We start from the raw sequence: 57,671 nt of genomic DNA, 5'->3' as shown, positions 1-57,671 counted from the left end.
GCCGTCGATGTCGGTACAGGAAGCGGGGCGATTGCGGTGACCCTTGCGCTTGAGAGCCCGCGTTTTTCCGTTACGGCGACGGATATTTCGGAACAAGCTTTAAGTACGGCAAGACACAACGCTGACCGGCTTGGGGCGAAAGTGGATTTCATCGGCGGCGATTTGCTTGAGCCGCTTATCACGCGACAGAAGAAAGCTGATGTCATCGTATCGAATCCACCTTATATATCTGAGGAAGACATGAAGACGCTGTCAGATGTCGTCCGTCTTCATGAACCCGCCGGGGCTTTGACGGACGGTGCTGATGGATTGCAGTTTTATAAGCGTTTCATGAAGGAAATTCCATTTGTCATCGCAGATCAGGCACTGGTGGTGTTTGAAATCGGCTGGAATCAGGGGAATGCCGTCAAAGACATGTTTCACCGGTTCTTTCCTGATGCTGACGTACGGGTGAAGAAGGATCTTAATGGAAAAGACCGCATCGTCTGCGCGGTAATTGAACAACATCGTTAAAAAAACCGCCGGAAATGAAGTGACCCCAAAAAGTTAGACAATAAAATCTCATGAAGCCATTTGACTGGCATGATTCTGGTATTGTACCGGGCTCATGCCTTTTCATTTGATCTTGATCCGTTTGTGATTGAAGTATGCCTTTCACCCCCCGCAAAATACCTTTTAACCGCTTGTATTTTTTCCTCACCTGTAAATTTAGCCATAAGAAAACTGCACCTCCAATTGTTAAGTGTGTCTAATAAAAGGGGGGCAGTTCAAATTAGTTCCCGGCGGTCTTTTTTTGTTTGAAAATAGGAACCGCAGCCTTGACCGTTCAGGCGGCCTGCTTTACTATTTTTTAACAAAATTTTTATCTGAATAAAATAAAAAATAGTTCAAGATTAATAAATATCCTAAACAGATTGTCTTATTTTTAATGTAGGGGACAGTGTCACGACATCCCTCTGTAAGCCGCTTTCCCCATTCAGAAGGTTTACCATTGCACATACGGCTTTTTGAGCCAGTTCTTCGACAGGTATATCGATTGTCGTGATTTCCGGATCGGTCACCTCACAGATCGATTGATTGTCATATCCAAGCACTGCAAGCTGCTTTGGCACTTCATATTGATAGTATCGGGCCCTTTTAATAATTCCTGCGGCCACTTGGTCGTTTCCCGTAAAAATGGCGGTCGGCTTTTCGGACATGTTGTGGATCTGGTCCATAATGCGGAAGCCGTCATGAATGGTAAATGCGTGGCTGAACATCCACTTCTCCTGGAAACATAAACCTGCATCAGACAATGCTTTCAGAAACCCTTCTTTTCTCATAATCTGGGCCTTGCTGTGTATCGTATCACAGCAAAAGGCCATTAAATGATGCCCTTTTTGAATAAAAAGCTCCGTTCCTTTATATCCGGCTTCGAATTCGTCATAGCAGATCACCGGCACGTCCGCTTCGGCGTGGAATTCATTTGCCAAGACTACGGGACCGTATTTGACGTATTTTTTGATGTCTTCCCATTCATTTTCAAGGCTGCATAACATAAGGCCGTCGACTTCTTTCCTCTTGAGCAGCTCCAGTACTTTCAGTTCATTCTGCTTTTGATAAAACGTCTGAAACACAATGACTTTGTATTGGTGTTTCAGCGCTTCAGCGGACATATGCTTCATGAGCTGCGCGAAGAATGGGTGGTCCGCGTGAGGGACAGACACTGCGAGAAACATCGTTTTGTTGGATCTGAGCTTTCGTGCAGACGTGTTCGGGATGTAGTCCAATTTTTCGATGACTTCCAAAACCCGCTTCCTTTTTTCTTCAGATACATAGGGATGATCGTTCAGTACTCTGGAAACAGTTGTTTTTGACACATTACTTAATTTTGCAATTTCGTCAATCGTAGGCATAAAGTCACTTCCTGAAAAAAAGAGTTGTTATGGTATCGATTCCACCATTTAAGATATGTCATGAAATATGACAATTTCCCAAAATAATAAAAATGGGGTGAAATTGATGAAAACCGCAAGTGAAAACATGACTTGCACAAGCAAACAGCTATTTGTCCTTCTGAATGATTTGAAGGAAGGGAAGCTCGCTGGTGAATGCCGTATAGACGACACACTGGCCAATCAAAAATTAAAAGAGACATTGCAGCAGGACCAATTCGACATGACCGCCAATTTGCTGAACAGAATGGATTCCCCGCCCTCCAGAGTTGACTTTATGCCGCTTCATCGACTAATTACAGAAGAAGAAGTAGAAGACGTGATTGATGCGGTGAAAAGCGTGCTGCCGACCGGGCAATTTACAAGCGGTTCTTATGTTGGCGTATTTGAAGCTGAAATAGCCGCTCTTTTGAGAAAAAAGCATGTCATGGCTTCCTCCAGCGGAACCGATGCCATGATTGTCGCACTGAAGGCTGCGGGTGTTGGACAAGGTGATGAAGTCATTATGCCTGCAAACAGCTTTGCTGCAACGGAAAATGCCGTGCTTGCAGCTGGAGGCACTCCGGTTTTCTGCGATATTGACCCTGTTACATTTTGCATGGATCCTTCTGAAATTGAAGCATGCGTCACTTTGAAAACGAAATGCATTTTGCCTGTACACCTTTATGGAAAGCTGCCTGACATGGAAGCCATTGCAAAAATCGCTGATAAATACGGCATCCCGATGATTGAAGACGCCTGCCAGTCGATCGGCGTTTCCGATCTGGGAAAAAACAGCCTTTGCTTCATATTAAGCTTCAATCCGTATAAAAATCTCGGCACTTGCGGAAAAGCCGGTGCAATTGTAACGGATGATCCATCATTTGCATCCGCATGCATGGAATATATGTATCACGGCTTTGAACTGAATCAAAAAAATAAAAAGGCGGCTGATTACGGCTTTAACGCTAAGATTGATAATCTGCAAGCCGCTATTGGACTGGCAAGGATGAAATATCTTTCATTAAATAATCTGAAGCGCTTATATTTAGCAGATCGTTATATTACACATTTGCAGCAGTATGAAGACAGAGGTCTGATCAAATTGCCTCAAATGACCGATGATCACGCATGGCATTTGTTTACAATTAAAATATTAAACGGAAATCGAGACCAAGTCAAAGATATGATGCTTAAATTTCACAATGTCCAAACAGATATTTACTACCCGATATTATCCCATCATCAAAACACACCACTTGTAAAAGCCAATTATCAGCACACATCGCTGCCGGTCACTGAATCAGTTCATAAACAAATGCTTCAGCTTCCTCTCTATCCGGGACTCACCGTAGAAGAACAAGACAAAGTAATGGAGGCCTTAATTGATGTCGTATCATGAAACAATTTCTTTTCACACCTTGCAGCAAGTAAACAAGCCGAAGTACGCCGTATTTTGCGATTTTGATGAGACATATTTCGCCCACAGCGTCACCGACGAATCGAGAAAAGCGCTCATGGACCTTGAAACATTTATTCATTCGCACCATCTTGATCACAAGATTTTGCTCGGCTGGGTGACCGGGAGCAGCCTGTCATCCGTTCTTGCAAAAATGAAGCGGGGAGGCTTTCGATACCTTCCGCATTTTGTCGCCAGTGATCTTGGCACTGACATCACTTATTTCTCTGAAGAAGGCCAAGTCTCTGATAAAGATTGGGAAGCCCGATTGCAAGAATCAAATTTCTCCCATGATCTGGTCGAAGAAATCAAGCAGACTCTCTCTAAAAAATATGAGATTGCGCTTGTGCCTCAGACTCAGCATGGTTTTTCCCGCTATAAAATCAACTATTACTATAGATCGTCGGATGAGAGCACAGATAAGAGGGCGCTTGAAGCCATCAGGCAGCTTGCAAGAGAGCATGAAATAGGAGTAAATATCAATCGCTGCAACCCTTTGGCAGGCGATCCGGAAAACAGCTATGATGTGGACTTTATCCCCTTGCGGACAGGCAAACCGTACATTGTGGATTTTATATTGGATAAATTCGCGATAGAGAGGGAGCATTCATTTGCTTTCGGCGACAGCGGAAACGATGTGGATATGCTTAAAAAAACCGGACATGGTTATCTGGTGGGGAATGCGACAGCAGAAGCCAAGTCGCTCCATTCCCGTATGACAGAAGGCAGCTATACGGCTGGAATTTTAGAAGTGCTAAAAGCCCATATCAAACGATAAGGAGTGTCCTTAGATGAAAATCGGAATTATTGGAGCCGGAGGAATTGCAAAAGCTCATGCGAAAGCTCTTTCAACAGTCAAAGGTGCCGAGCTTTCCGGGTTTTTTGATATCAATTCGCTTGCCTCGCGTAAATGTGTGTTTGAATACGGAGGAACTGTATTTAACAGTATGCAGGAGCTGCTGAATCAGTCGACGGCAGTCATCGTTTCATCGCCGAACTTTTGCCATAAAGAACATGCGCTTGAAGCGATGGCCGCAGGTAAGTATGTATTGTGTGAAAAACCGATGGCTGTCTCAATGGAAGAAGCGGAGGAGATGAAAAACAGGGCGTCTCAATCTGCTTATATTCCGATCATGGGCTTCAATTACCGCCATCTCACATTTGTTCAGCGCTTAAAAGATATGATCTCCGGCAATGAACTTGGGGATATTTTGTCCATCAATGTCCATTTTAAGAAAAACAGCGCCTTGAGAAGAAAAAAATATACTTGGCGCGATCATTCGAAAAGCAACAAAACGAGCGGGGCATTAGGAGATTTGGGTGTGCATTTAATCGATCTCATTCTCTATTTGTTCGACAGCCCGTTTAAACTGGACAGTTTAAAAGTCAAAATGATGACGGCCGTCAAAGAAAAAGAACAAAAACAGGTATATGTTGATGATCATTCTGAAGTATACGGCCAGCTTGAAAATCATGTGTTTGTCAATATGATTACGTCAAAATGCACAAAAGCGGATGAGTGCGGCTTTAGCATCGAGGTCAATGGCCAAAACGGCGTATTTTACTATCATTCACGGCAGAAAAATCAGTTTTTGCTGAGGACCGGATTGACGGAGCAGATGATAACAATGCCGGACACGTGGCTGACAGACCCTGAAAATGAATTTTACGGATGGGCCGATTCCTTCAGAGTTCAGCTGATCCAATGGATGAACGGAATTCGGGATCGCAATTTCGCATCTCTTGCCACTTTTGAAGATGGATACAAGACGCAGTTCTATTTAAATGAATTTTTCAATAAAGGTCAGCAGCTGTCCCTTTCAAAACAAGCAAACTAGCATTGCGAAAAACCCTTGCCGGCCGTGCCAAAAGCCGCAAGGGTTTTATGGTCTGCAACGAAGGAGTGAGTCTAATGAAAAAAACATTTCTATTCGGCTGTTCGTTTTATTTTCTTGTAGGGGTTATCCATATCCTGCTGGGGAGCCTGTCACCGTATATCATTCAAGAATATCAACGGGATCTTCATGATCTATCCTTCCTGATCTTTTTCCAGTTCACCGGTTTTCTAATCGGCGTCCTGCTTGCGCCGATATTTGTCAGACGCACCTCTCATATGGCTGTATTGACGTTTGGCCTTTTTCTTATTCTCGTTACGCTTTTAGGCGTTTTTCTTTTTGATGTGTTCATCTTTTTTGTCATCATGGGGTTTTTGCTCGGCTTTGGCGCGGGTACTTTAGAAACGACGATGGGAGCGTATGTGATTGCACAAGATAAAAATGCGAAAGGGATGAATATTTTAGAGGTTTTTTTCGGATTAGGCGCTTTGCTGTTTCCTTTTCTTATTTATATCCTTACGGAACGATATGCCTGGCATTTCCCCTTGTATGTTTTATTTATCTTCGTTTTTGTGCTTGCGTGTATGTGGGTGGTTTATTTGCGCAGAAAAACCCCCGACACTGCTTCCGGTCAAATGGCTTATCAGGAAAAACCGACTGTGTCAGCGATATATGAAATCGGAAGGAAAGAAAAAAACATTTTCCTCTTTCTCATATTCGCTTTTGTATATGCGGGTATCGAGACCAATTTCGCAAACTTTTTGCCGGCGCTGATGCTGGAAAAAGGAGCGGAAGAAATCAGCGTGATCAGCGTCACGTTTTTTTGGACGGGAATGGTGTGCGGACGTTTATTGACAAGTATTTTTGGCGGACGCTTAACTTCCGTTGCCTTTCTGATCTTCAGTGCCGGAGCCTTGACTGTTTTGCTTTTGATTCTGGCGTGGTTTCCGGTTCATCAAACACAGCTGCTCCTCGTATTTTTCATCGGGCTGTCGGCAGCCGGCATTTTTCCGTGCGCCGTCACTCTGGCCTCGTTGGCTGGAAAGCCTTTTACAGAGGAAATCACAAGTCTCTTCATTTCATCCGCAAGTCTGGGAGGAGCGCTTCTTTCATTCTTGATCGGCTGGGCGATTGATGCAAGCACAGCCGCTGTCTTCCCGTTTCTGCTGTTCGGCGGATTGGGGGGCTTGCTGCTGGTGATCAGCGCGGTGATTTTTTTATCCGGCCTCCAAAAAAACAAGCAAAGCCATTTGGATATGTAGACCTTTTAGGGAGAGATTACAAGCTTAGTAGAATTTTTTCAGCATCCGTTTAAACCGTTCCATCTTTGACCATAATGTTGCTAGAAAAGGTTGAAGAACGGAGAGGAACGGTGGGGGAAATGAAGAAATCAAACATTGCCTGTATGTATATTTTTCTTTTATTAATAGGAGCGCTTGCAAATCTCACGACGGAAGAGACGGCCCAATCATCAGGCGGGAAGCCTGCCGTGATTCCTGATGAAGCGATTCGGCTGCGGATTTTGGCAAACAGTGACAGCGGGAGCGACCAAAGCGTCAAACGCAAAATCAGGGATGAGGTCAATAAACAAATGACGAAATGGGTGGAAAACCTGACCTCGGTTGAGGAAGCGAGACAAATCATCAGGTCGAAGCTGCCCGAAATCAAAGAGGTTGCCAAGGATGTCATGAAACGCGAAAATGTTCGGCAATCCGTGTCTGTCCGTTTTGATCGAGTTTCATTTCCGACAAAGCTATACGGCAATATGGTGTATCCGGCCGGAGAATATGAGGCTGTTTTAATTACATTAGGCAAGGGGGAGGGAGCCAACTGGTGGTGTGTCCTGTTTCCGCCGCTTTGCTTTCTTGATTTTTCCAATGGGGAAGCCGTAAAGTCGCCTGAAGACGAACAAACCGCTGCCGGGGAAAACCGCCGGGAAGAAAAAACAGACACGGCGGATGAAGCGGTATCTGGCAAAGATAAAGAAGACAAAGAAGTGAAATTTTTTCTTGTCGAATGGTTTACCGGGCTTTTTTCTTAAAGGGACCGCCTTGCTTTCACTGCAGGGCGGTTTTTTCCTGTTTGTTTTTTCATGATGGTTATTCACGCTTTTGAATATGATATAATTTTCCAAAACGGTTCGGGGGAAATACTGCTTTTCGAATATACACCTTTTGCCCGTTTCTGATGCGCCAATCACATTGCGCGACAGAAGAGAAACTGTCTTATCACCAGTACAGCGTTCATTTGCATACTCATTCAAAGCGTTAGTTCCTGCTAATCAAAATTGAAAAATGAATAGCCGGCTTTCTTCCAAATCAAAAGGTATATTTTACTGTCGCCCTCATAGATTGGATAGAGAAGTTAAAAAACGGGGTGAAAAGATGTTCTACCAATTGAGGTTAGCGGAAACGAAAGACATGAATGCGATCGAAGCATTTTTAAAAAAGGCGGGGACAAGCCATAAAGGTCTTGAGGAAGCGAAGAGCCAGTTTATCATGATGGAAGACCCTCCCGATGAAATCGTCGCCTGCCTCGGAATGGAGGAATTTGAAAACAAAAAAGGGCTGCTGCGCTCGCTTGTCGTGTCTGATAAACTCAGCCAGGGCCACATCGTTTCCCTGTTTCAAAGCATGCAGGTATTGTGCGAAAAGCGGGGAATCCAAACCCTTTATTTAATTGCCAATAAGCGAACATCGCTGGATTTCCTTGAAGTGCTCGGTTTTAAACAAGCCGCGGCAATTCCTGAAGAGCTTGATGGATCTGAACATGTTTCAGACTCACTGAACGTAAACGGAGCCGTTTTGATGGAGAAAACATCAACTTAGCCATTAACTTATACACAGAGATATCCACGGATTCAAAAGCGTTATCCACAAAATGTGGACAACGCTTGTTTTCTTTTCTTTCATCTTTTATACTTTCAACATGATTTGCATGAATTATTAACGTTTTTAGTGTTTTGTTAAGGGAGTTTTGATGTTAATGAAAACAAAAGTATGGATTGTGGATGTAAAACCCGATTTGTCCACAAACTGTCCACAAATTGCACAAGCGGCAAGACTGCTTCAGCAAAATGAAACGGTTGCTTTTCCGACAGAGACTGTGTACGGACTTGGTGCAAACGCCAAACACAGCGAAGCAGTAGCTAAAATATACGAAGCGAAAGGGCGTCCGAGCGACAATCCGCTCATTGTCCACATCGCTGAAATTGAACAGCTTGCAGAATTTGCAGAAGTTGATTCGCCTCAGGCCGAAATGCTGATGAAGCGTTTTTGGCCCGGGCCGCTGACCCTTGTGCTGCCGAGCAAGCCCGGGGTGTTATCCACAAGGGTGACAGCGGGGCTCGACACGGTTGCGGTCAGAATGCCTGATCATCCTGTGGCGCTTGAGCTGATTAGACATGCTGGCGTTCCGGTGGCGGCCCCGAGCGCCAATCTCTCCGGGAAACCGAGTCCGACGAAAGCCGAGCATGTCGTCCACGATTTGAACGGACGGATTGCAGGTGTCGTTGACGGCGGTCCTACGGGAGTAGGGGTCGAATCAACAGTTGTTTCATGCACCGGTGAAATTCCGGTCATTTTGAGGCCGGGCGGCGTCACAAAAGAGCAGCTCGAAGAAACGGCCGGCCCCGTCTTGATTGACAAGGGCCTCACCGACGAAAAAAAGGCGCCTATGTCTCCCGGGATGAAATATACGCATTATGCACCGGAAGCCCCGCTTGCCATTGTGAACGGGGGCGTTGAAGATATTCAACGGCTGATCGACCAATATCAGAAAGACGGCATGAAAGTCGGTGTCCTCACAACAGAGGAACGGGCCGGCGCCTATCAGGCGGATGCCGTCCGCATTTGCGGCAGAAGAGACCGTCTTGAAACGGTTGCCGCCGGTTTGTATGACATTCTCCGCAGCTTCGACGAAGAACGGCTCGATTTTATTTTTGCGGAGTCTTTCCCTGAGGAAGGGGTGGGCCGGGCGATTATGAACCGGCTGTTGAAAGCGGCCGGCCACCGCGTAATCGAAGCATAGCCTAAGCAGGGTTGTTCTATCCGCCTTTGGACGTGCATAAGCTAGAAAAGCTGGCGTGTCCAAGGGGGAATTGCATGAATGTTGACGTGTTAATAGGCGAAATCCTGACGCTCTCGATCATGGCTTTTGCACTTGGCATGGATGCCTTTTCAGTCGGTCTTGGAATGGGAATGGCCAAGCTGAAAAGGAACCAAATCTTTCAAATCGGCGTCATTATTGGATTGTTCCATGTCATTATGCCGCTTGGCGGAATGATTGCGGGACAGTTTCTTTCGGGTGCGCTTGGTGCGCTTGCGGGGTATCTTGGGGGAGCGCTTTTATTGGTGCTGGGCATTCAGATGATTGCCGCATCTTTTAATAAAAGCGGGGAGCGGATCATCTCTCCGCACGGCTTCGGCTTATTCATTTTTGCCGTCGGCGTCAGCCTCGACAGCTTTTCAGTCGGACTCAGCCTCGGCCTTTACGGGACGAAACCGTTATTAACGATCTTTTTGTTCGGTTTATTCAGCATGGTGTTAACTTGGGCAGGCCTTCTGCTTGGAAAAAAGGTTCAAACATGGCTTGGCGCCTATAGTGAAGCGCTCGGAGGAGCCATCTTGCTGAGCTTCGGCCTGAAGCTTTTGCTGCCCATTTAATTGAAAGATGAGAAAATCTTTTTTCTATTTTGCATAACATAATGGAACTTAGAAAAAGAGGGGGAGATCCCCTCTTTTTTGATTTCTGGAGCGGATTTTATTATTTTCCGGCTGAATCCTTTATAATATGAACAAAGGAGTGAACAAGATTGAACATATTATTTGTCTGTACTGGAAATACGTGCCGCAGCCCGATGGCCGAAGCGCTTTTTAAATCTGCGGCTGCCGAAAAAAATCTCGACGTTTCCGTCAAATCTGCGGGGTTGTTTGCTCCTGAAAACGGAAAAGCTTCTTTGTATGCAGTCGAAGCGCTTTTTGAAAAAAACATCGCCCTGAATCATACATCTTCACAGCTTTCCGAGGAGAAGGTTGAATGGGCGGATCTTGTTCTGACGATGACAGAGCAGCACAAGCAGCTGGCAGCACATGGATTTTCAGAGAGCCGAGATAAAATTTATACGCTGAAAGAGTATGTCAAAGGAGAAAGCGGGGACATCATGGACCCGTTCGGCGGTTCTCTCAGCGACTATCAAAAAACGAGGGATGAGCTGGAGCAGCTGCTGAGCAAATTGGCAGAGATGCTGGCGAAGAAATCTCAGGAATAGAAGCGGGCTAAGGAGCGTTTGCAAATCAAGCGGCAGCGGGTACAATAGACATGATCAATCAGAAATATATATCGGCTGAATACTGCTTAACGGTCTCCGCGAGACTTTTGGCGGCACATCAAACGAGGAGGAGTCATTCCAATGAAAGTAATCATTGCATCAGATCACGGCGGAATCAATATCAGAAAAGAAATTATGGCATTGATGGATGAATTGAACATCGAATACGAAGATTACGGCTGCGAATGCGGTTCAGGATCTGTGGACTACCCGGATTATGCGTTTCCGGTCGCGCAAAAAGTGGCGGACGGGGAAGCCGACAGAGGCATTTTAATATGCGGAACAGGAATCGGCATGAGCATTTCCGCCAATAAAGTAAAAGGCATCCGCTGCGCCCTTGTCCACGACGTTTTCAGTGCGAAAATGACAAGAGAGCACAATGACACGAATGTTCTTGCGATGGGTGAACGGGTGATCGGCCCTGGTTTAGCGAGAGAGATTGCAAAGGTTTGGCTTACGACTGAGTTTTCAGCCGGGCGGCACGCCGTCCGCATCGGGAAAATCGCCGATTATGAAGACAAGCATGAATAAAGGGTGTCGTCAATCATGAAAAATATTGAGCAGACATGGCGTTCTATATTAGATGAATTTCATCAGCAAGCGAATTTGCGTGACGGCCAGATCGTCGTCATCGGCTGCAGCACAAGCGAGGTGGCCGGAAGGCGAATCGGCACTTCGGGAAGCGGACAAATCGCTGAAGCGGTCTACAAAGGCCTTGAAAAGCTCCGGAATAAAACAGGAATCGCCCTCGCTTTTCAATGCTGCGAACATTTAAACAGGTCGTTGGTTGTCGAGGAAGAAACGGCGAAAGCATACCGTCTTCCCGTTGTTTTCGCCGTTCCTGTTCCGAAGGCAGGGGGTTCGATGGCTTCATATGCCTATAAACATATGAAGGCTCCTGTTCTTGTTGAACAAATAGAGGCCGATGCGGGGATCGACATCGGCGACACGTTTATAGGGATGCATTTAAAGCCTGTCGCCGTTCCTGTCCGCGTCTCTCAAAAACAGCTGGGCGAAGCGCACGTGACGCTTGCGCGGACAAGGCCGAAGCTGATTGGAGGCGTCCGCGCCGTATATGAAGCGGAGTAGCGGAAGAAGCGGGAGGAAGAGCCGGACAGGCTTTTTTCTTTATCAGAATAATTTTTAAACAAATGATATGTCGAACTATATGATTTGTCTATTCGTTTAATATTCGGTTTTTCCAATAATAAAAAACGATTTTTAAAAATAATCTCTTACATTTGCATGAAAAACCGTGTACAATGAGATGGTATAATTAACGAAATGGAAACAGATAGGAGAGGATCTCGCTGATGAAACATTTACCTGCGCAAGATGAACAAGTTTTTAGCGCCATTCAAGATGAGCGGAAACGTCAACAGTCGAAGATTGAGCTGATCGCTTCTGAAAACTTTGTAAGTGAAGCGGTTATGGAAGCTCAAGGTTCGGTTTTAACAAATAAATATGCGGAAGGATATCCTGGAAAACGCTACTACGGCGGATGTGAGCATGTAGACGTGGCAGAGGATATCGCGCGCGACCGCGCCAAGCAAATTTTCGGCGCCGAGCACGTCAACGTTCAGCCGCATTCCGGCGCACAAGCGAACATGGCGGTATACTTCACGATTTTGGAGCACGGTGACACCGTATTGGGAATGAACCTCGCTCACGGCGGACATTTAACGCACGGCAGCCCTGTCAACTTCAGCGGTGTTCAGTACAACTTCGTGGAATACGGCGTTGATAAAGAGACGCAGTATATTGATTACGAAGATGTCCGTGAAAAAGCGCTCAAACATAAGCCTAAGCTGATCGTGGCCGGAGCAAGCGCATATCCGCGCACCATCGATTTTAAGAAGTTCCGCGAAATCGCTGATGAAGTCGGAGCCTATGTGATGGTAGACATGGCGCATATCGCCGGACTTGTAGCAGCAGGTCTTCATCCGAATCCTGTTCCTTACTCTGACTTTGTGACGACAACAACTCATAAAACGCTTCGCGGACCGCGCGGCGGCATGATTCTTTGCCGTGAAGAGTTTGCGAAACAAATCGACAAGTCGATCTTCCCTGGAATTCAAGGCGGACCATTAATGCACGTGATCGCTGCAAAGGCTGTTTCCTTTGGCGAAGCTTTAAAAGACGAATTCAAAACATACGCCCAAAATGTCATCAACAATGCGAAGCGCTTGGCTGAAACGTTGAAAAAAGAGGGTGTCGAGCTCGTATCCGGCGGAACGGATAACCATCTTGTGCTGGTCGACCTGCGCTCTCTCGGCCTGACCGGAAAAGTGGCTGAAAATGTACTTGATGAAGTCGGCATCACCGTCAACAAAAACGCGATTCCTTATGATCCTGAAAAACCTTTCGTAACGAGCGGAATCCGCGTCGGCACAGCAGCCGTGACAAGCCGCGGCTTTGATCTGGAAGCGATCGAAGAAGTGGGAGCGATCATCGCGCTTGCCCTTAAAAACCATGAAGACGAAGCGAAGCTGGAAGAAGCAAAACAGCGTGTAGAAGCGCTGACAAACAGATTCCCGTTATATACCGGGCTTGATTACTAAGATATTTGTGCCGCTCCCTAAAGGGGCGGCTTTTTTCATAAAATTGTCTCCTGATTTTTGTTGAAACAAGCTGTTTTTTTATGTAGAATCAATAGAAGTGTGTGAAAAAAAGGAGCTGAAAACGGATATGGGAAAGGTATATGTGTTTGATCACCCTCTTATACAGCATAAGCTTACATACATCCGTGACGTAAAGACCGGAACGAAAGAATTCAGAGAGCTTGTTGATGAGGTTGCAACGCTGATGGCATTTGAGATTACGCGAGACCTGCCGCTGGAGGAAGTGAATGTAGAAACTCCTGTGCAAATGGCAAAGTCAAACGTCATCGCCGGAAAAAAACTCGGGGTTGTTCCGATTCTCAGAGCAGGGCTTGGAATGGTAGACGGAATTTTGAAGCTGATTCCTGCTGCAAAAGTCGGACATGTCGGGCTTTACCGTGACCCTGAAACATTGAAGCCTGTTGAGTATTATGTCAAGCTTCCATCCGATGTTGAAGAACGCGAATTCATCGTTGTCGATCCGATGCTGGCAACCGGGGGTTCGGCGGTAGAGGCGCTGAACAGCTTGAAGAAACGCGGCGCAAAAAATATCCGTTTTATGTGTCTGATCGCTGCTCCGGAAGGTGTGGACGAAGTGCAGAAGCATCATCCTGATGTTGACATTTACATTGCCGCTCTGGATGAAAAACTAAATGAAAAAGGTTATATCGTTCCCGGATTGGGCGACGCCGGAGACCGCATGTTCGGAACGAAATAATGTAAGAAAATCCTGAAAAAGGGTTTTCTTTTTTTGTGTTTTATACCATAATTAAACATGTGTGCGTCTTAAATGAGGCGAATTTGTGAACATTTTGTGAGAGCTGCTGTGAATATGAACAGTTTTTTAACTTTAAACAGATTGACACCTCAGGGGGGCTATTGTATGCTAAAATAGGCTATTATGATAAGGTTTTCATAGCGGTTATCATAATGACCAGTCCTCTGTTAAAATCCTTTGAAAACCCCATATTTACAGGCGACAGACAGATCATCGGCCCGAGAATTTTCGGACTGTGTGAAGTCTTGAGCAGAACACTACGTTCTGTAAAATGGTCAGACCGCCTAGTTTACCGTAATCGTAAGATAGATTTTAAAATTTTCACATCAGGAGCGTATTTGATGACCGATGCGAGTCTTTCATTCCGTAGGCAACAAAAATATGTCCTATATATTTTAGCAGTCTGCGTGTTAGGCTATGGATTTCTGCCATATCAGGCGATTTTTTTAGGCCTGATTACCGGCACTGTTTTCAGCTATTTCAATCTCTGGCTGCTGACCAAAAGGATGCAGGCCTTCGATAAAGCAGTGGCAAAAGGCAAAATGATCCGTTCTCTCGGGACTGCTTCCAGATTGTGCAACGCCATTATCGCGGCGGCCATTGCCTTTAAATACCCTGAGTATATTCATTTGGCAGGCGTCATTGTGGGGTTGATGACAATTTATCCTGTCATTATGATAGATTCCTTTATCCAGTTAAAACGTTCATCAATGGAAGAGAGGTGAAGACCCTTTGCACGAATCAAGAGTTGTTAACTTTTTAGGCCTTAACTTTGATGTATCAAGTATCTTAATGATTACTGTGACAAGCATCATCGTCTTTCTGATAGCGGTGCTGACCACAAGAACACTCGCGATCCGGCCGACGAAAGCCCAGAACTTTATGGAGTGGATTGTCGACTTTGTTCGCAATATTATCGGCAGCACAATGGATCTTAAAGTCGGCAGAGACTTTCTCGCCCTTGGCATAACCCTGCTGATGTACATATTTGTTGCCAACATGCTCGGCCTTCCGTTTTCCATTACAGTAGGCCACGAATTATGGTGGAAATCCCCGACAGCCGATCCGGCTGTTACTTTAACCCTCGCCGTAATGGTTATGGGGCTCACTCATTATTACGGAGTAAAAAGAAAAGGGGTGGGGGAGTATACCAAAGAATTTTTCAGACCGATTCCATATTTAGTGCCGCTGAAAATCATTGAAGAATTTGCGAATACATTAACATTGGGATTGCGTCTTTACGGTAATATTTTCGCCGGCGAAATACTGCTCGGCCTTCTTGCCGGACTGGCAACCAACTTCTATTCTCAAAGCATTTTCCTAGGGCTGGTTGGGACCATTGGTGCGGTTGTGCCGATGCTTGCATGGCAGGCGTTCAGCTTGTTCATAGGTACAATCCAGGCATTCATTTTCACGATGTTAACAATGGTTTACATGTCTCACAAAGTAAGTCATGAACACTAAAAATAAGACATATCCGATAAGGATAACAATTTAAAGGAGGAACTTTTTCATGAATTTAATAGCAGCTGCAATCGCAATTGGATTAGGTGCACTTGGTGCAGGTATTGGTAACGGACTTATCGTTTCACGTACAGTAGAAGGAATCGCACGTCAGCCTGAGGCTGGAAAAGAATTAAGAACGCTTATGTTCATCGGGGTAGCATTGGTTGAGGCCCTTCCGATTATCGCTGTTGTTATCGCGTTCTTAGCATTCTTCGGCTAAAAACTTATATAACTAGTAAAATGGCGAAGATCACTGCAAGAGGCCTTCGCCATTGCTTTATGGTTGCTTGAACTGTTATAACGGCCGGAAGAAACATCCTCATGAAAAAAGAGGGAGAACATTTTTCGATGGCCTCGGAGAGATAATCTGCAAGAAGGGAGTTGCCGTATTCGATGTCTTTTTTACCACAGGTTATGGGTGCTGGAGTAGGGTTTAACGCCGGAACAATGCTGTTCCAGCTTGTTGCCATGCTGATTTTGTTAGCGCTCTTGAAGAAATACGCTTTAGGGCCGCTATTAAATATAATGAAAGAGCGTGAAGACTACATTACCGGAGAGATCTCCTCTGCCGAGAAAAAGAATGAAGAAGCGAAGAAACTCATTGAAGAGCAGCAGGCGCTTTTGAAAGAAGCACGCGAAGAATCCCAGTCTCTGATTGAAAACGCGAAAAAACTGGGTGAACAGCAAAAGGATGAAATCATCAAGGCTGCGCGCCAGGAAGCAGAACGCATGAAAGAATCAGCCAGAAGCGAGATCGTCAAAGAAAGAGACCAGGCTGTCAGCGCGCTGCGCGAGCAGGTTGCATCATTGTCTGTGATGATCGCTTCTAAAGTGATCGAAAAAGAGCTGGACGAACAAGCCCAGGAAAAATTGATCCAAGACTATCTTAAAGAAGTAGGAGAGAGCCGATGAGCCAATCAGCTGTCTCCAAACGCTACGCAGCCGCTCTGTTTGACATTGCCCTTGAATCCAAGCAGGTCAATGAAATAGAAGAAGAGCTGACCGTCGTTAAGAAGATATTTATTGATCATAAAGACCTCAATGCCGTTCTGAGTCATCCTAAAGTGCCCGCTGAAAAGAAAAAGCAGATTTTAAAAGACTCGTTCGGATCCGTTTCGACTGCAGTCTTACATACGCTTTATCTTCTCGTTGACCGCAGCCGCACGTCAATCGTCCCGGATCTCGCGGACGAATATGTCAAAATGGCGAACCGGTTCCGCGGGACGGAAGATGCGATCGTATACTCTGTAAAACCGCTCAGCGAAGAGGAAATTTCCTCTTTTTCTCAAGTGTTTGCGAAAGAAGCAGGCGCCGCTTCACTGCGCGTCAGAAACGAAGTGAATCCGGATCTGATCGGCGGTGTGAAAATCCGCATCGGAAACCGTATTTATGACGGCAGTGTAAGAGGAAAGCTTGACCGGATAGAACGTCAATTAGCAGGCGAAAATCGAAAGAAGGGGTGAAACCTAAGTGAGCATCAAAGCTGAAGAAATTAGCACTCTTATTAAACAGCAAATTGAAAATTATCAGTCTGAAATAGAAGTTCACGACGTAGGTACGGTAATTCAGGTCGGTGACGGTATCGCACGCGTGCACGGCCTTGATAACTGTATGGCAGGTGAGCTTGTCGAATTTTCAAACGGTGTGCTGGGCTTAGCTCAGAACCTTGAAGAATCAAACGTAGGTATCGTTATTTTGGGACCTTACAAAGAAATCCGTGAAGGTGACGAAGTCAAAAGAACCGGCCGGATCATGGAAGTGCCTGTCGGTGAAGAGCTGCTCGGCCGCGTTGTCAATCCGCTCGGTCAGCCTGTAGACGGAATGGGCCCGGTTCTCACAAGCAAAACCCGTCCGATCGAAAGCCCGGCACCTGGTGTTATGGATCGTAAATCCGTTCATGAACCGCTTCAAACGGGAATTAAACCGATCGATGCACTGATTCCAATCGGCCGCGGCCAGCGTGAGCTGATCATCGGTGACCGTCAGACGGGAAAAACATCGATTGCGATTGATACGATCCTGAACCAAAGAGATCAGGACATGATTTGTATCTATGTTGCGATCGGTCAGAAAGAATCGACTGTTCGCGGTGTCGTTGAAACGCTGCGTAAAAAAGGCGCGCTTGACTATACCATCGTTGTCACTGCTTCCGCTTCCCAGCCTGCACCGCTCTTGTATCTTGCGCCGTATGCGGGTGTTACGATGGGTGAAGAATTCATGTACAACGGAAAGCACGTGCTGGTTGTGTATGATGACCTTTCAAAACAGGCGACGGCTTATCGTGAACTTTCCTTGCTGCTGCGCCGTCCTCCAGGCCGTGAAGCATTCCCTGGGGATGTATTCTACCTGCACTCCCGCCTGCTTGAGCGCGCTGCAAAACTGAGTGACGCAAAAGGCGGAGGATCTTTAACAGCATTGCCGTTCGTTGAAACACAGGCTGGCGACATTTCAGCTTACATTCCGACAAACGTTATCTCAATTACAGACGGACAGATCTTCCTGCAGTCTGATTTGTTCTTCTCAGGCGTGCGTCCTGCCGTCAACCCTGGATTATCGGTATCCCGTGTCGGCGGATCTGCACAAATCAAAGCGATGAAAAAAGTAGCCGGTACGCTTCGTCTAGACTTGGCATCTTACCGTGAGCTTGAGTCATTCGCACAGTTCGGATCTGACCTTGATAAAGCGACGCAGGCTAAGTTGAACCGCGGAGCCCGTACAGTTGAAGTTCTGAAGCAGGATCTGAACGAGCCGCTCCGCGTCGAAAAGCAGGTTGCCATTCTTTATGCCCTGACTCGCGGATTCCTCGATGATGTGCCTGTAGAGGACATCAGACGCTTTGAAGAAGAGTTCTTTATGTATCTTGATCAAAACCATAAAGATCTTCTCGATTCAATTGCTCAGACAGGAAACCTTCCTGCCGACGAGGACATGAAGGCTGCGATCGAAGGCTTTAAACGTACGTTTGCACCTAGCAACTAAACATTTGAAGTGAGAAAAAGATCTTCTTTTTCTCTCTTTTTCACGTAAATTCGAAGTGAATTTGAAAACAAAAAGGTGGTGAAACCTTTTGGCCTCATTACGGGATATTAAATCCAGAATTACTTCAAATAAAAAGACGAGTCAAATCACCAAAGCTCAGCAAATGGTTTCTGCCTCAAAGCTGAACCGCGCTGAGAGTAAAGCGAAATCGTTCGTTCCATACATGGAGAAAATGCAGGAAGTCGTTGCTGATATTGCGCTTGGATACACGGGAACGCATCCGATGATGTCGAGCCGTCCCGTGAAGCGGACCGGCTATCTGGTCATCACGTCTGACCGTGGGCTTGCCGGCGCTTTTAACGCAAACGTTCTCCGCAAAGCGTACCAGAAAATTCAGGAGCGCCATCAGTCAACAGACGAATATGCGGTCATCGCGATCGGGAAAATGGGGCGCGAGTTTTTCAAAAAACGCGGCATCCCGGTCATTTCCGAAATGACCGGAATCAGGGATGAAGTATCCTTTCCGGAAATCAAGGATTTGGCGAACAGTACGATACAAATGTTTATCGATGAGACCTTTGATGAACTTTACTTGTTCTACAACCACTTTGTCAGCGCGATTTCTCAAGAGGTGACGGAGAAAAAGCTGCTGCCATTATCAGATATCGCGCCAAACAAAAAAAGAACTTCCTATGAATTTGAACCGGACGAAGAAGAAATTTTGGAAGTGCTTCTGCCTCAGTACGCTGAGAGCTTGATTTTCGGCGCGATTCTGGACAGTAAAGCGAGTGAACATGCTGCGCGGATGACAGCGATGAAAAACGCAACAGACAATGCGAAAGAGCTTATCGCTGACCTCGAACTGTCTTACAACCGTGCCCGTCAGGCGGCGATTACGCAGGAGATTACGGAAATTGTCGGCGGTGCAGCTGCCCTAGAATAGAAAAAGCTTGTCAGGAGGGATAGAGATGAAAAAAGGACGCGTTAGCCAGGTATTGGGACCGGTCGTTGACGTTCGTTTTGAAGACGGTCACTTACCTGAAATATATAATGCGATTAAAGTTACACATAAAGCGCAGAACGAGAATGAAGTGGATATCGAACTTACCCTTGAAGTAGCGCTTCACTTGGGTGATGATTCAGTTCGTACGATTGCAATGGCTTCAACTGACGGTGTTACACGCGGAATGGAAGCCATCGACCTGGGAGAGCCGATCTCCGTTCCGGTCGGAAACGTGACACTCGGACGCGTATTTAATGTACTCGGTGAAAACATCGATTTGGATGAGCCGCTTCCGGCTGATGCTTCCAAAGATCCGATTCACAGAGAAGCTCCAACATTTGATCAGCTATCAACAGAGGTTGAAATCTTAGAGACGGGTATTAAAGTCGTCGACTTGCTTGCTCCATATATCAAAGGCGGAAAGATCGGTCTTTTCGGAGGAGCGGGAGTTGGAAAAACCGTCCTGATTCAGGAGCTAATCAACAACATCGCTCAAGAGCACGGCGGTATCTCTGTATTCGCAGGTGTCGGCGAGCGTACGCGTGAAGGAAACGACCTTTACTATGAAATGAAAGATTCCGGTGTTATCGGCAAAACGGCAATGGTCTTCGGTCAGATGAACGAGCCGCCTGGTGCACGGATGCGCGTTGCTTTGACAGGACTTACAATGGCCGAGCATTTCCGTGATAAAGAAGGCCAGGACGTATTGTTCTTTATCGATAACATCTTCCGATTCACTCAAGCTGGATCTGAAGTATCTGCACTTCTTGGACGCATGCCGTCAGCGGTTGGTTATCAGCCGACGCTTGCAACTGAAATGGGTCAGCTTCAGGAACGGATCACTTCTACAAATGTCGGTTCTGTTACATCGATTCAGGCGATCTACGTTCCTGCCGATGACTATACTGACCCGGCACCGGCAACAACGTTCGCTCACTTGGATGCGACAACAAACCTTGAACGTAAGCTGTCTGAAATGGGTATTTACCCTGCGGTTGACCCTCTGGCTTCAACTTCTCGTGCACTTGCGCCAGAAATTGTCGGAGAAGAGCACTATCAAGTGGCCCGCCAAGTACAGCAAATCCTGCAACGCTATAAAGAGCTTCAGGATATCATTGCGATTCTCGGTATGGATGAGCTTTCTGACGATGATAAGCTTGTCGTCAGCCGTGCGCGCCGCGTACAGTTCTTCCTATCGCAAAATTTCCACGTAGCTGAACAGTTTACAGGACAAAAAGGTTCTTACGTTCCTGTCAAAGAAACGGTAAAAGGCTTTAAAGAAATCCTTGAAGGTAAGTATGATCACCTTCCAGAGGACGCTTTCCGTCTTGTCGGCCGAATCGAAGAAGTTGTCGAAAAAGCGAAAGAAATGGGTGTAGAAGTATAATCTGGTCCTAGGAGGGTAAAAGCATGAAGACCTTAAAAGTCAATATCGTTACTCCCGACGGCCCAGTATACGATGCGGATATAGAAATGGTAAGCGTTAGAGCAGAGAGCGGTGAGCTTGGTATTTTACCCGGCCATATTCCGACGGTTGCTCCGCTAAAAATTGCTGCAGTCCGTCTGAAAAAAGACGGTCAAACTGAGCTGGTTGCCGTCAGCGGGGGGATAGTGGAAGTCCGCCCTGACCATGTCACCATTCTGGCCCAGACGGCGGAAACATCTGAACAAATTGACAAAGAACGTGCCTTGGCCGCAAAACGGCGTGCCGAGGAACGTTTGCAGAAGCAAACTCCAGATGTTGACATTATTCGGGCAGAGCTTGCTTTAAAACGCGCGATTAACCGGTTGGATGTTGCGAGATAAAGATAAGGATCCTTCCCATATTTAAGGATGGGAAGGGTTCTTTTATATTCATGATCAAACAGAATTGAAAATGTTGAAAAATGTTCACAAATTGTTCGCCTTTTTAGTTTGAATCTATCTATAATACAAAATAGTAAGCTATGTTCTCTTCCACCAAAAAGAGGACGTAAGGCATTCAAGTAAGCTCCTCAACATACGCCTCAGGCAACAGAGGATACTCCATCTATGGGAAAAAGTTCTATCCATGAACGTCTTAACATGAAACATCAAAACTGTTAAAATGACTTGAAATGACCGGCATCATTCCTTTACCCTACAGCAGAAGAGACTAGGCAGGCCGGAAGCACCAGACCGGCTGAACGTAAGGAGGCGTCATCAATAATGGAAGAGATCGGACAACAGGCTGCTGTCAGTATCATCGTTCATCTTTTTTTTATTGCATTGACTTGGTGGGCTCTTCTGGCGGTCAATATTGATCCGCTTATCAGGAAAGGAAAAGTCATTCAGGCGAGGGTGTTAATGATCATCATTACCATCGCCGTCGGCTCCACCGTCAGCAATTTTTTCTTGGACTATCTTTATTATTCCAGACAGCTTCAAAATTTATTTTCATGATTGAGTAAAAGAATTTTTGGGAATGGACGAATGTGGGTAACGCCGCGTTCCGCAAAATCACCTGGGACCTTGTTTTTCCACGTATGCTTTTCCTGCGATCCGTCAACAATGGAGAGTAGGAGAGGATGATGCGGAATGAAGACAAAACAAACGGTTAATGCCCTCATTTTTATTGTGGTTTTATTTTTAATTGTTCATGTCTTTCAATCGCTTGAAGCAGCGGGCAATACGCCGCTGGAACAGCTTGCGGAAGGTTTGAGCCGCCATGATGTCGAGCTTGAAGAATGGACCCTGCATACAAAAAAGCAGCTTACCCTAAGTGAAAAAGATTTTTTTGCAAAACTGAAACATTTCAAGAAACAGCATCGACAATATCAATGGACCTTAACTCGGGAAGACGATGATACAGTTAAAGCGACAGGTGTTTTTCAGGACAAAAAAAATCACATCAATTCCAAAATACATTTGGTATCCACCCACAAAAACCAGAGACTTGTTTCGTATTTATTGTATGAGCAAAAAGGCGCGGGACCACGGGAAAACTGGAATGCTACATATAAGCAGTTTGAACGGGATGCATTCGACATAATGCGAGAAAAGACCGCAATTTTTACTTGTCTAAAGGGCCATTTAAATGGTATGATGAATGTTGTTTTGCAAAAAAAAGCAAATGAACTAGTACATGAATTTGATGCAAAGTCAGTTGAAGATTTAATCGAACCAAATTTCGTTTCTGTTTCTGCTTACACTAACGAATGGAAAGAATCCATCAAGACAGAAAAACACCTTATGAATCTGCAAGTCTCGCTTAGAAATGCGGGAATGGGCGAAAAACTTACCGTCACGGTTGGCACACCAATCGTCACGACTGAATATTAATATAGAGAAATTGGGACGCGGAGGGGAATACCTTGGAAAAAATCATCGTCCGCGGCGGTCGAAAGTTAAACGGCACAGTCAAAGTTGAAGGAGCAAAAAATGCCGTTTTACCAGTTATCGCTGCATCTTTATTAGCCAGTGAAGAAAAAAGCGTAATATGTGATGTGCCTACGCTCTCCGATGTATATACGATTAACGAAGTGTTACGTCATTTAGGCGCAAATGTACATTTTGAAAATAATACAGTAACGGTTGATGCATCTCGCACTTTGTCTACGGAAGCTCCGTTTGAATATGTTCGTAAAATGCGCGCATCTGTATTGGTGATGGGTCCGCTTCTTGCTCGCACAGGTCATTCGAGAGTGGCTTTGCCTGGAGGATGTGCAATCGGTTCAAGACCGATCGACCAGCATCTGAAAGGTTTTGAAGCAATGGGGGCAAAAATTAAGGTCGGAAACGGCTTTATTGAAGCGACTGTAGAAGGCCGTCTTCAAGGAGCGAAAATTTACCTTGATTTCCCTAGTGTCGGAGCAACTGAAAACCTGATTATGGCTGCAGCTTTAGCTGAGGGCACAACAACGCTTGAAAACGTTGCTAAAGAGCCTGAAATCGTTGATCTGGCTAACTATATCAATGCAATGGGCGGTAAAATTCGGGGTGCCGGTACAGGCACCATTAAAATTGAAGGCGTTAAGGCGCTTCATGGTACAAAACATACCATTATTCCTGACCGGATTGAGGCGGGAACGTTCATGGTTGCTGCGGCGATTACCGAAGGGAATGTACTGGTAAAGGGAGCGGTTCCTGAGCACTTAACATCTTTAATTGCGAAAATGGAAGAAATGGGCGTTCAAATCTTTGAAGAAGGAGACGGTCTTCGGATCATCGGCCCTTCTGAATTGAAGCCTATTGATTTAAAAACAATGCCACATCCAGGTTTCCCGACTGATATGCAGTCACAGATGATGGCCCTTTTGATGCGCGCAAATGGAACCAGCATGATCACAGAAACCGTCTTCGAGAACCGCTTCATGCATGCGGAAGAATTCCGCCGGATGAACGGAGATATTAAAATCGAAGGCCGTTCTGTCATCATTAATGGTCCCGTGCAGCTTCAAGGTGCTGAGGTGGCCGCAACGGACCTTCGCGCCGGCGCAGCTCTTATCCTTGCTGGTCTTGTCGCTGACGGTCATACACGCGTAACCGAATTAAAACATTTAGATCGGGGATATGTCAACTTCCACCAAAAACTTGCCGGTCTCGGCGCTGATATTGAGCGCGTTAACGATGAAGAAGCAGTTCATATTGAAAATAAAGAAGTTGTATCCGATTTAAATGCATAAATCAACGTGAAATCAGTATGTCATACGGCATACTGATTTTTACGTTTCAAGTATTCTATATCAGTATGCCTCCCATATCTATCATTATGCACAAGAATGGCTTTTAAAATACGCAGGCGCAGTTGAAAAGTACAGTCATATTAGCTTGTCCCCGCCCATAAAATGAAAGAGACAAAACAGAAATGGGGGCACTGATTTGAAACAGCTATTTATTGTACTAGCAGGAATCTGCATGCTGATTTTACTCATACCAACACTGCTTGTCCTCCCTTTTCACGGGGGACCGGGGGCTATCAAAACAGAAAAACACGCTCAGCAACAAGAGGAAAAAAAGCAAGTCACCTTAAAAGAGTCTCCCGTTTCAATTCCGGTCTACAGAACGGCTGACCGGAAAGTTGAAGACATTCCGCTTGAAGAGTATGTCATCGGTGTCGTTGCCTCGGAAATGCCGGCTGATTTCGATATCGAAGCTTTAAAAGCACAAGCGCTCGCAGCCCGCACATATATTGTGAGGCAAATGGTATCAGAGCAAGCTGTACAATCGCCGAAAGGCTCGCTCGTCGATGATACACAGATGTTCCAGGTGTATAAAAACAAAGAGGAACTTCGCAGGCTGTGGAAGAAGGATTACGATTGGAAAATCAAAAAAGTGACCGAAGCTGTAGCCAGTACGCAAGGCAAAATTTTAACCTATGAGCATAAGCCGATTGACGCTTCGTTTTTCTCGACGAGCAACGGGTACACCGAGAATGCCGGGGCTTATTGGACAAGTGATATTCCGTACCTGCAAAGTGTGAAAAGCTCCTGGGATACAAAGTCGCCGAAATTCCTGAACCATAAAACGTTCACTGTCGCTGAATTTGAACAAAAGCTTGGTGTCAAACTGCCCAGCTCAAACAGCATCGGAGAGATTACAGAAAGAACACCGGGAAAACGCGTTGCGACTGCCGTCATCAATGGAAAGAAGCTTGAGGGAAGAGATATTCGGGAAAAGCTCGGCCTCAAATCGGCAGACTTTGATTGGAAACGCGACGGGAATCAGATTACCCTCACGACAAGAGGTTTTGGACATGGAGTAGGAATGAGTCAATACGGAGCGCATTATATGGCGAAAGACGGCAAAAAAGCAGAAGACATCGTCAAGTATTATTACAAAGGAACAGCCGTAGCCAATGCTGCTGAATTTTTAAATAAATACATGGCGAAAAAATAAAAAAGAGACGTCTGCCTTATTGGCGGCGTCTTTTTGAATGTCATCAAAATTTGGCATTCTCATGAAGTTGATGCACACCAAAATATTATACAAATATTTCAAGAATCTGTGCCGGAGGGCTTGCTGAACAGCGTCAAAAGGCCGTAAAAGCCGTGTCAACATAAGGATTCACAGGTTATAAAGTCTGTTTTATCCGCTTGTTGTATGCTGAAATGAATAACGAGGAAAAGGAGACATGCCCTATTTATTTCTCCCTGGTGTTCTTCTACGATAATAATGTGTTAATGACTTTATTTCAGAAAGGGGAAAGGGAGAAATGAAGAAGAAACTGACATTGGGCATTTTGACCGCTATGGTTCTTAGCCTTGGTTCGCCTGCTTTTGCAGCTGAGAAAAAACAGGAGGTAACAGTTGCCGAAGATTCGCCTAACGTTGCGATTATGCTTGATGCAAGCGGCAGCATGGCTAAAAAGATCGGCGGGGTCTCAAAATACGAGCTTGCCAAAAATGAGGCGTTCAGCTTTGGCTCTAAGCTTGAAAATGCAAACGTGCTCATGAGAGTTTTCGGTTCAGAGGGAAATAATAAAAATTCCGGAAAAGTACAATCCTGCAATGCAATCAGAGGAGTGTACGGGTTCCAAACGTATGACGAGCAAAGCTTCCGTAACTCATTAAACGGCATCGGGCCGACTGGATGGACACCGATCGCAAACGCGCTGCAAGATGCCAAAAACGCGCTTGATCAGCTGAACAACAACGGGAAAAACGTCGTCTACCTGCTGACAGACGGTGAGGAAACATGCGGTGGCAATCCGGTAAAAGTCGCAACAGAACTGCGCAAAGCTAATGCGGTTGTCAACGTGATCGGCTTTGATTATGAAGGAGATTTTCACGGACAATTGACAAGCATCGCAGCAGCCGGCGGCGGTGAATATTTCCAAGCAAAAACTAAAAATGACATCAAAAGAATTTTTACTCAGGAAGCCATTGAGCTTTCTAAATAAACTGGAAAAAAGCTGTGGACATGTTTCCGCAGCTTTCCTTTTGTGATGAAAAGATTGTCAAAACTCAAGTGAAACACTTTACAAATATTAAGTTATTGTTTCAGAACGTTGAACCCTGCTGAATCCTTTGGAGGGGTAATTTGTCGTCACTGTGGTGTTATTGGGACGAAAACAGTCTTTTAGCGGACTTTTTTGATAGGACTTAAGTGAAAGTGTCGATCGATTATCGTAAGTATTATGAAGAATTTGTGAATTTGAAAAGGAGATCCGGCCTATTTATTTCTATCAAGCCTTCTCTTACGATGTTGGTGGACCAGATCTGACACGGAAGATCTGTCCGAAAAACAAATGCGGAAAGGAAAGTGAGAAAGGTGAAAAAAAGGTTTACTCTGTTAACAACGTTCACCATGCTTTTGTCATTGGCTCCGGCTGCTGCTTTCGCGGCTGAAAACGGAAATGCGGATAACAGCAAAAAAGATGTCAATGTTGCAGTTGTACTTGATGCAAGCGGCAGCATGGCACAAAAGGTTGAAGGAGAAAGAAAATTTGATATTGCCAAAGAATCCGTAACAGATTTTGCTGACCTGCTTTCAAGCGATGCGAATGTGATGCTGAATGTATTCGGACATAAAGGCAACAATAAAAACTCCGGAAAAGAAGTATCTTGCGGTACGACAGAAACCGTCTATGATCTGCAGCCGTTTTCTTCCAACTCATTCGAAAACGCTTTAAGCGGAATTAAGCCAACAGGCTGGTCTCCGATTGCAAAATCTCTTTATGATGTAAAAGAAGATCTTGCCGATAAAGATGGTAAGAATTATGTCTACATCGTGACAGACGGTGAAGAAACGTGCGGAGGAGACCCTGTTCAGGCAGCAAAAGATCTGCGCAAATCCAACATTAAAACGATCGTCAACATCGTTGGGCTGGATGTAAAAACCGTGAAAGAAAAAGCAAAGCTTAAAAAAGTAGCTGATGCTGGCGGCGGAAAATTGATTGAAGCTGACTCAGCTTCTGATTTTAAAAAGGTATGGAAAGAAGAAGGCGTAAAACTGTCTCAGTAACTCCATACGAGAGCGGGACGGCAGCAGTGCCGTCCCGACCTTCTATTAAGCTAATCGGTCGACATTTCGAGTTCTTCGATTCGTTTTTCTGCATAGCGCGAATCTTTTCTTGAATGGAAAATCTCCGCCTTTTCAATCATGACTGCCGTGTTGTATTCCGGAATACGGGCATGGTTTTCGTATACGCCTTTAGGGATCAGGACATTTCCTTCCGGCCAGTAGACCGCCGTGTTTCCGCGTTGTACGCCGGCATATTTTGCCCGTCCTTGGAAAGTTCCGTAGCGGTTAAACAGAACGATCGCCTCTCCATCTTGAATATAAAGCTCCTCGGCATCTTTTGGATGGATCATGACATCCCGGCGATCTGCTGCATTGAAAGGATCTTTTTCACTATAAATCATCGAATTGAACTGTTTTCCCCGCCTTGTCGTAACGAGAAAGCATCCTTCCGTTTGTCTGTTTTCAGGAAGATCGACGGGGATCAGGTTACCCCTGCCGTCTGCTGTCGGACAAATCCCGCCTTCACAAAGCCAGGCGCCGCCCCATTGAAAGACATCTCCGCGTTTTTTCAACTGCTGAATCCCGTCATAATTCCGGTTGGCAGCAGCGATTTCTTCACGGATTTCCGCAGCGTCGTCAAAATGGATCAGTTCTTTGTCTTCGGGTCGAACCCGTTTGGCAAGATCTACATAAATTTCCCATTCTGAACGTGCCTCTTCGATGCGCGGTCCTTTAATTTCGGGGCTGAAATAGACCATCCGTTCCGTACTGGTCGAGGTTCCTCCGCCAGGCTGTTCATACCTTGTCATCGCAGGAAGAATGATGACTTCCTCTTTGGCATCGACAAGGGTAGAAGTATTGAAGATGATGTCCTGATGGACTCTCACCTCAACTTCCTGTAATGCTTTTTTGATAAAATCGGGGTTCGGCATCGTCTCCAAAAAGTTGCCTCCGCTTGTATAAAACATTTTTACTTTTCTTTCGCTTCCGTTCGGCAGCAGCATGTTTTCGATCGTCTGGCCGATCGTGTCGCCTTGCCAAGTCGGTATGCGGAAGCCCCAAACCTTCTCGATCCGTGCGGCGTTCTCTTCGTCAAAATCACCGCCTGGAAGGACGAAAGGATCGGCACCCATTTCTCCAGAGCCCTGCACACCGCTGTGCCCTCTGATCGGCATAAGGCCGCAATGCTTTCTGCCGATGAATCCTTGTAAAAGGGCGAGATTTGCCACCTGTGAAATGTTGTCGGTTGCAAAACGGTGCTGTGTGAGTCCCATGCTCCAAATGAAAACGCCGGTTTTCGCCCGAGCCAGCAAGACGGCGAATTCTTTCATTCTATCTTTCGATATGCCGGACGACTCTTCAAGCATCTTCCAATTTTGTTTTTCGATATGCTGCTTAAGCTCAGTGAACCCGTTTGTGTGTGCTTCGATAAAGGCGCGGTCAATGCTTGACCCTGGAGCCTCCTGCTCCATTTCAAACCAGTGCTTCATCACCCCGTTCATAAAGGCAATGTCGCCGCCGATATTGACTTGGTATACATCATCGGTGATTTTGGTGCCGAAAAGGGCGCTCTCAGGTATCGATGGAATCCAGTATTTCTCCATTGAAGGCTCACGGTACGGGTTGATCATAATGATTTTCGTTCCCGCTTTTTTGGCGGCATACATGTATTTTGTTGACACCGGCTGGTTATTGGCGGCGACAGATCCCCAGAAGACGAGAACATCCGTCCCGATCCAGTCTCGGTAGCTGCAGCTTGAGGCACCGATACCAAGGGACCTTTTTAAAGCCGTTTTGCTTGGCGAGTGGCAGATCCGCGAGGCGTTGTCAATGTTGTTTGTGCCGATAAACCGCGCCGCTTTTGCGGCCGTATAGTAGACCTCATTCGTAATACCCCTGGCTGTTAAATAAAAGGCAAGCTGTCGTTTATCAATCGATTTGATTTTGTCCGCGATTCGGCTGAGCGCTTCATCCCAAGAAATTCTCGAGAATGATCGTTCTCCTTTTTTTCTCGACAGCGGATAGGGGATGCGTCCGAGCTTTCTCAGCTCGGTGCTGTCCAGCTTTCGCAGCTGTTCGATGTCGGCGGACAGCCATTTGTCCTCGATCGCAGGCATTGTATTTAAGCGGAGGACGTTCAGCCGCGTCGTGCAGAGATGAGGCCCTGTGAGCGTCTGATCGCGGAGTCCGGACACACCGAGCGCACAGCCGTCGCACACGCCTTGCGTCAAAATTCTGTAGGCGTACGAAAGGTTGTCTTTATTGTCCCACGCTGTTTTCATCGTATCTCTGATATGCTTTGGCTTTATCTTTCCGAGTCCCATCGGCGCCCAAGAGGCCCACAGTTTTGGCGCGGGCTTTTTATTCAGCTTCATCGGACCTTGATGCTTTGTTTTTCCCATTACCCTCTCTCCTTTCCAGCGGATACTGCCAGATCATCCTTTTACCGAGTTTGAGACATGAACCGCCGCTTTTTTCCGCAACTGTTTAATGTCGGTTCTAATGAATATCGAAACGAACAGGCCGATGGTGAACAGTGCCGCAAAAACCGTCAGGCTCTGGCTGTAGCTTCCTGTTGCATCGCGTACCCAAGAAGAGAACATCGGGCCTGCAAGCCCTGCCGCCGCCCAAGCCGTTAAAATGTATCCGTGGATTGCACCGAGCTGCTTTGTTCCGAACAAATCCCCGATATAAGCCGGGATTGCGGCGAACCCCCCGCCATAGCACGTATAGATCAACGCCATCAAAACAGAGAAGACGGCCTTGTCGGAAATGAACGGCAAAAGCGGAAAGGCGATCAGCTGTATGGCGAAAAAGACGGTATACGTATTCGGCCGTCCGATGTAATCAGATACGGATGCCCAGCCGATGCGGCCCAAACCGTTAAATGCGCCCAAAACGCCGACGAGCGCGGCGGCAGCGGCGGCGGACATGCCCGCACTTTCCTGGGCCAGCGGTGAAGCGATTGATATGATGGCGATTCCGCACGTAACATTAATAAAAAGCATCAGCCATAAATAATAAAAGCGTTTCGTTTTAATCGCTTCATTTGCCGTCAGCTGGGAAATATCAGTGTTTTGTGCCCTTCCGCTTTTTCCGGCTGAAAATCCTTCAGGCTGCCAGCCTTCTTCCGGCGGAGCGAGGTAAAGCGAAGACAGCATCATCACAAGAAAGTAGCAGATGCCGAGAATAAAAAAGGTATTGGCTATACCGACCGCTGAGATCAGCTTCTGCATGATCGGGCTGCTGATCAAGGCCGCAAATCCGAAACCCATAATGGCAAGCCCTGTGGCCAAGCCGCGGCGGTCAGGAAACCATTTAACAAGCGAAGATACCGGTGTAATATAGCCGACACCGAGTCCGATCCCCCCGAAGACTCCGTAAAACAAATAAAGCAGGGGAAGGGAGCCGATCTGAACGGCGAAGCCGGAAAACGTTACGCCTGCTCCGAAGAAAAGAGCGGCGAGCATGCCTGCTTTTTTGGGGCCGTGCTTTTCGACGAAGTGTCCCAAAAATGCGGCTGAAAGCCCGAGAAATAAAATAGCGATGCTGAACGTCAGGCTGATCTGGCTGAGGCTCCAGCCGAATGTTTCAGCGAGCGGGTTTGTAAAGACACTCCATGCATATACAGATCCGATTGACAAATGAATGCCTACAGCACATAAAGCAATGAGCCACCTGTTTTTCACTTTTTTCATGTGAGAACCCCCTGTGGAAAAGAAAGGCTGTGATAAAGATAGAAGCTGCCGGGGAGCGATTATTTGAAAGCGGTTTCAGGAGTTGTTGTGAAGAAAGGGCAGTCTGTTTGAAAAGTGTATATTTTTCGAACTTTTAAAAAATAATATCATGTTTTCAAGCAATCAACAAGATGAAGCTTCCAATTTTGACCTGACAGTTGTGAAACGGCATGATAGACGAGTATAGTAATAGATATGATAAGAAACATAAGAAACAAAGGGGCGGGGTTATTCATGGGGAAAAACATCACAACAAGCCGAAAAATTTTCCGTTATGATAATGGAGAGCTGGCGCAGCAAGAAGATCAGATGGCGACGGAATTCCCCCTGACTGTCATGGTGAACGGCGAGGAATTTGTCACGCTTGTTTGTTCGCCGGACAGCCTGGAAGAACTGGTGATCGGATTTCTCGCATCTGAAGGGGTGATCCGATTTAAAAATGAGATTAAAAGGTTTACAATAGATGAAAGTCTCGGGTTCGCATATGTCGATCTTGTCAGCTCAAAAAAACTGCAGCTGAAGGATTACACAAAGCGGGTAATCGGCTCCTGTTGCGGAAAAGGGCGGCATTTTTATTTCCAGCAGGACGTCAAAACCGCAAAAACGGCAATTGACGGCGTGACCATTAAGCCTGAGAACTGTTTGAAGCTGATGCGCGACATGCAGAAAAACAGCAAGCTTTTTCACCATACGGGGGGCGTTCATAATGCCGCTTTGTGCAGCACCGACAAGATGATTGCAGTCAGATCTGATATCGGAAGGCATAATGCGCTTGATAAATTGTACGGATATTGTTTGCTTCATCAGGTTCCTGTGCGCGATAAGCTGATCGTGTTCAGCGGCAGAATTTCTTCGGAAGTGCTGCTTAAAGCCGCGAAAATCGGGGTTTCCGCGGTCATTTCCAAGTCGGCGCCAACCGAGCTGGCCATTCAGATGGCGGAGGAGCTGAATATCATGACGATTGGTTTTGCGAGAAACCGGTCATTCAATGTATACACGCATCACGAGCGAATTCAGTTAACATAAAAGGAGGCAACAGGCGTGAGCACCAACAGTGAACAAGTTTTGGATCAGAAAAGCCGGCCGCTTCGGGACTTGAGAATTTCTGTCACCGACCGCTGCAACTTAAGATGTACGTATTGCATGCCTGCCGAAATCTTTGGACAGGATTATCCGTTTTTGCCAAAAGGCGAACTGTTGTCCTTTGAAGAGCTTGAACGATTGGCCAAGCTGTTTGTTCATCAGTTCGGGGTGGAAAAAATCCGCCTTACCGGCGGCGAGCCGCTGATGAGAAAAGATATGCCTGAATTAGTCGGGAAGCTTGCAGGCATCAAAGGGATTCGCGATATTGCGATGACGACGAACGGCGTTTTGCTGCCGGTTTACGCTGACAAGCTGAAAAAAGCAGGGCTGAAACGGGTGACGGTCAGCCTGGATTCCCTGGATGATGAGCGCTTCAAAACGATCAACGGAAGAGGCGTTTCCGTCAGCAAGGTGCTGGCCGGAATTGAAGCGGCGAAAGAGACCGGACTCGGCGTCAAGATCAACATGGTCGTCCAAAAAGGGGTCAATGAAAAGGATATTTTGCCGATGGCCCGCTATTTCAAAGAAAAAGGCCATATTTTGCGATTTATTGAGTTTATGGATGTCGGGAACACAAATGAATGGAACCGTCAGTCAGTGGTGACAAAAGCGGATATCATCCGGATCATCAATGAAGATATGCCGGTTGAACCGATCGACCCGAACTACAAAGGAGAAGTCGCCAAACGGTACCGATACCTGGAAGGTTCAGGAGAAATCGGTTTTATCTCTTCTGTATCCGATGCTTTTTGCAGCACATGCAACAGAGCAAGATTATCGGCAAAAGGCGAGCTTTTCACATGTCTTTTCGCATCAAGCGGGTTTGATTTAAGAACCTTGATCAGAAGCGGGCAGACCGATCAGGAGCTGGCTGAGGCGATCGGCACGGTCTGGCGGAATCGCGATGACCAATATTCGCTCGACCGCGCTCTTTCAAAAGCGGCTCCGCGGAAAAAAGTTGAAATGTCCTATATAGGAGGATAATTGACTGCTCCTGAAAACGCCGTCCATTGAAAAGATGGGCGGTTTTTTCATGCTCCGGAGGCTGGTTTGGCTTGCATATTGACAGGTTTGATACGGGGGAAAAGCGGAAATTTTTTAAAAAACATGGCCTGAAACAGAAAGGATGATTGAATGTTCGGACTGCAGGATATTGTCAAATTCTTCTGGTCGTTCTTGATCGTTTTTCCCGCCGTGTCGGTGCTTCATGTCTTGGGCCACAGCGTGATGGCGGTGTTGTTCGGCGGGAAATCTTCGCTCGAAATCGGGATGGGCAAAAAATTGCTGAAAATCGGCCCCGTGCAAATCAGAAGTGTTTACTTCATGGATTCCTTCTGCAAATACGGAGATCTAAAATACGATAACCGTTTTACGAATGCGATGATTTATGCCGGCGGATCGCTGTTTAATTTAGCGTCTATTTTTATGATCAATCTGCTGATTATCAAAGACATCATACCCGAAAATATTTTTTTCTACCAGTTTGTTTACTTTTCAACCTATTATGTATTTTTTGCTTTGATTCCCGTGAGATATTCCGAAAATCATCTTTCTGATGGAATGGCAATTTACAAAGTGCTGAGGTATGGGGAGAAGTACGAGATTAATAACTGAGTATGCCGGCTGCGGGCACATCCAGGAGCCGGCGTTTTCAGACATGCATCATATCTTCAGGCAGTTTCTTTAGCTTGCGAACGGCTTCGATGAATGATTCCAAAGGATCACAGCCGCTAAAATAGTGAAATGCTTCCCGATCCCCGTTGTTCATCACGACAAGATGATCGCCTCTTGTTACCAGCCCTTTTTCGCGGCGAAACGAAGAGATGGTATCATAGTGGATATCAAGGTAAAAAGGGGCGCCAAACAGAGAAGAATAAAACATGAGCCGCCTGTCAGTGGCCGCAAGCACGCCTCTGTATGGGGTGTATTGTGCATACATCCTCGCGTTATAAGCGCACAGAATAATCGATCTGATCTCTTCATTCGGCTCAAGCCGGGTATGCAAAGCTGCTTTTCCTTCTGCTATCTCTTTCATTGAAAAAACACTCCTTTCATCAATGAATACGAAAGAGCCTGTGAAAAAGTTCCAAAGTGAGACGTGAGGGTGATTTGAAAAATTTCATTTATTCTTCCGATCATTAAGGATAAGATAAGAGTTGACAAAAAACTCCCCCTGTAACTATAATAATTACATCGGTGGTGAAAACTTATGGTGAACACCCGTCTTTCAGTGGCCATTCATATTTTGTCTTTAATCGCCGCAAATCCGCGGGAATCTTCGGAAATGATCGCAGGGAGCGTCAATACGAACCCGGTTGTGATCAGGCGCCTGATCAGCCAGCTCAAAAAAGGCGGTATTCTGACGTCGCGGCCTGGAGTGGCCGGGGCAACCCTGAAAAGAGATCCTGAAGATATATCTCTGCTGGATATTTACCGCGCGGTTCAGCCGCAAGAGGAATTGTTTGCGATTCATGACAAGCCGAATCCAAACTGTCCGGTTGGAAGACAAATTCAAACAACGCTTGATCAAACGTTTCACAGCGTTCAGCAGGCGATGGAGAACGAATTGGCCAGCAAGTCTCTTAAAGACGTCTTAACTCATCTCTTTTAAACAAGAGATGATGTTTCATCATCAACATGTAACGAATTTTGTTACAAATACTTAAATTATTGGAGGAAGCGATTATGAAAATCGGTATTATCGGTGCAAGCGGTCAAGCGGGCAGCATGATTTTAAAAGAAGCATCAGAAAGAGGACACGAAGTGACGGCAATTGTCAGAAGTGCGTCAAAAGTGGCGAACAGCAGTGCAGCTGTCATTGAAAAAGACATTTTCGACCTGACAGCGGCAGACATCAAAGGACTCGACGTTGTCGTCAATGCGTTCGGCGCGGCCCCAGGGCAGGAGCATCTCCATGTTGAAGCTGGAAGAAAGCTGATCGAAATGTTTAAGCAGGTTCCTGAAACAAGATTAATCGTCGTAGGCGGGGCAGGCAGCCTTTATGTCGATAAAGAAAAAACAACCCAGCTGTACAATACGCCTGAGTTTCCTAAAGAATACTTGCCGACGGCCAAAAACCAGGGGCAGAACCTTCAGGATTTGAAAGAAGCGGAGGGACTGAAATGGACGTTCATCAGCCCGGCGGCATTTTTCAATCCGGAAGGAAAGCGAACAGGTTCATATCAAAAAGGTCAGGAAAACTTGATCGTAAACACCGCCGGAGAAAGCTACATCAGCTATGCAGACTATGCCATTGCAGTGGTAGACGAGGCTGAAAAAGGCGAGCACATCAATGAGCGTTTCACTGTTGTCGGGGAAGCCGAATAATAAAAGCCTGTCTCGGATCAATTCCCGAGACAGGCTTTTGATTATCATTCGTAATAATAAGGGTCATACCCGCTGTATGAATCGGCAAGAACACCTAAAAAGATCAGGAAGAAAAAGACGACGATGCATAAAATGAAGATCACAATATTCGATAGTAAGTAGAAAAATTGCCATTTCATAAACTTCACATAGTTATCAAGCAAGGCTTCATGCGGTTCTTGCGGCATGTCATGACTCATTTTCTGAGCGGCGTTTGCCGATTTTAGAAGGTAGATCCCCGAAAAAATCATCAGCACACCTGGAGCCGCTCCGATGATAAGCAAAGAAATTCCGAAAAAGGCATAGATGCCTCCGGCGATAATCATAAAAACTCCGGTTACTTTTCCCCATTTTGCAATCGCATCAAGCGATTTTTTCATGCTGTCTGTCATTTCCAAAATAAGAAGTCACGCCTTCCCTGTAAATATAGTAATTTCTCTATAGTTATACACTAGGCAAAAAGATATTGAAATGATAAGTATTGATTTTTTATTATATTTTAAAGTGCACATTGGGCAGATGGCCGCTCTGGCTACATGATTCCACAATAAAAGCGACTGTGTTATAGTAAATCGTAAGAAGCATATCAGCTATAAGTGATGTGAAATGCACCTTGCAAACTGGTATTTTGTGCCGGACCAGAACCCCGCAACCAATTTACCATATTGTTCAGGGGCATTTTTATTTTGTGATATTACTGGTGTTAAGAAAGGCGGTTTTTCTATGAAATCTTCTTATTTCTATCGTCTCTTGCAAATTGATCATATAAGAAAGCCCGGCGATCTTCCGGATGAACAGCAGCTGGCAGACTCTTTCGTTTTAATCTTTCATTTGAAGGGTGAAGGGAGAATCGATATACAGGCATCAGGCAGGCCGCTCCTAAAAGAAACGCTGTATATCGTTCCGCCTTATGAAACATTCGGAATCACAGCTTCGTCAGCTGAAATCAGCGGGTATCTCATCAGGCTTCAGCCCTACTGCTATGATGACCGCCGCCTGACGCTTGAAGCGGACACCGACCCTGACGCTTTTTCCGACCTGCAGATGATGAATGTCCATCCTGTCGGAAATCTGGCCTCCCGTCTTCAGGAACTTTCCGCCTTATGGCCGGCTTCTTCAGCGCTCCAGGAGCTGAAATGCCAAGCAGACCTGCAGCAGCTTCTGTACGATATCTATTCGGCCAAACTGACTCATCCCGAAAACACCGCATCAGCCATAGGAAAAACAAAGGAGTATATTGAAGAGCATTCAGATGCACAACTGACGCTTGATCAACTCGCGCAAATGGCCGGAATCAGCGCGAAGCACTACAGTGAAACGTTCAAAAAGCTGTACGGTCAAAGTGTGACAGAGTTTATCACTGAAACGCGGATGACGAAAGCGAAGCAGCTGATGGCAAAAGCAAGCTACAAGCTGAGGGAAATCTCAAGCCAAATCGGGTATCAGGATGAATTTTATTTCAGCAGGACATTTAAGAAGCATACAGGCTTATCCCCAACCGTTTATATGAAAAAAAGGCGCAGGAAGCTGGCTGCCTACGGCCAGAATACGATCGGACAGCTTATACCGCTTCACCTCATTCCTTACGCTGCTTCCCTGCATCCGAAATGGACATCGTATTACTATAAGCATTACGCGGCAGATATTCCGATCCATCTGAGCGCATACCGCTTTCACGAGCCGTGGGAAGAAAACCTGCGGACATTGTCATCGGCTGAACCGGAGCTCATAATCAGCATGGACAGCGTGTCTGCTGAGGAACGGGAACAACTCCAGTCGATCGCAGATGTCTTCTTTTTGCCTTCACAGGAACAATGGAGGAGGCATTTTATGCTGACCGCATCCCATTTAGACGAAGAAGCGGAGGCTCACAAATGGATGCTGTCTTACCAGCGTCTCACCGAGACCGCGAAAGAGACGCTTTATCCGATCTGCGGACGCAGAAGCTTTTTGTTTTTGCGCCTGCATAAACACGAGATTTATCTGGCGCATAACCGCTCTGTTCAAGATGTATTTTTCGGCGACCTTGGCTTTGAATCGGCTGTATCGCTGGAAGAACCGACTGACCGGGCCGTGTCGATCGAAACGATCGCGGCATATCAGCCGGATATCATTATGATTTTCATCTTTAAAGAGCCGGAGACGCTGGCATTCTACAGGGAGCTTCAGCAGTCGGCTGCATGGCAGGATTTGAAAGCGGTACGGCATCACCAGGTGTATCAGGTGAATTCAGATCCTTGGCGGGAATATTCCGCATGCAGCCAGGAACGAATCATCCGCCAGGCGGTTCGGCTGCTGTCCGGAAAAAATCCATTTTAATTGCCGGATATTATCCATGGTGTTATCGAAGAGGCAACCCTATAATTTTAATTGATAATAGTTATCAATTAAATCAGGGGGTCTCAGTCAGATGAGAAAACTATCAATCTTATTATTTATTCTCCTTCTCGCGTTTAGCGCAGCGGGATGCGGGAACAGCAAAGAAAAGGCGAGCGGCGATGACAAGAGCACAGCGTCAGCTGAGAAGAGCATCGAGTACCTCGATCATACATACAAGGTGAAGATCCCGGCCGAACAAATCGTCATTACGGGAAGCGTGGAATCGATGGAAGATGCCAAGCTTCTGGATGTTCACCCGGCCGGCGCCATTTCCTTCTCCGGAAAGTTCCCGGACCTGTTTAAGAGCATTACTGACAAAGCAGCCGCTGTCGGCGAAAAAATGGAGCCGAACCTGGAGAAAATCCTTGAGCTGAAACCGGATGTCATCCTGGCTTCAACGAAATTTCCCGATAAAGTGGTGAAAAAACTGGATAACATCGCGACGACGATTCCGGTTTCCCACGTTTCTTCAAACTGGAAAGACAATTTAAATCTGCTGGCTGAACTGACAGGCAAAGAAGATAAAGCGAAGCAGATTATTTCGGATTATGAAGCCGACCTTAAGGAAGCTAAAACAAAGCTTGAGAAAACGGCAAAAGATACAAAAGCGCTCGTTGTCAGAATCAGAAAAGGCAATGTCTTTATCTATCCGGAAGACGTATTCTTCAATTCCACATTATACGGTGAGCTTGGCTTCACAGCTCCAAAAGAAGTCAAGGCGGCAAAAGCCCAGGAGTTAGTTTCTTTAGAAAAATTGAGCGAAATGAATCCGGACTATATGTTTGTCCAATTCTCAGACGATGAGAATGCCGACAATCCGAATGCGCTGAAAGATCTAGAGAAAAATCCAATTTGGAAAAGCATTTCTGCAGTGAAAAATGACCGTGTATTTGTCAATGCTGTAGACCCGCTTGCGCAGGGCGGCACGGCATGGAGCAAGGTTGAATTTTTAAAGGCTGCAGCTGAGAAATTGGCGCAGAACAAATAGAAAAGGTTCCTTGAGCTATGCATTCAAAGCAAATGACCCGCATTATTATGATCGCCGCTCCGTTTGCCATACTGCTGTCTGTTTTTCTGTCGGTATGTTACGGTGCAAAACAGCTTGAGCCTGAGGTGATTTTTTCGGCGCTGCTGCATTTTGATCCGGGCAACACAGATCATCAAATCATTTGGCATTCCCGCCTTCCGCGCGCTGCCGGCGCTCTTTTAATCGGAGCGGCGCTGGCGGTGTCCGGTGCGCTTATGCAGGGTGTCACCCGAAATTATTTGGCTTCCCCGTCGATTATGGGCGTTTCCGACGGATCGGCATTTGTGATCACGCTGCTGATGGTGGTGATTCCGGGTTCATCCTCACTGGAGATGATGGGCTATTCGTTTATCGGATCAGCCGTCGGCGCCGGCCTTGTCTTCGGCCTCGCCTCGGTGATTCCAAACGGTTTTATGCCGGTTCAGCTTGCCATAATCGGGACGGTAACAAGCATGCTGCTCAGCAGTCTGTCGGCGGCGATATCGATTTACTTTCAAATTTCCCAGGATGTCAGCTTCTGGTACAGCGCGAGGCTGCATCAATTGAATCCCGAGCTGCTGAAGTATGCCGTGCCGTTTTTTGTGATCGGCATCGTTCTGGCGCTCTCTCTCAGCAAAAAAGTGACAGCTTTATCATTGGGGGATGACATTTCCGAAAGCCTCGGCCAGAAAAAGCAGGCCGTCAAATGGACAGCGATGGCAGCGGTCGTCGTTCTGACAGGCTGCTCCGTCGCCATGGCGGGAAAAATTGCTTTTGTCGGACTGGTCGTTCCGCACATTACGCGTTTTCTCGTCGGATCGGATTACAGCCGGCTGATCCCGTGCTCCTGCGTTCTCGGCGGCGTTTTTTTGACGCTGGCCGATCTTCTCAGCCGGCTGATCAACTATCCGTTTGAGACACCGATTGAAGTCGTTACTTCGGTGATCGGCGTTCCTTTCTTCCTTTATTTGATCAAGAGAAAAGGAGGGGAGCAGCGTGCCTAAAAAGGTTGCAATCATCTATGCTGTTTTTATTGTGCTGATTCTTGCAATCTGTTATCTCAGCATAACAGTAGGATCGTTTGCCGTACATCCGGCTGAGCTGTTATCAACATTGCTTCACATCAACCCGAATGAGCAATACGCCATTCTCCTGTTTGAGCTGCGCCTTCCAAGGATTGTGACGGCAGCACTCGTGGGTCTTGGGCTCGGCATTGCCGGTACCGTCATCCAGGCGATGACAAGGAACGGACTGGCTGACCCGGGAATCCTGGGGATTAATGCAGGTGCGGGGGCGGCGATCGTCGGCTACATGCTGATCTTTCAAGGCCAGACCGAAACGACAAGCCTGCTCGCTGCAATGGGGATGCCATTCTTCGGCTTGATCGGGGGCATTTTGGCGGCCATATTCATTTTTATCTTTGCCTGGCACGGCGGTAACTTGGATTCGGGAAGGATTATTCTCGTTGGAATCGCGATTAATTCGGGTTTCAGCGCTGTTTCGCTGTACCTGTCATTGAAGATGAATCCGAATGACCACGAAATGGCCATGGTTTGGAAAAACGGAAGCATTTGGTCGGCGAATTGGACGTATATTCAAGCGGCACTGCCGTGGCTGCTGCTTCTCATTCCATTTCTGCTGACAAAGTCCGGCCTGCTCGATACCATTCGCTTTCATGAAGATACGGTGAAAAGTCTCGGCGTATCCGCGAATGTTGAAAAGGTAGTGCTGCTTACGGCTTGTGTCGGCATCATCAGCGCCTGTGTGGCTATCTCGGGGAGCATGGCATTTGTCGGCCTGATTGCTCCGCACATTTCGCGGAGGCTCGCCGGCGTCCTGCACCGCCACTCATTGCTGTTAAGCGGTTTGATCGGGATGTTTCTCGTATTGTGCGCCGATTTTGCAGGAAAGCTGCTGTTCCAGCCGTCCGAGGTGCCGGCGGGTATCATTCTCGCCATTTTCGGTGTGCCGTACTTCTTATTTTTACTTTTTAAACAAAAAAAGACGGTTCATTAGCCTGTTTTTTAACTCATCAAAGAGGGGAAGGGAGAATGACATGGCTCAAGAAAAACTTCAGCAGTCTGTCAATGCTGCTGAATGTATCCCGGTTGCGATACCGGGGACAGAACAGCGGTGCATGCGTTCACTGAATGGGAGCCGCACATACCGGATTTTTATTGCGAAACCATTTGGGAAACAGCCGCCCGCAGGATATCCCGTGATTTATCTGCTTGATGCCAATTCCGTGTTTGGAACGATGGTGGAGGCATTGCGGATGCAGTCGCGCCGTCCCGATAAAACCGGCGTCGTGCCGGCCGTTATCGTCGGCATCGGTTATGAGACCGAAGCTCCCTTTGACCGGGGGCGGTATTACGATTTTACTCTGCCGGATTCGGGCGCTGAGCTGCCCAGGAGGCCCAATGGAGCGGACTGGCCGGAGCCGGGAGGGGCGAAAGCTTTTCTGTCCTTTATCGAACAGCAATTAAAGCCGGAGATCGAACAGGAATTCACGATTGATGTGAAAAGGCAGGCGATTTTCGGTCATTCCCTTGGTGGACTTTTTGTCCTGCAGACCCTGTTTACAAAACCGGACCTGTTTCAGACCTATATCGCCGGCAGTCCGTCCATCCATTGGCATCCGTCATTTTTTGATGAAGAGCATGACTTTACATCGAAATTGCAGGAAGCTGATGGCGATGTAAAGGTATTGCTTGGGGCCGGAGAGCTCGAAAAGACGCATAAAAGCGGAATGAACGACAATGCAAAAAGGCTGGCCGACCGCTTGGCCGCCTTGGAAAACCAGGGTGTTCGCGCGGAGTACCATGAATTTAAAGGGGAAGGTCATATATCGGTTCTGCCTGTGTTAATCAGCAGAGCGCTGCGGTTTGCCTTCAAGCCTGATTGACAGCGGGGCGCTTCCGGCGCCCCGAGCTTTGAGAAAAGATAAGAATGGATAACAGATAATATACCATGAGCATTGATACGGATAAACAATCGAAAACGATTGACCGTTTGCATTTATTGGTATATTATATTTTTAAACGATAATGATTATCATTATCAATTAGTGTTTAGCCGGCAGACTTTTTGAGACTCGGGCGCTGCCGGCTTTAAGAAAGGAAATGATAAAAGTGAAAGGCAAGGTTGCTTTGGTGACTGGGGCTTCACAAGGAATCGGCAAAGAAGTGGCCCTGTCGCTTGCTGAACGCGGGGTGTTTGTTGCAGCAGCTGATCAAAATCAAAAAGGGCTACTTGAACTTGAAGCCGAACTTGAACAAAAAGATCTGCAGGGTTCCGGTTTTGCCGCGGATGTGGGTGATAGTGCCGCAGTTGACCAGCTTATCGCCGATGTTGAACGCGATATCGGTCCGATAGACATGCTTGTCAATGTAGCCGGCGTGCTCAGAACGGGTCTGATCCATTCGTTGAGTGATGAAGATTGGGAGAAGACGTTCAGCGTCAACTCCACCGGGGTTTTTAACGTATCGCGTGCCGTCGCCCGCCGGATGGTTCCGCGCAGGACTGGAGCGATCGTGACTGTCGGATCAAATGCGGCCGCTGTGCCGCGGATGCAGATGGCCGCCTACGCGGCCTCCAAAGCGGCCGCTTTAATGTTTACGAAATGCCTCGGCCTTGAAGTTGCCGAGTACAACATCCGCTGCAATATCGTATCGCCCGGATCAACGGATACGCCGATGCAGCGGTCGCTGTGGCAGGGTGAGGAAGCTGCGCAAGGTGTAATTGAAGGGTCACTCGAAACATTCAAAACGGGAATCCCGCTCGGAAAATTGGCTTCGCCGGCTGATATTGCAGATGCTGTAATATTTTTGCTGTCTGACGGGGCTCGTCATATTACGATGCACGATTTGCGCGTCGATGGCGGAGCAACGCTTGGAGCCTGATTCAATCTAAAGGAGGTTTTAATGATGTTAGAACGTCATGTCGTGTCAGAAGCGCTTGCAGATCAGCTGTTAAAGGAATATCAGGCCGGTGCTTCATTCTTTTTTTCTTCCCCTGAGCGGACCATTCTGGCGGAAGGTGTTTTTGCTTCTGTTTCTCAAACGGAAGAGCAAAGCCTTGCTCAGCGGGCTGCGGAAGTTCTGAAAAAAGCCAGGGAGAACGGGCAGAAAAATCCGATTGTGGTCGGAGCAGTGCCGTTTGACGATGCGAAGCCGGCGCACTTAACCGTGCCGGTCGAAGCGTGGCATGCAGGGCCGCTGACATGTGAAGAAGACGGTAAAGAGGAGCCTGAAACTGCCCTGTACCCTTATGATATCGAGCAGATTCCAAGCCCGGAAGCGTATATGACCGGGGTCAGACAAGGATTGGCTGGTATAGCAGCAGGAGAATATAGCAAGATCGTCCTTTCCCGGTCATTGCAGCTGACCTCGCCGATCAAAGTCGATATCGGTCATTTGCTGCGAAATCTCGCCCGCCGCAATACAAGCGGATACAACTTTGCCGTTGATTTAACCGGGCAGACATCTGAAGCGCCTCGTACCACTTTGATAGGCGCAAGTCCCGAGCTGCTTGTATCGCGGTCCGGGTTCCGCGTGAGGGCAAATCCTTTAGCAGGCTCAAGGCCTCGAAGCGATAATCCCGAAGAAGATCGAAGACGGGCGGCTGAACTGCTTGCTTCTCCTAAAGACCGTCACGAACATGCGGTCGTTGTCGAAGCGGTTGTTTCCGCGCTCAGGCCGTTTTGCCGAAAGCTGGAGGTGCCGGAACCGTCTCTCATCAGCACGCCGACGATGTGGCATCTTTCAACGGAATTGAATGGAGAGCTTACAGACCTTTCTGTATCATCATTGGAGCTCGCCGCTGCCCTTCACCCGACGCCCGCTGTCTGCGGCACGCCGACGAATGCGGCGAAAGAAGCGATTAAACAGATTGAGCCGTTTGACCGCGGGTTTTTCACAGGTATGGTCGGCTGGTGCGACGCGGACGGTGACGGAGAATGGGTCGTAACGATTCGCTGTGCTGAGGCGGAGGAACACGCGCTGCGGCTGTACGCAGGTGCCGGAATTGTCGCCGGGTCGAAGCCTGAAGACGAACTTGCCGAAACGTCTGCAAAGCTTCGGACAATGCTTCTTGCAATGGGAATGAACAGTGAATAACGGAGGGATAAAAGATGCTGAAAGGATGCCCGTCATGGCCAAAGGAGTTTGCGGATAAATATCGGAAGGAGGGATGCTGGCGAGGCGAAACATTTGGAGGAATGCTGAGGGAACGGGCTGAAAAATACGGCAGCCACATTGCCCTTACATACGGAGATACCCATTTAAGCTATCGTGAATTAGACAAGAGAGCTGACTCTTTGGCTGGCGGTCTTTTAAAGCTTGGGATCAAAAAAAATGATCGCGTCGTTGTCCAGCTGCCGAATATCATCGAGTTTTTTGAAGTTTGTTTTGCGCTCTTCCGGATCGGAGCTCTGCCTGTCTTTGCGCTTCCATCGCACCGGCATAGCGAGATCACGTATTTTTGCGAGTTTTCTGAAGCTGCTGCCTACATTATTCCCGATCGTCACGCAAAGTTTGACTACCGCAAGCTGGCGAGACAGGTAAAGGGAAAGCTGCGAGGGCTTCGTCATGTCATTGTCGCCGGCGAACCGGAGGAGTTTGAAGCGCTGGCGGGCCTTTATGATCAGCCTGCACCTCCGCAAAACGTCCATTCAGAAGATGTCGCCTTTCTTCAGTTGTCAGGGGGAAGCACAGGTCTGTCCAAACTCATCCCGAGGACACATGATGATTATATATACAGCTTGAGGGTCAGCGCAGAGATTTGCAGGCTCGATCACAACAGTGTGTATCTTGCTGCTCTCCCGATCGCTCACAATTATCCGCTCAGTTCGCCGGGAGTCCTCGGTACGCTGTATGCGGGAGGCCGAGTCGTCCTTGCGTCAGGAGGCAGCCCGGATGAAACCTTCCCTTTGATCGATAAGGAGAGGGTAACGATCACAGGACTCGTACCGCCGCTTGCGTTAATCTGGCTTGACGCTGCTCCGTCGCGCCGGGACGACTTGTCAAGCCTCCAGGTCATTCAAGTCGGCGGAGCGAAATTCAGTGCCGAAGCTGCCAGACGCGTCACATCGGTGTTCGGCTGCAAACTGCAGCAGGTTTACGGCATGGCAGAAGGTCTGGTCAACTATACCAGACTTGATGATCCTGATGACACGATCGTTCACACCCAAGGCAGACCGATGTCTCCGTTTGACGAGATTAAAATTTTGGATGAAGAAGGACGCGAACTTGGACCCGGACAGACCGGGGAGCTGCTGACAAGAGGTCCATATACGATCCGCGGCTACTATAAGGCTGAGGAGCATAATGCCAAAGCATTCACTGAAGACGGATTTTACCGTACGGGAGACTTGGTCAAAGTCAACTCATCAGGCTATTTGATTGTTGAAGGACGAGCTAAAGACCAGATCAACAGAGGCGGGGAGAAGGTTGCTGCAGAAGAAGTGGAAAACCACCTGCTCGCACATCCGGCCGTACTCGATGCGGCGGTTGTCTCGATGCCGGATCAATTTCTCGGCGAAAGAACGTGTGCATATATTATCCCTCGCGGCGCTGCACCGGCTCAGCCTGAATTGCAATCGTTTTTGAGAGAAAGAGGCCTTGCAGCCTACAAAATACCCGACCGGGTGGAAATGGTTGAAGCATTCCCGCAGACAGGCGTAGGAAAAGTCAGCAAAAAAGAACTGCGTACAACGATTGCTGAAAAAATGTCTGCAGCTAAGAATGTCAGATGATAAAAAAATGAGAGGATGTGATTTGATGGCCATTCCTGCCATCTTACCGTACCAAATGCCAGAAGCATCAAATATGCCGAAAAACAAGGTGTCATGGACTCCTCATCCGAAGCGTGCTGCACTGCTCATCCATGATATGCAGCAATATTTTCTCAACGCTTACCGTTACGGCGAGTCTCCGGTAACAGATCTGCTGGCTAATATCAAGAAGCTTCGGAAGCGATGTGCCGAGCTTGGCATACCGGTTATTTTCACGGCTCAACCAGGCGCCCAGACACCGGAAGAACGGGGGCTTCTCCAAGACTTTTGGGGGCCCGGAATCGGTCCTGATCCCGATGAGCAGAAGATCGTGGATGAGCTGAAACCGAATGAAGACGACATCGTTCTGACCAAGTGGAGGTACAATGCTTTCAGAAAAACCAACCTTTTAGGTGTGCTAAAGGAGCAAGGTCGGGATCAGCTCATCATCACCGGGATCTATGCCCACATCGGCTGCCTGATGACGGCATGTGATGCGTTTATGCAAGATATTGAAACGTTTTTTGTTGGCGATGCGGTAGCGGATTTCTCATTAAAGCATCATGAAATGGCCATCACATACGCAGCTGACCGCTGCAGCGTCACAATCACTGCGGAACAGCTTCTGAGCCAACTGAAAGATGACGAAAGCCATGAACACGCAAAAGAAAGCTCTCATGCACTGACAAAACAGATCATTCGCGAACAGGTCGCATCGCTTCTTCTTGAATCGCCGGAAAAGATAAGCGACAGTGAAAATTTGATTTACAGGGGACTTGATTCCGTGAGAATCATGAGCCTCGCAGAGCGCTGGCGCCGATCGGGGCGGGAGGTATCATTTGTGGAGCTTGCGGAGGACCCTTCGATTGAAAACTGGTGGAGACTGTTGTCCTCTTCTAAAAAAGCACCCTTGCCAAATGCAGACTATCAATGAGGGAGGTCACCTTAATGCCTGAATGTCAACATAACCGAAAGCCATTATCAGGAGCGCAAGCCGGCATTTGGTTTGCTCAGCAGCTTGATCCGGAAAATCCGATCTACAATACAGCTGAATACGTTGAAATTAAGGGCCCGCTTGATCAAGAGCTTTTCGAGAAAGCGCTGCGCCATGTCATGAAAGAAGCTGAATCACTGCATGCCAGATTTGGAGAAGATCAAAACGGACCGTGGCAAGTGATCGTTCCATCGGCAGAATTTCCGCTTCATTACATTGATGTCAGCTCAGAAACCGATCCGGAACAGGCGGCTAAAAGCTGGATGAAGGATGATCTGGCCCGTCCGGTTGATCTGACTCGCGGCCCGCTTTTTACAGAAGCACTTTTCAAAGCTGCGCAAGATCATTACTTCTGGTATCAGCGAACTCACCATATCGCAACAGACGGGTTCAGCTTTACATTGATCGCCGAGCGGTTGTCAAAAATATATACGGCATTGGTGGAAAACAAATCGATTGACCAGAGCGGAGCCTTTGGCTCCCTCGATTTGATTCTCGCGGAGGAAACGGCTTACCGTGCATCAGAACAGTTTCAGGAGGATCGGCGATTTTGGCTTGAGCGTTTCAGCGATGAACCGGAGGTGGTCAGTCTTGCCGAAAGGGCGCCGCGCACCTCTTCAAGTTTTCTTCGCAGGTCTGGATATCTGCCAAGTGAGCATGCTGATCGTCTTCTGTCTGCCGCAAGCAGAATGGGGGCAACTTGGCACGAAACCGTGATGGCAGCAGCTGCAATATATGTTCATCGCCTGACGGGGGCAAATGACGTCGTTCTCGGGATGCCGATGATGTGCCGCCTCGGGTCAGCCGCTCTCCATATTCCGGGAATGGTCATGAATCTCCTTCCGCTTCGGATTGGTATGCAGCCGGAAATGAGTGTAGGAGAGCTGGTCAAGCAAATCTCAGCGGAGATGATGAAGCTGAGGCGTCATCAGCATTACCGCCACGAAGAACTGCGCCGGGATCTCAAGCTGCTTGGCGAGAACCAGCGGCTGTTTGGTCCGCAGCTTAATTTGATGCCTTTTGAGAATCGTTTGAATTTTGCCGGCTGTCAAGGCATCGTCCATAATCTTGCCACAGGACCTGTGGACGATCTGTCAATCAACATTTACGGCCGCCCGGACGGAGGCGGGCTAAAAGTAAACATGGATGCAAACCCTGCTGTTTATCATGCGGATGAACTTGAAGATCACGTCCATCGTTTTCTTACTCTTCTGAAAACGATTGTCGTTTGCGAACAAACTCAGCCGGTGGGGACATTGGACATTCTTCTCCCTGAAGAACGCGCTCAAATATTGATCGAATGGAATCAAACAGAACACGGGCTTCCCAAAGAGAGTCTTCCGCAACGATTTGAAAGGATGGCAAAAGAGTGTCCTGCATCTCCGGCAGTCGTTTGCGATGGTAAGGTTCTCACCTACTCCGAATTAAATAAAAGGGCCAATCAACTAGCTCATCTGCTGATCGATCAGGGGGCGAAACCCGAGACATTCATTGCTTTGGCGTTGCCGCGATCAGTGGAAATGGTTGTCAGCATGCTCGCCGTTCTCAAGGCTGGAGCGGCTTATTTACCTATAGATCCCGATTATCCGGCTGACAGGATCGAGTATATGCTCAACGATGCACAGCCGCTGCTTGTTATCACCAGCAAGGAAGCACAAGACACGATCAGTTCGCAAATGCCGAAGTTAATCCTCGATGAACAAACTGTTATGGAGAAAGTCTCCGGCTATTCTGAAGAAAATCCCGGCGAACAGCATTCCGGCGCCCATCCGGCATATATGATTTATACGTCGGGATCAACCGGCAGACCTAAAGGCGTGGTTGTGCAAGCTGAAAGCTTATTCAATTTTTTGATGTCAATGCAGGACATGTTCGCGCTTAATCAAGATGACCGGCTGCTAGCCGTCACTACAATTGCATTCGACATCTCAGCACTTGAAATTTATTTGCCGCTGATCAGCGGATCAGCAGTCGTTCTTGCCGAGAAGGAAACGGTACAAGATCCGTCCGCATTGGCCAAAATGATTGAAACACTTGAAATCACAATAATGCAGGCTACACCAACCCTCTGGCATGCATTGGCCTCGAGCGCCCCGGAAAAGCTCAAAGGTCTTCGTGCGCTTGTGGGCGGCGAAGCTTTGCAAGCCAGCCTGGCCCGGCAATTGCAGCAGCTCGGCTGCTCTTTAACGAACCTTTATGGACCGACGGAAACAACGATTTGGTCTACAGCCGCCGCGCTGGAAGGCAATTGCACGGAACCTCCGGGAATCGGCCGTGCGATTTGGAATACGCAGCTTTATGTCCTGGACGCCGGATTGCAGCCCGTGCCTCCGGGAACGGCTGGAGAACTTTATGTGGCAGGAACAGGGGTAGCGCGCGGCTACTTGAACCGACATACTCTCACGGCTGAACGATTTATTGCGAATCCATACGGGCCGCCTGGATCGCGGATGTACCGGACGGGCGACCTCGTGCGCTGGCGCGAAGACGGGTCGCTTGATTATATCGGCCGTGCAGACCATCAAGTCAAAATTCGCGGGTTCCGAATTGAAATGGGAGAAATAGAAGCGGTGCTTGCAAATCATCCGGTTGTTAAACAAGCTGCTGCCATCATTCGTGAAGACCAGCCCGGTGACCCGCGTATATTTGCGTATGTCGTTCCCGCTTCGGGAGAAAGCCTTGATCCTGCTGAGCTTCGCCGCTACGTTGGTGAAACACTGCCCGACTATATGATTCCGTCTGCATTTGTCATACTTGATGAACTGCCGCTTACGCCGAACGGAAAGCTTGACCGCAAATCCCTGCCGGCTCCGGCGTTGAGTATGCATACAGGCGGACGCGAGCCGAGAACTCCGCAAGAAGAAATATTGTGTGATTTATTTGCTGAGGTGCTGGGGGTGCCGCGAGTCAGTATTGATGACAGCTTTTTTGATCTCGGCGGACATTCGCTTCTGGCAGGCAGGCTCGTCGGCCAGATTCGGGAAACGCTCGGCGTCGAACTCGGAATCGGCCGTTTATTCGATGAACCCACAGCCGCCGGACTAGCCAAACAGCTTGATCAGGCGCAGAGCGCCCGTCCGGCATTGCGTAAAAGAGAGCGACGGCAGGAGATTCCGCTGTCCTTCGCCCAGCGGCGCCTATGGTTTTTGCACTGTTTGGAAGGACCGAGCCCGACCTATAATATTCCGGTTGTCGTTCATTTAACCGGAGGTTTGGACCAAGAGGCACTGGCAGCCGCACTGGGTGATGTAGCAGCAAGACATGAGCCGCTTCGAACAATTTTTCCGGATCAGCAGGGGACAACACACCAGCTGATATTGGAAGCGGATCAAGCGCGTCCCGAACTCACTGTATCCCATGTTAGCGAATATGAGTTGGAAAAAGTCCTGGCTGAGGCCGTTCGGCACCGTTTCCATTTAGAAAAGGAACCTCCGTTTCGCGTCCAGCTATTCGTACTCGGACCGGACAAATTTGTTCTTCTTCTGCTTTTGCACCATATGATTGGCGACGGCTGGTCTTTAATGCCGCTGACCCGTGATTTGGAAACCGCCTACAATGCGCGTTTGCAAGGTGAGAGACCTGTTTGGGAGCCGCTTTCTATACAATATGCCGACTATGCCGTATGGCAGGAACATCTGCTTGGCAGTGAGAACAATCCGGACAGTCTGATTGCCAAGCAGCTCGAGTATTGGTCAAAGGCATTGGAACATCTGCCTGATCAGCTGGAGCTTCCGACTGATTACCCGCGTCCGTCGGAATCAAGCTACAGAGGCGGTACGATTGATCTCAGCATTAACGAACAGCTGCATAGCCGTCTGCTCGGTTTGTCCCGCAGCACCGGAGTCAGCATGTTCATGATATTGCAGTCGGCTCTTGCCACACTGTTGACACGGCTTGGAGCAGGCCATGACATTCCGCTCGGCAGTCCGATAGCGGGAAGAAACGATGATGCATTAGGCGGAATTGTCGGATTGTTCGTTAATACGCTTGTGCTTCGAACGGATACATCGGGTAATCCAAGTTTTCGGGAGCTTCTGAACAGAGTTAGAAAAGTAAACCTTGCAGCGTATGAGCATCAGGACCTTCCATTCGAGCGCCTTGTTGAAGTGCTCAATCCTCGCAGGTCTAGAGCGAGACACCCGCTGTTCCAAATCATGCTGGCCTTTCAAAATACGCCTGAACCTGAGCTTGAACTTTCCGGCCTCAAGTCAGACATTGAAATTCGCAGCGTCGGAGCAGCCAAGTTTGATTTGACGATTGAGCTTCGCGAACATCGAAAAGCGGACGGAACACCTGCGGGTATCGGCGGATTTCTGGAATACAGCACAGATTTATTTGAACGAAATACGGTTCAAACATTGGCGGAACGCCTCGTCAGGCTGCTCGATTCAGCAGCAGACGACCCTGATCAGCCGATCGGAAGACTCGATATTCTCCTTCCAGCCGAACGTGAAAACATGCTGGTTGATTGGAGCAAATCGTCCAACAACGTACCTTGTTCATCTTTGCCCGTTTTGTTTGAAAAGCAGGCGGCAAAAGATCCGGAAGCCGTTGCGGTTATATGTGAAAATGACGCGCTCACATACGGTGAGCTCAATAAACGCGCCAACCGGCTTGCTCATCTCCTGATCGCCAAAGGGGTCGGTCCCGAACAATTTGCTGCCCTGGCGCTGCCAAGATCTTTGGATATGGTTGTCGGATTGCTTGCAGTGCTGAAAGCCGGCGCGGCATATGTGCCTCTAGATCCGGACTACCCGGCAGAAAGGATAGCGTTTATGTTGAATGATGCACATCCTGCCTGCATCGTAACGAGTTCAGCGGTTGAATCAAACCTTTCTGTTCCCGGATCTGTTGAAAGGATTGTACTTGATGATCCTTGTATACAAGAGGAACTGAAAGGATGCGCTGCTGCGAATCCGGGTGATGCCGACCGTACCGCGCCTTTGCTGCCTCTTCACCCGGCGTATGTCATTTACACATCCGGTTCGACCGGAAAGCCGAAAGGGGTGGTCGTTCCGCATCAAAATGTCGTGCGGCTGTTCGGAGCGACTGACCAATGGTTCCATTTCGGTTCTGACGACGTTTGGACGATGTTTCACTCTTACGCATTTGACTTTTCGGTATGGGAAATTTGGGGAGCGTTGCTCAATGGAGGCCGCCTTGTCGTGGTGCCTCATACAATCAGCCGCTCGCCGGCCGAATTTCTCAATCTTCTCGTTCGCGAGGGAGTGACTGTGCTCAATCAGACCCCTTCCGCATTTTATCAATTGATGCAGGCTGACCGGGACAATGCTGAGACAGGAAAGCTGCTTTCCTTGCGTTTTATCATTTTTGGAGGGGAAGCGCTCGAGCTGAAGAGGCTTGAAGATTGGTATGAACGCCATCCGGATCATTTCCCGCGGCTGATTAATATGTACGGAATTACAGAAACGACGGTACATGTCAGCTATATTTCCCTCGATCAGCAGACTGCAGCACTTCAAGCGAACAGCCTGATCGGTCAAGGGATTCCCGATTTAGGTGTATATGTGCTTGATGAATACCTTGAACCGGTACCCGCGGGCGTCACCGGAGAGATGTATGTGTCCGGGGGCGGTCTCGCCCGTGGTTACTTGGGCAGACCCGATTTGACAGCAGACCGCTTTGTCGCTGATCCGTTTGGTCCGCCGGGAACCCGGATGTACCGAACCGGTGATCTTGCCCGCAGGCGCCAAGACGGCTCTCTTGATTATATGGGGCGGGCCGACCAGCAGATCAAGATCCGCGGCTTCAGAATCGAACTCGGCGAGATAGAATCGGTGCTTGTCCGCCATCACAGAGTGAATCAAGCCGCTGTAGTTGTACGGGAAGACCAGCCCGGAGACAAGCGCCTGATCGCCTACGTTGTCCCGGCATCTGAAGAAGAAACCGATCCGGCTGAGCTGCGCCGGTTTGCCGCAGGCACTCTGCCGGAGTACATGGTGCCTTCCGCATTTGTAAAAATTGCAGACCTGCCATTGACTCCAAATGGCAAACTTGACCGAAAAGCGCTGCCTGAACCTGACTTTGCCGCGGCAGTTAAAGGGCGGGGGCCAAGAACACCGCAGGAAGAAATCTTGTGTGATCTTTTTTCAGAAATTCTCAATGTGCCGCGAGTTGGTATTGATGACGGATTCTTCGAACTCGGCGGGCATTCCCTGCTCGCCGTACAGCTGATGAGCCGCATTCGTGAAGCGCTCGGAGTCGAACTCGGCATCGGCGACCTGCTTGAAGCGCCTACTGTCAGCGGACTAGCTGAACGGCTTGAATCCGGCGGCAGACAAAGTGCGCTCGATGTACTGCTTCCGCTGAGAACCGGAGGCAGTCAGGATCCCCTGTTCTGTGTGCACCCGGCCGGGGGTCTCAGCTGGTGTTATGCGGGTTTAATGACGGCACTCGGCAAGGAATACCCGATATACGGCCTTCAAGCCCGCGGGATCGCAAGGCAGGAAGAGCTTCCTGATACGCTCGACGTCATGGCAGCTGATTATATCCGGCACATTCGTACGATTCAGCCAACAGGCCCTTATCGTCTTCTCGGCTGGTCGCTCGGAGGCAATGTTGTACATGCGATCGCAACTCAGCTGCAGGAACAAGGGGAAGACATATCGCTTCTCGTCATGCTTGATGCTTACCCGAATCACTTCCTTCCAATTAAAGATGCGCCTGATGAGCAGGAAGCATTGATTGCTCTCTTGGCATTGGGAGGATACGATCCGGACAGCCTTGACGGGGAACCGCTGAAACTTTCCAGTGCGATCGATATTCTACGTCGCGACGGCAGTGCGCTTGCCAGCCTGGATGAGGCTGCGATCTTAAATTTAAAGGAGACGTATGTGAATTCCGTCCGAATTTTAAGCGAATATAAGCCCCGCGTCTTTCATGGCGATATCCTGTTTTTCAAATCAACCGTGATACCGGAATGGTTTGATCCGATCGATCCGGAGTCATGGCTTCCTTATCTGAACGGAAACATTGATATTCATGATATGGATTGCCGGCATAAAGATTTGTGCCAGCCGGAGCCGCTTGGACAAATCGGACGTCAGGTTGCGGAAAAGTTGGACGACTTGAAAAAAGATACGGATAAGTAGGGAGAGATAACGATGACAAATCCTTTTGAAAATGAACACGGCACATATGTTGTTTTAATGAATGAGGAAGGCCAGTATTCACTCTGGCCCGCCTTCATTCATATTCCGGCAGGGTGGGAGATTGTCTGCGGGGAAACGAGCCGCAGCGCCTGTATGGACTATATCAGCTCGAATTGGACCGATCTCTCGCCGAACAGCTTAAAGCCGGCTGCAGAAGTACACGGCGGTCAGCAATGAATAGAAGGCCGTTCAATCAAAGGACGGTTGTCAGCATTGTATATGTAACGGCCATGTTTATGGCTGCAATGGATGCGAGTGTCATCAACATGGCACTGCCTGCCATCATGAACGAATTTCAAACATTACCGTCTGCTGCAGGCACAATTAACATCGGGTACTTAGTCAGCTTGGCGGTCTGTCTTCCCGCAGCCGGCTGGCTTGGGGACCGCTTTGGGACAAAGCGTGTTTTCCTAGCCGCCCTTTCGATATTTACGGCTGCATCCGCCTTATGCGGAATCGCTGACAATCTGGCGGAATTAAACGTATTTCGCGTGATCCAGGGGGCCGGCGGCGGGTTGATCACACCGGTGGGAATGGCGATCTTGTTCAGGACGTTTCCTCCGCATGAACGGGCCAAAATCTCGAGAGTTCTCGTTCTTCCGATTGCTGTCGCGCCTGCGGTTGGGCCGATCATCAGCGGGTTTCTGACAGATCAGCTGTCATGGCGCTGGATTTTTTACATTAATATTCCGATCGGAATGATCATTCTGCTGTTTGGCCTGTTGTATCTTCATGAACATTTGGAGCCGGAAGCGGGCAGATTTGATTGGCCTGGATTCCTTTTGGCGGCGCCGGGAATGGCGTTGGCGGTTTTTGCACTCAGCCAGGGGCCTGTGCGCGGCTTCAGCTCTCCGGATGTGCTTGCTTCAGGAGCCGGGGGAATGATTCTCCTCGTCATTCTCGTTTTTGTCGAGCTGAAGGCTGAGCATCCGCTGATTGAGCTGCGCTTAGTGAAGGACCGGGTTTTTGGAATGATGAGCGTCATTTCGCTTTTGACAGCAGGCGGACTGCTTGGCATGCTCTATATATTTCCGCTGTTGTGTCAGGAAGCACTCGGCTACTCTGCGACCGATACTGCCCTGATCACGTTTCCAGAAGCATTAGGCTTGATGGTGGCATCCCAGCTGATGCCGAGATCATTGGCAAAGCTCGGGCCGCGGCGGGTGATTTCCGTTGCGCTGTTAGGCGCTGCTGTGCTGTTCGGGCTGCTGAGCCTGACTGGATACGGGTCAAATCTGTGGCTTCTCAGGCTGCTGCTGTTTTTGGCGGGCTTTTTCCTGGGGCATGCGGTTGGTGCGGCGCAGGTTGTTTGTTTTGCCAACATTTCATCATCTTCAATGGGCCGGGCAACGACACTGTTTAATGTACAAAACCGGCTCGGATCTGCTTTTGGAGTTGCCGTCATGTCGTGCGTTCTTGCCGTGCTCAGTCAGCCCGGCGCAGGCATAGAGCCTGATTTATCAGCTTACCGGACCGCTTTGCTCGGTGCAGCCGGCTTCCTCATGGCAGCATTTTTCATCGCACTCAAGCTCAAAGACGCTGACACAGGCCGTCAAATGGACAGGCATGATTCAGCATCCAAAGGTGCGGCGGCTTCTGGTGAGTAAAACAAAAATCCTCCCGTTTCCGGGAGGATTTTTGAATTAAGCTCTATAAAATCGGCGACAGCAGGATCGAAATGGCTTCTTTAAAGCGGATCGATTTGCTTCTGTTTAAATATTCCTCAAAGGTCAGCTCCCTTGACACTTGCAGATCTTTTTCAAATGATAGGACAAGGCTTCTCGCAATTTCCTCATCATATAAAAAAGCATTGACTTCAAAATTGAGCTTGAAGCTGCGCATATCAATATTTGCCGTGCCAACCGATGCAATTTCCTCATCTACTACAATCGTTTTCGCATGGATAAACCCGTTATCGTAAATAAATACGGAGGCGCCGGCTTTTAAAAGTTCGCCGATGTAAGAATAGGTTGCCCAGTACACAAACGGATGATCGGGTTTGTTAGGAATCATGATCCTGACGTCAACGCCGGACAGGCAAGCGATCCTGAGGGCATCGAGCAGGCTGGCGTCCGGAATAAAATAAGGCGTCTGTATAAGAATGGACCGCTTTGCCGTTGATATCATTTTAATATAACCGTTTTTAATCTGCTCCCATTCTGAATCAGGGCCGCTGGTGACGATTTGCATGCCGATGTTTCCGTGGGAATCGATGTCAGGAAAGTGGTTTGGCATATATGTAATGTCGTGGTGGTGCGAGGCCTGATTCCAATCCAGGATAAAACGCGTTTGAATCGAGTGGACCGCTGTTCCTTTGATTCTGAGGTGCGTGTCTCGCCAATAGCCAAAGGTCGGGTTCAGACCGAGATATTCGTCCCCGACATTAAATCCCCCGACATAGCCGATGACGCCGTCGATAATGACGAGCTTGCGGTGGTTGCGGTAATTCATGCGCAAATTGATAAATTTAAAGCGCGACGGGAAAAAGACTTCGACAAATCCTCCCGCTTTTTTCAGCTCTTTGAAAAAGCTTTTCCTGAGGCTTCTCGATCCCAATTCATCATACAAAACGCGAACTTCAACGCCTTCTTTTGCTTTTTTGATCAGCGCGTCCCGCAGCTTTTTGCCGATCTCATCGCCTTTATAAATATAATATTGAAGATGAATATGGTCTTTGGCGTTTTCAATGTCGCGAAGCAGTCTGTCGAATTTCTGGCGTCCGTCCGTTAACAGCTCGACCGCATTGTCTTCTGTAAAAACGGCGTGGTTATTCAAAATGTGCATATAAATCAAGTCTTTGCTGTCCGCCGTCGCTTTATTGCGAAATTCAAACTCGCGGTTTTTCAGCTTGGTCAGCTGCTGTTCCAATATTTTTTCCATCCCGATCCTCTTTCGGTCTTCCCATTGAAAAAGGTGATTCCTGCTCAAATTGTGGCCGAAGAGCAAATAGAGGATAAAGCCGAGAACGGGAATAAAGAAGAGTACCAAGAGCCATGCCCAGGAGGAGCTTGCATCCCGGCGTTCCCTAAAGATCACAACGATTGCCAATAGCGTGTTTAAAACTAATATAAAGCCGAGAAATATCGATGTGATGCTGATATTTTTAATAATATCCATATTGAACCTCACAAGACGGATTTGTTTTTATACATTCCATTTATAACAGTTACTCCCCTTTCAAGCAACTATCTCATGTTATACGGGGCGACAGCCGGAAAGTTTCTAAAGAAAAAGGGAGGAAGGCAAAAAACTGTAAAACATGTTGGATCTAAGTTACGATATACATATAAAAAGCGTGATTTAATTAGCGGAACAACGCCTCTTTAACCAAAACGGGAGGGATTGATTATGGATATGGAACGTTTCCATCAAATGCCGGCCTTTATGAAAGAAGAAATGGATAACCTCAAGCGCGTGGCGGCGCCGTTCTTAAAGAAAAGGATGATTTTTCTTTTTATCGCGATTCCGCTGCTTCTTGCTTCATTTGTTTATCTTTCCTCTTTTTGGGGGCAGGCAACTTATGGAACCGATTCAATGATAAAAATCGGCTGCGCTGCCGCAGGTGCAGCTTTCGGCATGGCGCTGTTCAGAGAGTCGTCATACCAAAAAAGAAATGTTCAGCAATCGGTGATGAAGTATATATTGGAACGGATGCAAACAAGCGAAGTGCTTTCCGATGAACGGAAAAGCCGCTACGTTCGGGCGGTCAAAGAAGAGCCGTTTACTGTAATGAGAAGCTTTTTGGAATTTTTAAATGAAGAAGAGATCAGAAGGCGCAGGCTGGCTGAATGATTGATGGAAAAAAGAGCTGCATGACAGCTCTTTTCAGACCGTTGA

At 47.7% G+C, this 57,671-nt stretch carries 53 protein-coding genes (1 of these 53 running past the window's edge); 47 read left to right on the top strand and 6 right to left on the bottom strand.

Annotated features, from left to right (window positions below; all coding sequences use genetic code 11):
• A protein-coding gene (gene prmC / locus BTA31_RS00275) for a peptide chain release factor N(5)-glutamine methyltransferase (protein ID WP_076788148.1) crosses the window boundary here: on the top strand, positions 1-513 show its 3' portion. Its footprint begins 354 nt before the window's first position; the window shows 513 of its 867 coding nt (coding positions 355-867); the start codon falls outside the window, past its left edge; it ends in the stop codon at positions 511-513.
• 392 nt (positions 514-905) lie between these two features.
• Here the strand turns inward: prmC and BTA31_RS00270 are convergent, their stop codons facing one another.
• Positions 906-1,895: a LacI family DNA-binding transcriptional regulator gene (locus tag BTA31_RS00270; RefSeq protein ID WP_043925167.1), complete on the bottom strand. Its 990-nt coding sequence runs from the start codon at positions 1,893-1,895 to the stop codon at positions 906-908.
• A gap of 106 nt (positions 1,896-2,001) precedes the next feature.
• Here BTA31_RS00270 and BTA31_RS00265 point away from each other — a divergent pair, with 106 nt between their 5' ends.
• The 28 genes from BTA31_RS00265 (at position 2,002) to BTA31_RS00120 (ending at position 27,325) form a co-directional block, all read left to right on the top strand.
• Positions 2,002-3,315 carry a DegT/DnrJ/EryC1/StrS family aminotransferase gene (locus BTA31_RS00265; protein ID WP_076788146.1) on the top strand — a complete coding sequence of 438 codons (1,314 nt, stop codon included), beginning with the start codon at positions 2,002-2,004 and terminating at the stop codon, positions 3,313-3,315.
• On the top strand, positions 3,302-4,150 hold the full coding sequence (locus tag BTA31_RS00260; RefSeq protein WP_076788144.1) for an HAD-IIB family hydrolase: 849 nt from the start codon (positions 3,302-3,304) through the stop codon (positions 4,148-4,150). The genes BTA31_RS00265 and BTA31_RS00260 overlap by 14 nt, the downstream gene beginning before the upstream one ends.
• A gap of 13 nt (positions 4,151-4,163) precedes the next feature.
• Positions 4,164-5,210, top strand: coding sequence for a Gfo/Idh/MocA family protein (locus tag BTA31_RS00255; RefSeq protein WP_076788142.1), 1,047 nt, complete (start codon positions 4,164-4,166; stop codon positions 5,208-5,210).
• A gap of 74 nt (positions 5,211-5,284) precedes the next feature.
• Positions 5,285-6,469, top strand: a complete 1,185-nt coding sequence (locus BTA31_RS00250) for an MFS transporter (RefSeq protein ID WP_076788139.1) — start codon at positions 5,285-5,287, stop codon at positions 6,467-6,469.
• A gap of 119 nt (positions 6,470-6,588) precedes the next feature.
• The gene (gene spoIIR / locus BTA31_RS00245; RefSeq protein ID WP_076788537.1) at positions 6,589-7,248 is read left to right on the top strand and encodes a stage II sporulation protein R; all 660 of its coding nucleotides are present in this window, start codon (positions 6,589-6,591) and stop codon (positions 7,246-7,248) included.
• A gap of 343 nt (positions 7,249-7,591) precedes the next feature.
• Positions 7,592-8,035, top strand: coding sequence for a GNAT family N-acetyltransferase (locus tag BTA31_RS00240; protein WP_076788136.1), 444 nt, complete (start codon positions 7,592-7,594; stop codon positions 8,033-8,035).
• A gap of 157 nt (positions 8,036-8,192) precedes the next feature.
• Complete coding sequence (locus BTA31_RS00235) at positions 8,193-9,236, top strand: L-threonylcarbamoyladenylate synthase (RefSeq protein WP_076788130.1); 1,044 nt, start codon at positions 8,193-8,195, stop codon at positions 9,234-9,236.
• A gap of 74 nt (positions 9,237-9,310) precedes the next feature.
• A complete protein-coding gene (locus tag BTA31_RS00230) occupies positions 9,311-9,871 on the top strand; it encodes a manganese efflux pump MntP (RefSeq protein WP_076788128.1) in 561 nt (186 codons plus the stop codon).
• 149 nt (positions 9,872-10,020) lie between these two features.
• Complete coding sequence (locus BTA31_RS00225; protein ID WP_076788125.1) at positions 10,021-10,476, top strand: low molecular weight protein arginine phosphatase; 456 nt, start codon at positions 10,021-10,023, stop codon at positions 10,474-10,476.
• A gap of 141 nt (positions 10,477-10,617) precedes the next feature.
• Positions 10,618-11,067, top strand: coding sequence for a ribose 5-phosphate isomerase B (rpiB, locus tag BTA31_RS00220; RefSeq protein ID WP_020453266.1), 450 nt, complete (start codon positions 10,618-10,620; stop codon positions 11,065-11,067).
• Between the two features lie 15 nt (positions 11,068-11,082).
• Positions 11,083-11,625, top strand: coding sequence for a TIGR01440 family protein (locus tag BTA31_RS00215; protein ID WP_076788122.1), 543 nt, complete (start codon positions 11,083-11,085; stop codon positions 11,623-11,625).
• A 224-nt stretch (positions 11,626-11,849) separates the two neighbouring features.
• The gene (glyA, locus tag BTA31_RS00210) at positions 11,850-13,097 is read left to right on the top strand and encodes a serine hydroxymethyltransferase (protein WP_043925155.1); all 1,248 of its coding nucleotides are present in this window, start codon (positions 11,850-11,852) and stop codon (positions 13,095-13,097) included.
• A 127-nt stretch (positions 13,098-13,224) separates the two neighbouring features.
• Positions 13,225-13,854, top strand: coding sequence for a uracil phosphoribosyltransferase (gene upp / locus BTA31_RS00205; protein ID WP_003186017.1), 630 nt, complete (start codon positions 13,225-13,227; stop codon positions 13,852-13,854).
• A gap of 401 nt (positions 13,855-14,255) precedes the next feature.
• Positions 14,256-14,639 carry an ATP synthase subunit I gene (locus BTA31_RS00195; RefSeq protein WP_043925152.1) on the top strand — a complete coding sequence of 128 codons (384 nt, stop codon included), beginning with the start codon at positions 14,256-14,258 and terminating at the stop codon, positions 14,637-14,639.
• Between the two features lie 7 nt (positions 14,640-14,646).
• On the top strand, positions 14,647-15,378 hold the full coding sequence (atpB, locus tag BTA31_RS00190; RefSeq protein WP_043925151.1) for a F0F1 ATP synthase subunit A: 732 nt from the start codon (positions 14,647-14,649) through the stop codon (positions 15,376-15,378).
• A gap of 49 nt (positions 15,379-15,427) precedes the next feature.
• Complete coding sequence (gene atpE / locus BTA31_RS00185; RefSeq protein ID WP_020453260.1) at positions 15,428-15,640, top strand: F0F1 ATP synthase subunit C; 213 nt, start codon at positions 15,428-15,430, stop codon at positions 15,638-15,640.
• A gap of 173 nt (positions 15,641-15,813) precedes the next feature.
• The gene (atpF, locus tag BTA31_RS00180; RefSeq protein ID WP_043925150.1) at positions 15,814-16,332 is read left to right on the top strand and encodes a F0F1 ATP synthase subunit B; all 519 of its coding nucleotides are present in this window, start codon (positions 15,814-15,816) and stop codon (positions 16,330-16,332) included.
• Positions 16,329-16,883 carry a F0F1 ATP synthase subunit delta gene (locus tag BTA31_RS00175; RefSeq protein WP_043925149.1) on the top strand — a complete coding sequence of 185 codons (555 nt, stop codon included), beginning with the start codon at positions 16,329-16,331 and terminating at the stop codon, positions 16,881-16,883. Before atpF ends, BTA31_RS00175 begins: the two co-directional genes overlap by 4 nt.
• A 7-nt stretch (positions 16,884-16,890) precedes the next feature.
• The gene (gene atpA, locus BTA31_RS00170) at positions 16,891-18,399 is read left to right on the top strand and encodes a F0F1 ATP synthase subunit alpha (protein ID WP_043925148.1); all 1,509 of its coding nucleotides are present in this window, start codon (positions 16,891-16,893) and stop codon (positions 18,397-18,399) included.
• 88 nt (positions 18,400-18,487) lie between these two features.
• A complete protein-coding gene (gene atpG, locus BTA31_RS00165) occupies positions 18,488-19,342 on the top strand; it encodes an ATP synthase F1 subunit gamma (protein ID WP_043925147.1) in 855 nt (284 codons plus the stop codon).
• Between the two features lie 25 nt (positions 19,343-19,367).
• Complete coding sequence (gene atpD, locus BTA31_RS00160; RefSeq protein ID WP_043925146.1) at positions 19,368-20,789, top strand: F0F1 ATP synthase subunit beta; 1,422 nt, start codon at positions 19,368-19,370, stop codon at positions 20,787-20,789.
• Between the two features lie 23 nt (positions 20,790-20,812).
• Entirely contained in the window at positions 20,813-21,208 is a 396-nt protein-coding gene (locus tag BTA31_RS00155; RefSeq protein ID WP_003186004.1) for a F0F1 ATP synthase subunit epsilon, read from the top strand.
• Positions 21,209-21,589: 381 nt separating this feature from the next.
• Positions 21,590-21,823, top strand: a complete 234-nt coding sequence (locus BTA31_RS00150) for a DUF1146 family protein (protein WP_003186001.1) — start codon at positions 21,590-21,592, stop codon at positions 21,821-21,823.
• Positions 21,824-21,958: 135 nt separating this feature from the next.
• On the top strand, positions 21,959-22,702 hold the full coding sequence (locus BTA31_RS00145) for a YwmB family TATA-box binding protein (RefSeq protein WP_076788120.1): 744 nt from the start codon (positions 21,959-21,961) through the stop codon (positions 22,700-22,702).
• A gap of 32 nt (positions 22,703-22,734) precedes the next feature.
• The gene (gene murA, locus BTA31_RS00140) at positions 22,735-24,045 is read left to right on the top strand and encodes a UDP-N-acetylglucosamine 1-carboxyvinyltransferase (RefSeq protein ID WP_043925145.1); all 1,311 of its coding nucleotides are present in this window, start codon (positions 22,735-22,737) and stop codon (positions 24,043-24,045) included.
• 196 nt (positions 24,046-24,241) lie between these two features.
• A complete protein-coding gene (gene spoIID / locus BTA31_RS00135; protein ID WP_076788118.1) occupies positions 24,242-25,258 on the top strand; it encodes a stage II sporulation protein D in 1,017 nt (338 codons plus the stop codon).
• Between the two features lie 316 nt (positions 25,259-25,574).
• The gene (locus BTA31_RS00125; protein ID WP_043925142.1) at positions 25,575-26,261 is read left to right on the top strand and encodes a VWA domain-containing protein; all 687 of its coding nucleotides are present in this window, start codon (positions 25,575-25,577) and stop codon (positions 26,259-26,261) included.
• Between the two features lie 371 nt (positions 26,262-26,632).
• A complete protein-coding gene (locus tag BTA31_RS00120; RefSeq protein WP_158039091.1) occupies positions 26,633-27,325 on the top strand; it encodes a VWA domain-containing protein in 693 nt (230 codons plus the stop codon).
• A 50-nt stretch (positions 27,326-27,375) separates the two neighbouring features.
• On the opposite strand, the gene BTA31_RS00115 is transcribed toward BTA31_RS00120, so the two are convergent.
• Both BTA31_RS00115 and BTA31_RS00110 read right to left on the bottom strand, forming a co-directional pair.
• Complete coding sequence (locus tag BTA31_RS00115; RefSeq protein WP_076788112.1) at positions 27,376-29,727, bottom strand: FdhF/YdeP family oxidoreductase; 2,352 nt, start codon at positions 29,725-29,727, stop codon at positions 27,376-27,378.
• A 33-nt stretch (positions 29,728-29,760) separates the two neighbouring features.
• On the bottom strand, positions 29,761-31,023 hold the full coding sequence (locus BTA31_RS00110; RefSeq protein WP_076788109.1) for an L-lactate MFS transporter: 1,263 nt from the start codon (positions 31,021-31,023) through the stop codon (positions 29,761-29,763).
• Between the two features lie 273 nt (positions 31,024-31,296).
• On the opposite strand from BTA31_RS00110, the gene fdhD reads away from it, so the two are divergent.
• The 3 genes from fdhD (at position 31,297) to BTA31_RS00095 (ending at position 33,759) form a co-directional block, all read left to right on the top strand.
• The gene (fdhD, locus tag BTA31_RS00105; protein WP_076788106.1) at positions 31,297-32,088 is read left to right on the top strand and encodes a formate dehydrogenase accessory sulfurtransferase FdhD; all 792 of its coding nucleotides are present in this window, start codon (positions 31,297-31,299) and stop codon (positions 32,086-32,088) included.
• A gap of 15 nt (positions 32,089-32,103) precedes the next feature.
• Positions 32,104-33,129: a GTP 3',8-cyclase MoaA gene (gene moaA / locus BTA31_RS00100; RefSeq protein ID WP_076788104.1), complete on the top strand. Its 1,026-nt coding sequence runs from the start codon at positions 32,104-32,106 to the stop codon at positions 33,127-33,129.
• 150 nt (positions 33,130-33,279) lie between these two features.
• A complete protein-coding gene (locus BTA31_RS00095; protein WP_043925135.1) occupies positions 33,280-33,759 on the top strand; it encodes a hypothetical protein in 480 nt (159 codons plus the stop codon).
• Between the two features lie 37 nt (positions 33,760-33,796).
• Here the strand turns inward: BTA31_RS00095 and BTA31_RS00090 are convergent, their stop codons facing one another.
• Complete coding sequence (locus BTA31_RS00090; RefSeq protein WP_239693107.1) at positions 33,797-34,180, bottom strand: GRAM domain-containing protein; 384 nt, start codon at positions 34,178-34,180, stop codon at positions 33,797-33,799.
• 174 nt (positions 34,181-34,354) lie between these two features.
• Between BTA31_RS00090 and BTA31_RS00085 the strand changes: the two genes are divergently transcribed.
• Positions 34,355-34,756, top strand: a complete 402-nt coding sequence (locus tag BTA31_RS00085) for an Rrf2 family transcriptional regulator (protein WP_076788101.1) — start codon at positions 34,355-34,357, stop codon at positions 34,754-34,756.
• A 74-nt stretch (positions 34,757-34,830) separates the two neighbouring features.
• A complete protein-coding gene (locus BTA31_RS00080; RefSeq protein WP_076788098.1) occupies positions 34,831-35,472 on the top strand; it encodes an NAD(P)-dependent oxidoreductase in 642 nt (213 codons plus the stop codon).
• A 44-nt stretch (positions 35,473-35,516) separates the two neighbouring features.
• Here the strand turns inward: BTA31_RS00080 and BTA31_RS00075 are convergent, their stop codons facing one another.
• Complete coding sequence (locus BTA31_RS00075) at positions 35,517-35,903, bottom strand: DUF5362 family protein (RefSeq protein ID WP_239693112.1); 387 nt, start codon at positions 35,901-35,903, stop codon at positions 35,517-35,519.
• A gap of 331 nt (positions 35,904-36,234) precedes the next feature.
• Between BTA31_RS00075 and btr the strand changes: the two genes are divergently transcribed.
• From btr to BTA31_RS00015, 12 genes are all read left to right on the top strand, one after another.
• Complete coding sequence (gene btr / locus BTA31_RS00070) at positions 36,235-37,830, top strand: bacillibactin transport transcriptional regulator Btr (RefSeq protein ID WP_076788093.1); 1,596 nt, start codon at positions 36,235-36,237, stop codon at positions 37,828-37,830.
• Between the two features lie 91 nt (positions 37,831-37,921).
• Complete coding sequence (locus tag BTA31_RS00065; protein WP_076788091.1) at positions 37,922-38,878, top strand: iron-hydroxamate ABC transporter substrate-binding protein; 957 nt, start codon at positions 37,922-37,924, stop codon at positions 38,876-38,878.
• Between the two features lie 17 nt (positions 38,879-38,895).
• Positions 38,896-39,900, top strand: coding sequence for a FecCD family ABC transporter permease (locus BTA31_RS00060; RefSeq protein WP_043925127.1), 1,005 nt, complete (start codon positions 38,896-38,898; stop codon positions 39,898-39,900).
• Positions 39,893-40,912, top strand: coding sequence for a FecCD family ABC transporter permease (locus BTA31_RS00055; RefSeq protein WP_076788089.1), 1,020 nt, complete (start codon positions 39,893-39,895; stop codon positions 40,910-40,912). Before BTA31_RS00060 ends, BTA31_RS00055 begins: the two co-directional genes overlap by 8 nt.
• Positions 40,913-40,952: 40 nt before the next feature.
• A complete protein-coding gene (locus BTA31_RS00050) occupies positions 40,953-41,801 on the top strand; it encodes an alpha/beta hydrolase (protein WP_076788086.1) in 849 nt (282 codons plus the stop codon).
• 217 nt (positions 41,802-42,018) lie between these two features.
• Entirely contained in the window at positions 42,019-42,798 is a 780-nt protein-coding gene (locus BTA31_RS00045; RefSeq protein ID WP_076788083.1) for a 2,3-dihydro-2,3-dihydroxybenzoate dehydrogenase, read from the top strand.
• Positions 42,799-42,822: 24 nt separating this feature from the next.
• On the top strand, positions 42,823-44,013 hold the full coding sequence (gene dhbC, locus BTA31_RS00040) for an isochorismate synthase DhbC (protein WP_239693106.1): 1,191 nt from the start codon (positions 42,823-42,825) through the stop codon (positions 44,011-44,013).
• A gap of 14 nt (positions 44,014-44,027) precedes the next feature.
• Entirely contained in the window at positions 44,028-45,650 is a 1,623-nt protein-coding gene (locus tag BTA31_RS00035; RefSeq protein ID WP_076788078.1) for a (2,3-dihydroxybenzoyl)adenylate synthase, read from the top strand.
• Between the two features lie 25 nt (positions 45,651-45,675).
• Positions 45,676-46,602 (top strand): isochorismatase family protein, encoded by a 927-nt coding sequence (locus BTA31_RS00030; protein WP_076788076.1) that lies wholly within the window; start codon positions 45,676-45,678, stop codon positions 46,600-46,602.
• A gap of 14 nt (positions 46,603-46,616) precedes the next feature.
• Positions 46,617-53,774 carry an amino acid adenylation domain-containing protein gene (locus tag BTA31_RS00025; protein ID WP_076788074.1) on the top strand — a complete coding sequence of 2,386 codons (7,158 nt, stop codon included), beginning with the start codon at positions 46,617-46,619 and terminating at the stop codon, positions 53,772-53,774.
• Positions 53,775-53,786: 12 nt separating this feature from the next.
• Complete coding sequence (locus BTA31_RS00020; protein ID WP_043925117.1) at positions 53,787-54,011, top strand: MbtH family protein; 225 nt, start codon at positions 53,787-53,789, stop codon at positions 54,009-54,011.
• Positions 54,008-55,441 carry an MDR family MFS transporter gene (locus tag BTA31_RS00015; RefSeq protein WP_043925116.1) on the top strand — a complete coding sequence of 478 codons (1,434 nt, stop codon included), beginning with the start codon at positions 54,008-54,010 and terminating at the stop codon, positions 55,439-55,441. The genes BTA31_RS00020 and BTA31_RS00015 overlap by 4 nt, the downstream gene beginning before the upstream one ends.
• A gap of 43 nt (positions 55,442-55,484) precedes the next feature.
• Here BTA31_RS00015 and cls read toward each other — a convergent pair whose 3' ends face one another.
• A complete protein-coding gene (cls, locus tag BTA31_RS00010) occupies positions 55,485-56,933 on the bottom strand; it encodes a cardiolipin synthase (RefSeq protein ID WP_076788535.1) in 1,449 nt (482 codons plus the stop codon).
• A gap of 249 nt (positions 56,934-57,182) precedes the next feature.
• Here cls and BTA31_RS00005 point away from each other — a divergent pair, with 249 nt between their 5' ends.
• Positions 57,183-57,626: a YwnF family protein gene (locus BTA31_RS00005; protein ID WP_076788071.1), complete on the top strand. Its 444-nt coding sequence runs from the start codon at positions 57,183-57,185 to the stop codon at positions 57,624-57,626.
• The last annotated feature ends 45 nt before the right edge of the window (positions 57,627-57,671 follow it).

Source organism: Bacillus haynesii (assembly GCF_001969855.1).
GTDB lineage: Bacteria > Bacillota > Bacilli > Bacillales > Bacillaceae > Bacillus > Bacillus haynesii.
Note: the sequence above shows the minus strand (reverse complement) of the source record. Positions and strands in the feature narration are given on the sequence as shown.

Bases quoted from the DNA above. Each gene is read 5' to 3' on its own strand.
- upp (WP_003186017.1), top strand. From the start codon at position 13,225: ATGGGAAAGGTATATGTGTTTGATCACCCTCTTATACAGCATAAGCTT.
- BTA31_RS00115 (WP_076788112.1), bottom strand. From the start codon at position 29,727: ATGGGAAAAACAAAGCATCAAGGTCCGATGAAGCTGAATAAAAAGCCC.
- BTA31_RS00265 (WP_076788146.1), top strand. From the start codon at position 2,002: ATGAAAACCGCAAGTGAAAACATGACTTGCACAAGCAAACAGCTATTT.
- BTA31_RS00235 (WP_076788130.1), top strand. From the start codon at position 8,193: ATGAAAACAAAAGTATGGATTGTGGATGTAAAACCCGATTTGTCCACA.
- BTA31_RS00255 (WP_076788142.1), top strand. From the start codon at position 4,164: ATGAAAATCGGAATTATTGGAGCCGGAGGAATTGCAAAAGCTCATGCG.
- BTA31_RS00035 (WP_076788078.1), top strand. From the start codon at position 44,028: ATGCTGAAAGGATGCCCGTCATGGCCAAAGGAGTTTGCGGATAAATAT.
- rpiB (WP_020453266.1), top strand. From the start codon at position 10,618: ATGAAAGTAATCATTGCATCAGATCACGGCGGAATCAATATCAGAAAA.
- BTA31_RS00195 (WP_043925152.1), top strand. From the start codon at position 14,256: ATGACCGATGCGAGTCTTTCATTCCGTAGGCAACAAAAATATGTCCTA.
- BTA31_RS00015 (WP_043925116.1), top strand. From the start codon at position 54,008: ATGAATAGAAGGCCGTTCAATCAAAGGACGGTTGTCAGCATTGTATAT.
- BTA31_RS00215 (WP_076788122.1), top strand. From the start codon at position 11,083: ATGAAAAATATTGAGCAGACATGGCGTTCTATATTAGATGAATTTCAT.
- atpD (WP_043925146.1), top strand. From the start codon at position 19,368: ATGAAAAAAGGACGCGTTAGCCAGGTATTGGGACCGGTCGTTGACGTT.
- BTA31_RS00095 (WP_043925135.1), top strand. From the start codon at position 33,280: ATGTTCGGACTGCAGGATATTGTCAAATTCTTCTGGTCGTTCTTGATC.
- BTA31_RS00090 (WP_239693107.1), bottom strand. From the start codon at position 34,180: ATGAAAGAGATAGCAGAAGGAAAAGCAGCTTTGCATACCCGGCTTGAG.
- BTA31_RS00240 (WP_076788136.1), top strand. From the start codon at position 7,592: ATGTTCTACCAATTGAGGTTAGCGGAAACGAAAGACATGAATGCGATC.
- BTA31_RS00270 (WP_043925167.1), bottom strand. From the start codon at position 1,895: ATGCCTACGATTGACGAAATTGCAAAATTAAGTAATGTGTCAAAAACA.
- btr (WP_076788093.1), top strand. From the start codon at position 36,235: ATGAAATCTTCTTATTTCTATCGTCTCTTGCAAATTGATCATATAAGA.
- BTA31_RS00250 (WP_076788139.1), top strand. From the start codon at position 5,285: ATGAAAAAAACATTTCTATTCGGCTGTTCGTTTTATTTTCTTGTAGGG.
- BTA31_RS00050 (WP_076788086.1), top strand. From the start codon at position 40,953: ATGGCTCAAGAAAAACTTCAGCAGTCTGTCAATGCTGCTGAATGTATC.
- BTA31_RS00045 (WP_076788083.1), top strand. From the start codon at position 42,019: ATGATAAAAGTGAAAGGCAAGGTTGCTTTGGTGACTGGGGCTTCACAA.
- BTA31_RS00030 (WP_076788076.1), top strand. From the start codon at position 45,676: ATGGCCATTCCTGCCATCTTACCGTACCAAATGCCAGAAGCATCAAAT.
- BTA31_RS00230 (WP_076788128.1), top strand. From the start codon at position 9,311: ATGAATGTTGACGTGTTAATAGGCGAAATCCTGACGCTCTCGATCATG.
- BTA31_RS00085 (WP_076788101.1), top strand. From the start codon at position 34,355: ATGGTGAACACCCGTCTTTCAGTGGCCATTCATATTTTGTCTTTAATC.
- BTA31_RS00020 (WP_043925117.1), top strand. From the start codon at position 53,787: ATGACAAATCCTTTTGAAAATGAACACGGCACATATGTTGTTTTAATG.
- BTA31_RS00155 (WP_003186004.1), top strand. From the start codon at position 20,813: ATGAAGACCTTAAAAGTCAATATCGTTACTCCCGACGGCCCAGTATAC.
- BTA31_RS00025 (WP_076788074.1), top strand. From the start codon at position 46,617: ATGCCTGAATGTCAACATAACCGAAAGCCATTATCAGGAGCGCAAGCC.
- atpE (WP_020453260.1), top strand. From the start codon at position 15,428: ATGAATTTAATAGCAGCTGCAATCGCAATTGGATTAGGTGCACTTGGT.
- BTA31_RS00005 (WP_076788071.1), top strand. From the start codon at position 57,183: ATGGATATGGAACGTTTCCATCAAATGCCGGCCTTTATGAAAGAAGAA.
- BTA31_RS00060 (WP_043925127.1), top strand. From the start codon at position 38,896: ATGCATTCAAAGCAAATGACCCGCATTATTATGATCGCCGCTCCGTTT.
- atpF (WP_043925150.1), top strand. From the start codon at position 15,814: ATGTCTTTTTTACCACAGGTTATGGGTGCTGGAGTAGGGTTTAACGCC.
- BTA31_RS00080 (WP_076788098.1), top strand. From the start codon at position 34,831: ATGAAAATCGGTATTATCGGTGCAAGCGGTCAAGCGGGCAGCATGATT.
- glyA (WP_043925155.1), top strand. From the start codon at position 11,850: ATGAAACATTTACCTGCGCAAGATGAACAAGTTTTTAGCGCCATTCAA.
- BTA31_RS00125 (WP_043925142.1), top strand. From the start codon at position 25,575: ATGAAGAAGAAACTGACATTGGGCATTTTGACCGCTATGGTTCTTAGC.
- fdhD (WP_076788106.1), top strand. From the start codon at position 31,297: ATGGGGAAAAACATCACAACAAGCCGAAAAATTTTCCGTTATGATAAT.
- BTA31_RS00065 (WP_076788091.1), top strand. From the start codon at position 37,922: ATGAGAAAACTATCAATCTTATTATTTATTCTCCTTCTCGCGTTTAGC.
- BTA31_RS00150 (WP_003186001.1), top strand. From the start codon at position 21,590: ATGGAAGAGATCGGACAACAGGCTGCTGTCAGTATCATCGTTCATCTT.
- BTA31_RS00260 (WP_076788144.1), top strand. From the start codon at position 3,302: ATGTCGTATCATGAAACAATTTCTTTTCACACCTTGCAGCAAGTAAAC.
- spoIIR (WP_076788537.1), top strand. From the start codon at position 6,589: ATGAAGAAATCAAACATTGCCTGTATGTATATTTTTCTTTTATTAATA.
- BTA31_RS00110 (WP_076788109.1), bottom strand. From the start codon at position 31,023: ATGAAAAAAGTGAAAAACAGGTGGCTCATTGCTTTATGTGCTGTAGGC.
- BTA31_RS00175 (WP_043925149.1), top strand. From the start codon at position 16,329: ATGAGCCAATCAGCTGTCTCCAAACGCTACGCAGCCGCTCTGTTTGAC.
- BTA31_RS00145 (WP_076788120.1), top strand. From the start codon at position 21,959: ATGAAGACAAAACAAACGGTTAATGCCCTCATTTTTATTGTGGTTTTA.
- BTA31_RS00075 (WP_239693112.1), bottom strand. From the start codon at position 35,903: ATGACAGACAGCATGAAAAAATCGCTTGATGCGATTGCAAAATGGGGA.
- dhbC (WP_239693106.1), top strand. From the start codon at position 42,823: ATGTTAGAACGTCATGTCGTGTCAGAAGCGCTTGCAGATCAGCTGTTA.